The organism is Streptomyces sp. BK208 (assembly GCF_004364245.1).
Lineage (GTDB): Bacteria > Actinomycetota > Actinomycetes > Streptomycetales > Streptomycetaceae > Streptomyces.
In genome coordinates this window covers 716,041-771,146 of the sequence record NZ_SOAV01000002.1, presented here as the reverse complement: position 1 = coordinate 771,146, position 55,106 = coordinate 716,041, and the positions used below count along the sequence as shown (strand labels likewise).

Annotated in this window: 57 protein-coding genes and 1 tRNA gene (2 of these 58 only partly in view); 28 read left to right on the top strand and 30 right to left on the bottom strand. The window is 72.3% G+C overall.

Annotated features, from left to right (window positions below; all coding sequences use genetic code 11):
- Together EV562_RS08030 and EV562_RS08025 are read right to left on the bottom strand one after the other, a co-directional pair.
- Window position 1, bottom strand: partial view of a hypothetical protein gene (locus EV562_RS08030; RefSeq protein ID WP_243859986.1) — a 1-nt sliver only. The gene continues 740 nt to the left of window position 1, outside the view; a 1-nt sliver of its 741-nt coding sequence is all that appears in the window; its start codon straddles the left edge of the window (only 1 of its three bases is visible, at window position 1); its stop codon lies off the left edge, out of view.
- 4 nt (window positions 2-5) lie between these two features.
- Entirely contained in the window at window positions 6-677 is a 672-nt protein-coding gene (locus EV562_RS08025; protein ID WP_133885947.1) for a hypothetical protein, read from the bottom strand.
- Between the two features lie 165 nt (window positions 678-842).
- Between EV562_RS08025 and EV562_RS08020 the strand changes: the two genes are divergently transcribed.
- Entirely contained in the window at window positions 843-1,343 is a 501-nt protein-coding gene (locus tag EV562_RS08020) for a GNAT family N-acetyltransferase (protein WP_133885946.1), read from the top strand.
- 28 nt (window positions 1,344-1,371) lie between these two features.
- On the opposite strand, the gene EV562_RS08015 is transcribed toward EV562_RS08020, so the two are convergent.
- Window positions 1,372-3,441 (bottom strand): MFS transporter, encoded by a 2,070-nt coding sequence (locus tag EV562_RS08015; protein WP_133885945.1) that lies wholly within the window; start codon window positions 3,439-3,441, stop codon window positions 1,372-1,374.
- A 191-nt stretch (window positions 3,442-3,632) separates the two neighbouring features.
- Between EV562_RS08015 and EV562_RS08010 the strand changes: the two genes are divergently transcribed.
- Complete coding sequence (locus EV562_RS08010; protein ID WP_166661643.1) at window positions 3,633-4,907, top strand: peptidoglycan-binding domain-containing protein; 1,275 nt, start codon at window positions 3,633-3,635, stop codon at window positions 4,905-4,907.
- A gap of 333 nt (window positions 4,908-5,240) precedes the next feature.
- Here the strand turns inward: EV562_RS08010 and EV562_RS08000 are convergent, their stop codons facing one another.
- Both EV562_RS08000 and EV562_RS07995 read right to left on the bottom strand, forming a co-directional pair.
- A complete protein-coding gene (locus tag EV562_RS08000; protein WP_133885944.1) occupies window positions 5,241-5,906 on the bottom strand; it encodes an HAD family hydrolase in 666 nt (221 codons plus the stop codon).
- Window positions 5,907-6,097: 191 nt separating this feature from the next.
- Window positions 6,098-6,679 carry a TMEM165/GDT1 family protein gene (locus EV562_RS07995; protein WP_133885943.1) on the bottom strand — a complete coding sequence of 194 codons (582 nt, stop codon included), beginning with the start codon at window positions 6,677-6,679 and terminating at the stop codon, window positions 6,098-6,100.
- Window positions 6,680-7,256: 577 nt separating this feature from the next.
- Between EV562_RS07995 and EV562_RS07990 the strand changes: the two genes are divergently transcribed.
- From EV562_RS07990 to EV562_RS07975, 4 genes are all read left to right on the top strand, one after another.
- The gene (locus EV562_RS07990; protein WP_133885942.1) at window positions 7,257-7,901 is read left to right on the top strand and encodes an HNH endonuclease family protein; all 645 of its coding nucleotides are present in this window, start codon (window positions 7,257-7,259) and stop codon (window positions 7,899-7,901) included.
- An 89-nt stretch (window positions 7,902-7,990) separates the two neighbouring features.
- On the top strand, window positions 7,991-9,625 hold the full coding sequence (locus EV562_RS07985; protein ID WP_133885941.1) for an alkaline phosphatase D family protein: 1,635 nt from the start codon (window positions 7,991-7,993) through the stop codon (window positions 9,623-9,625).
- 263 nt (window positions 9,626-9,888) lie between these two features.
- Window positions 9,889-10,350, top strand: coding sequence for a DoxX family protein (locus EV562_RS07980; protein WP_133885940.1), 462 nt, complete (start codon window positions 9,889-9,891; stop codon window positions 10,348-10,350).
- Between the two features lie 230 nt (window positions 10,351-10,580).
- Window positions 10,581-11,216: a VTT domain-containing protein gene (locus tag EV562_RS07975; RefSeq protein ID WP_133885939.1), complete on the top strand. Its 636-nt coding sequence runs from the start codon at window positions 10,581-10,583 to the stop codon at window positions 11,214-11,216.
- 241 nt (window positions 11,217-11,457) lie between these two features.
- Here the strand turns inward: EV562_RS07975 and EV562_RS07970 are convergent, their stop codons facing one another.
- A complete protein-coding gene (locus tag EV562_RS07970) occupies window positions 11,458-11,691 on the bottom strand; it encodes a DUF2277 domain-containing protein (RefSeq protein WP_133885938.1) in 234 nt (77 codons plus the stop codon).
- A gap of 4 nt (window positions 11,692-11,695) precedes the next feature.
- The gene (locus EV562_RS07965) at window positions 11,696-12,238 is read right to left on the bottom strand and encodes a GNAT family N-acetyltransferase (RefSeq protein WP_133885937.1); all 543 of its coding nucleotides are present in this window, start codon (window positions 12,236-12,238) and stop codon (window positions 11,696-11,698) included.
- Between the two features lie 115 nt (window positions 12,239-12,353).
- Here EV562_RS07965 and EV562_RS07960 point away from each other — a divergent pair, with 115 nt between their 5' ends.
- Window positions 12,354-12,710, top strand: a complete 357-nt coding sequence (locus EV562_RS07960) for a hypothetical protein (protein WP_133885936.1) — start codon at window positions 12,354-12,356, stop codon at window positions 12,708-12,710.
- Between the two features lie 75 nt (window positions 12,711-12,785).
- Here EV562_RS07960 and EV562_RS07955 read toward each other — a convergent pair.
- A tRNA-Val gene (locus EV562_RS07955) sits at window positions 12,786-12,860 on the bottom strand.
- Window positions 12,861-13,081: 221 nt separating this feature from the next.
- Between EV562_RS07955 and EV562_RS07950 the strand changes: the two genes are divergently transcribed.
- The 3 genes from EV562_RS07950 (at window position 13,082) to EV562_RS07940 (ending at window position 15,629) form a co-directional block, all read left to right on the top strand.
- Window positions 13,082-13,852 (top strand): DUF4097 family beta strand repeat-containing protein, encoded by a 771-nt coding sequence (locus EV562_RS07950; RefSeq protein ID WP_133885935.1) that lies wholly within the window; start codon window positions 13,082-13,084, stop codon window positions 13,850-13,852.
- Between the two features lie 71 nt (window positions 13,853-13,923).
- Entirely contained in the window at window positions 13,924-15,327 is a 1,404-nt protein-coding gene (locus EV562_RS07945; RefSeq protein ID WP_133885934.1) for a hypothetical protein, read from the top strand.
- 77 nt (window positions 15,328-15,404) lie between these two features.
- On the top strand, window positions 15,405-15,629 hold the full coding sequence (locus tag EV562_RS07940; RefSeq protein ID WP_133885933.1) for a zinc ribbon domain-containing protein: 225 nt from the start codon (window positions 15,405-15,407) through the stop codon (window positions 15,627-15,629).
- Between the two features lie 90 nt (window positions 15,630-15,719).
- Here EV562_RS07940 and EV562_RS07935 read toward each other — a convergent pair whose 3' ends face one another.
- A complete protein-coding gene (locus tag EV562_RS07935) occupies window positions 15,720-16,364 on the bottom strand; it encodes a response regulator transcription factor (protein WP_166661642.1) in 645 nt (214 codons plus the stop codon).
- The gene (locus EV562_RS07930) at window positions 16,355-17,497 is read right to left on the bottom strand and encodes a histidine kinase (RefSeq protein WP_208298310.1); all 1,143 of its coding nucleotides are present in this window, start codon (window positions 17,495-17,497) and stop codon (window positions 16,355-16,357) included. The genes EV562_RS07935 and EV562_RS07930 overlap by 10 nt, the downstream gene beginning before the upstream one ends.
- A 132-nt stretch (window positions 17,498-17,629) precedes the next feature.
- On the opposite strand from EV562_RS07930, the gene EV562_RS07925 reads away from it, so the two are divergent.
- On the top strand, window positions 17,630-18,457 hold the full coding sequence (locus EV562_RS07925; protein ID WP_166661641.1) for a DedA family protein: 828 nt from the start codon (window positions 17,630-17,632) through the stop codon (window positions 18,455-18,457).
- Here the strand turns inward: EV562_RS07925 and EV562_RS07920 are convergent.
- From EV562_RS07920 to EV562_RS07910, 3 genes are all read right to left on the bottom strand, one after another.
- The gene (locus EV562_RS07920) at window positions 18,399-19,211 is read right to left on the bottom strand and encodes an HAD family hydrolase (protein WP_133885931.1); all 813 of its coding nucleotides are present in this window, start codon (window positions 19,209-19,211) and stop codon (window positions 18,399-18,401) included. The two genes, EV562_RS07925 and EV562_RS07920, sit on opposite strands and share 59 nt — an antisense overlap.
- Entirely contained in the window at window positions 19,211-21,739 is a 2,529-nt protein-coding gene (locus tag EV562_RS07915; protein ID WP_133885930.1) for a phosphoribosyltransferase, read from the bottom strand. The genes EV562_RS07920 and EV562_RS07915 overlap by 1 nt, the downstream gene beginning before the upstream one ends.
- 79 nt (window positions 21,740-21,818) lie before the next feature.
- On the bottom strand, window positions 21,819-22,985 hold the full coding sequence (locus EV562_RS07910; RefSeq protein WP_133885929.1) for an HpcH/HpaI aldolase/citrate lyase family protein: 1,167 nt from the start codon (window positions 22,983-22,985) through the stop codon (window positions 21,819-21,821).
- Window positions 22,986-23,192: 207 nt separating this feature from the next.
- Between EV562_RS07910 and EV562_RS07905 the strand changes: the two genes are divergently transcribed.
- Window positions 23,193-24,173, top strand: coding sequence for a TerD family protein (locus tag EV562_RS07905; RefSeq protein ID WP_133885928.1), 981 nt, complete (start codon window positions 23,193-23,195; stop codon window positions 24,171-24,173).
- A 67-nt stretch (window positions 24,174-24,240) separates the two neighbouring features.
- Here EV562_RS07905 and EV562_RS07900 read toward each other — a convergent pair whose 3' ends face one another.
- The 6 genes from EV562_RS07900 to EV562_RS07875 all read right to left on the bottom strand — a co-directional run bounded on the left by EV562_RS07900 (window position 24,241) and on the right by EV562_RS07875 (window position 28,808).
- Window positions 24,241-24,978, bottom strand: coding sequence for a Tellurium resistance (locus tag EV562_RS07900; RefSeq protein ID WP_133885927.1), 738 nt, complete (start codon window positions 24,976-24,978; stop codon window positions 24,241-24,243).
- A 151-nt stretch (window positions 24,979-25,129) separates the two neighbouring features.
- Window positions 25,130-26,272, bottom strand: a complete 1,143-nt coding sequence (locus tag EV562_RS07895; RefSeq protein WP_133885926.1) for a DUF475 domain-containing protein — start codon at window positions 26,270-26,272, stop codon at window positions 25,130-25,132.
- A gap of 49 nt (window positions 26,273-26,321) precedes the next feature.
- Window positions 26,322-26,897, bottom strand: a complete 576-nt coding sequence (locus tag EV562_RS07890) for a TerD family protein (protein ID WP_133885925.1) — start codon at window positions 26,895-26,897, stop codon at window positions 26,322-26,324.
- 145 nt (window positions 26,898-27,042) lie between these two features.
- Window positions 27,043-27,618 (bottom strand): calcium homeostasis/redox stress adaptation protein, encoded by a 576-nt coding sequence (locus tag EV562_RS07885; RefSeq protein ID WP_133885924.1) that lies wholly within the window; start codon window positions 27,616-27,618, stop codon window positions 27,043-27,045.
- Window positions 27,619-27,769: 151 nt separating this feature from the next.
- Window positions 27,770-28,228, bottom strand: coding sequence for a peroxiredoxin (locus EV562_RS07880; RefSeq protein WP_133885923.1), 459 nt, complete (start codon window positions 28,226-28,228; stop codon window positions 27,770-27,772).
- Window positions 28,229-28,370: 142 nt separating this feature from the next.
- The gene (locus tag EV562_RS07875) at window positions 28,371-28,808 is read right to left on the bottom strand and encodes a DUF3052 domain-containing protein (protein WP_166661640.1); all 438 of its coding nucleotides are present in this window, start codon (window positions 28,806-28,808) and stop codon (window positions 28,371-28,373) included.
- Window positions 28,809-29,237: 429 nt separating this feature from the next.
- On the opposite strand from EV562_RS07875, the gene aceE reads away from it, so the two are divergent.
- Window positions 29,238-31,994: a pyruvate dehydrogenase (acetyl-transferring), homodimeric type gene (gene aceE, locus EV562_RS07865; RefSeq protein ID WP_133885921.1), complete on the top strand. Its 2,757-nt coding sequence runs from the start codon at window positions 29,238-29,240 to the stop codon at window positions 31,992-31,994.
- Between the two features lie 338 nt (window positions 31,995-32,332).
- Here aceE and EV562_RS07860 read toward each other — a convergent pair whose 3' ends face one another.
- Both EV562_RS07860 and EV562_RS07855 read right to left on the bottom strand, forming a co-directional pair.
- Window positions 32,333-32,641, bottom strand: coding sequence for a small hydrophobic protein (locus EV562_RS07860; RefSeq protein WP_133886069.1), 309 nt, complete (start codon window positions 32,639-32,641; stop codon window positions 32,333-32,335).
- A gap of 307 nt (window positions 32,642-32,948) precedes the next feature.
- On the bottom strand, window positions 32,949-34,559 hold the full coding sequence (locus tag EV562_RS07855; RefSeq protein ID WP_133885920.1) for an MFS transporter: 1,611 nt from the start codon (window positions 34,557-34,559) through the stop codon (window positions 32,949-32,951).
- Between the two features lie 114 nt (window positions 34,560-34,673).
- Between EV562_RS07855 and EV562_RS07850 the strand changes: the two genes are divergently transcribed.
- From EV562_RS07850 to EV562_RS07840, 3 genes are all read left to right on the top strand, one after another.
- On the top strand, window positions 34,674-35,357 hold the full coding sequence (locus tag EV562_RS07850; protein ID WP_133885919.1) for a TetR family transcriptional regulator: 684 nt from the start codon (window positions 34,674-34,676) through the stop codon (window positions 35,355-35,357).
- A gap of 54 nt (window positions 35,358-35,411) precedes the next feature.
- Window positions 35,412-36,632 carry an alpha/beta hydrolase family protein gene (locus EV562_RS07845; protein ID WP_133885918.1) on the top strand — a complete coding sequence of 407 codons (1,221 nt, stop codon included), beginning with the start codon at window positions 35,412-35,414 and terminating at the stop codon, window positions 36,630-36,632.
- Window positions 36,633-36,698: 66 nt separating this feature from the next.
- The gene (locus EV562_RS07840) at window positions 36,699-37,565 is read left to right on the top strand and encodes a DUF4429 domain-containing protein (RefSeq protein WP_133885917.1); all 867 of its coding nucleotides are present in this window, start codon (window positions 36,699-36,701) and stop codon (window positions 37,563-37,565) included.
- A 34-nt stretch (window positions 37,566-37,599) separates the two neighbouring features.
- Here EV562_RS07840 and EV562_RS07835 read toward each other — a convergent pair whose 3' ends face one another.
- Both EV562_RS07835 and EV562_RS07830 read right to left on the bottom strand, forming a co-directional pair.
- On the bottom strand, window positions 37,600-38,613 hold the full coding sequence (locus EV562_RS07835) for an aldo/keto reductase (RefSeq protein WP_133885916.1): 1,014 nt from the start codon (window positions 38,611-38,613) through the stop codon (window positions 37,600-37,602).
- Window positions 38,610-39,095 carry a MerR family transcriptional regulator gene (locus EV562_RS07830; protein WP_208298309.1) on the bottom strand — a complete coding sequence of 162 codons (486 nt, stop codon included), beginning with the start codon at window positions 39,093-39,095 and terminating at the stop codon, window positions 38,610-38,612. Before EV562_RS07830 ends, EV562_RS07835 begins: the two co-directional genes overlap by 4 nt.
- 96 nt (window positions 39,096-39,191) lie before the next feature.
- On the opposite strand from EV562_RS07830, the gene EV562_RS07825 reads away from it, so the two are divergent.
- Together EV562_RS07825 and EV562_RS07820 are read left to right on the top strand one after the other, a co-directional pair.
- Window positions 39,192-39,659, top strand: a complete 468-nt coding sequence (locus EV562_RS07825) for a GNAT family N-acetyltransferase (RefSeq protein WP_133885914.1) — start codon at window positions 39,192-39,194, stop codon at window positions 39,657-39,659.
- 19 nt (window positions 39,660-39,678) lie between these two features.
- Entirely contained in the window at window positions 39,679-40,497 is an 819-nt protein-coding gene (locus EV562_RS07820; protein ID WP_133885913.1) for a serine hydrolase domain-containing protein, read from the top strand.
- Between the two features lie 10 nt (window positions 40,498-40,507).
- Here the strand turns inward: EV562_RS07820 and EV562_RS07815 are convergent, their stop codons facing one another.
- Entirely contained in the window at window positions 40,508-41,164 is a 657-nt protein-coding gene (locus EV562_RS07815; protein ID WP_133886068.1) for a pirin family protein, read from the bottom strand.
- Window positions 41,165-41,225: 61 nt separating this feature from the next.
- Here EV562_RS07815 and fasR point away from each other — a divergent pair, with 61 nt between their 5' ends.
- The 5 genes from fasR (at window position 41,226) to EV562_RS07790 (ending at window position 46,256) form a co-directional block, all read left to right on the top strand.
- Window positions 41,226-42,431: a fatty acid biosynthesis transcriptional regulator FasR gene (gene fasR, locus EV562_RS07810; RefSeq protein WP_133885912.1), complete on the top strand. Its 1,206-nt coding sequence runs from the start codon at window positions 41,226-41,228 to the stop codon at window positions 42,429-42,431.
- 89 nt (window positions 42,432-42,520) lie between these two features.
- Window positions 42,521-43,447, top strand: a complete 927-nt coding sequence (locus EV562_RS07805) for an ACP S-malonyltransferase (RefSeq protein ID WP_133885911.1) — start codon at window positions 42,521-42,523, stop codon at window positions 43,445-43,447.
- 16 nt (window positions 43,448-43,463) lie between these two features.
- Entirely contained in the window at window positions 43,464-44,495 is a 1,032-nt protein-coding gene (locus tag EV562_RS07800; RefSeq protein WP_133885910.1) for a ketoacyl-ACP synthase III, read from the top strand.
- 112 nt (window positions 44,496-44,607) lie between these two features.
- Window positions 44,608-44,856: an acyl carrier protein gene (locus EV562_RS07795; protein ID WP_133885909.1), complete on the top strand. Its 249-nt coding sequence runs from the start codon at window positions 44,608-44,610 to the stop codon at window positions 44,854-44,856.
- A 110-nt stretch (window positions 44,857-44,966) separates the two neighbouring features.
- The gene (locus EV562_RS07790; RefSeq protein ID WP_133885908.1) at window positions 44,967-46,256 is read left to right on the top strand and encodes a beta-ketoacyl-[acyl-carrier-protein] synthase family protein; all 1,290 of its coding nucleotides are present in this window, start codon (window positions 44,967-44,969) and stop codon (window positions 46,254-46,256) included.
- A gap of 94 nt (window positions 46,257-46,350) precedes the next feature.
- Here the strand turns inward: EV562_RS07790 and EV562_RS07785 are convergent, their stop codons facing one another.
- A complete protein-coding gene (locus EV562_RS07785; RefSeq protein ID WP_133885907.1) occupies window positions 46,351-46,845 on the bottom strand; it encodes a DUF3145 domain-containing protein in 495 nt (164 codons plus the stop codon).
- 257 nt (window positions 46,846-47,102) lie between these two features.
- Here EV562_RS07785 and EV562_RS07780 point away from each other — a divergent pair, with 257 nt between their 5' ends.
- From EV562_RS07780 to EV562_RS07770, 3 genes are all read left to right on the top strand, one after another.
- Window positions 47,103-48,014 (top strand): SGNH/GDSL hydrolase family protein, encoded by a 912-nt coding sequence (locus EV562_RS07780; protein ID WP_133885906.1) that lies wholly within the window; start codon window positions 47,103-47,105, stop codon window positions 48,012-48,014.
- 37 nt (window positions 48,015-48,051) lie between these two features.
- Window positions 48,052-49,041, top strand: a complete 990-nt coding sequence (locus EV562_RS07775; RefSeq protein ID WP_133885905.1) for an aldose epimerase family protein — start codon at window positions 48,052-48,054, stop codon at window positions 49,039-49,041.
- A gap of 273 nt (window positions 49,042-49,314) precedes the next feature.
- Window positions 49,315-50,613: a pyroglutamyl peptidase gene (locus EV562_RS07770; protein WP_208298308.1), complete on the top strand. Its 1,299-nt coding sequence runs from the start codon at window positions 49,315-49,317 to the stop codon at window positions 50,611-50,613.
- Here the strand turns inward: EV562_RS07770 and EV562_RS07765 are convergent.
- From EV562_RS07765 to EV562_RS07755, 3 genes are all read right to left on the bottom strand, one after another.
- Window positions 50,585-51,409: an EI24 domain-containing protein gene (locus EV562_RS07765; RefSeq protein WP_133885904.1), complete on the bottom strand. Its 825-nt coding sequence runs from the start codon at window positions 51,407-51,409 to the stop codon at window positions 50,585-50,587. The two genes, EV562_RS07770 and EV562_RS07765, sit on opposite strands and share 29 nt — an antisense overlap.
- A gap of 64 nt (window positions 51,410-51,473) precedes the next feature.
- The gene (locus EV562_RS07760; RefSeq protein ID WP_133885903.1) at window positions 51,474-51,893 is read right to left on the bottom strand and encodes an organic hydroperoxide resistance protein; all 420 of its coding nucleotides are present in this window, start codon (window positions 51,891-51,893) and stop codon (window positions 51,474-51,476) included.
- A 161-nt stretch (window positions 51,894-52,054) separates the two neighbouring features.
- Window positions 52,055-53,077: an NADP-dependent oxidoreductase gene (locus EV562_RS07755; protein WP_133885902.1), complete on the bottom strand. Its 1,023-nt coding sequence runs from the start codon at window positions 53,075-53,077 to the stop codon at window positions 52,055-52,057.
- 107 nt (window positions 53,078-53,184) lie between these two features.
- Between EV562_RS07755 and EV562_RS07750 the strand changes: the two genes are divergently transcribed.
- Window positions 53,185-53,640, top strand: a complete 456-nt coding sequence (locus tag EV562_RS07750) for a MarR family transcriptional regulator (RefSeq protein WP_133885901.1) — start codon at window positions 53,185-53,187, stop codon at window positions 53,638-53,640.
- Window positions 53,641-53,643: 3 nt separating this feature from the next.
- Here EV562_RS07750 and EV562_RS07745 read toward each other — a convergent pair whose 3' ends face one another.
- A complete protein-coding gene (locus EV562_RS07745; RefSeq protein ID WP_133885900.1) occupies window positions 53,644-54,405 on the bottom strand; it encodes a GntR family transcriptional regulator in 762 nt (253 codons plus the stop codon).
- The gene (locus EV562_RS07740) at window positions 54,402-54,944 is read right to left on the bottom strand and encodes a UTRA domain-containing protein (protein ID WP_133885899.1); all 543 of its coding nucleotides are present in this window, start codon (window positions 54,942-54,944) and stop codon (window positions 54,402-54,404) included. The genes EV562_RS07745 and EV562_RS07740 overlap by 4 nt, the downstream gene beginning before the upstream one ends.
- Before the next feature lie 156 nt (window positions 54,945-55,100).
- Between EV562_RS07740 and EV562_RS07735 the strand changes: the two genes are divergently transcribed.
- On the top strand, window positions 55,101-55,106 hold the 5' portion of the coding sequence (locus EV562_RS07735; protein WP_133885898.1) for an ATP-binding protein. Its footprint extends 417 nt past the window's final position; the window shows 6 of its 423 coding nt (coding positions 1-6); its start codon is at window positions 55,101-55,103; its stop codon lies beyond the right edge, outside the window.

Sequence of the window (55,106 nt, the reverse complement as noted above, 5' to 3'; positions counted from 1 at the left end):
TTGTCTCAGCTCTCCTTCGGCCGGCGCTTGCCGAACGACAACGTGTGGGACGCGCGGGCCGCGGGTGCCGACCGTTCGGCCTCCGTGCCGGTCCGCTGCCGGTCGCCGCCTTCGTGGCGGGACGGACGCATCAGGGCCTCGAACAGCGCGCGGGCCTCGACCATGGACTCACGCATCTCCTCCGTGTCCGCGCCGCCGTCACGGGCGACGTCCACGCGCGTGTGCGTCACGCGGTGCACACGGCGGTAACCCTCGACGTGGTGGGCGTGGTGCACGGACAGCGCCGTGAGCTGTTCCTCGTACTGCCCGCCGTCCGGGAAGCCCCGGGCGCCGGCGAGTTCCGCGATCAGCCGGTCCGCCTCGCCGACCGCCTCGCGCGGGGAGTCGACGAAACGCTCCTGGGCCGCGGTCCAGCGCGCCTCGAAGCGCTCGCGCTCGGCGGGCTCCAGCGGCCGGACGTGCAGCGACCCGTGCCGCCGCACCCGTTCGGTCAGTTCGCGTTCGGCGGCCTTGGTGTCGCCGTCGTGCCGCGCCACGGCCAGGTCGTACTCGGGCCCGAAGCGCCGCTTCAGGCTCCCGCCGTGCTGGGGGCCCCGTGCGCGCAGGGCAAGGACGGCCGCGACGACGAGCACGACCGCCACGATCACGATCAAAGCGATGATCACGCCTGTGGACATGAGTGCCTTCCGGGTTTTTCAGCCTGCCGGCTCTCCGAGCGGGCCGGTTCGCGGTTCGTGTTGCCGCCGAAGCCGCGCTCAAACGGCGCACGGCGTGCGCCGACGGCCCACCGGTGGGAAAATCCGCTTGCACGGTGTCCGGGTCGCCCGCCGACAATGCGGGTCATGACCTGGACCGTCGACCCGGAACCGCACGACTCCCCCGTGGCAGCCGCCCTGTGGCGCGCGTACTACACGGAGGTGAGCGACCGCTGGTACCAGCTGCACGAGGGGCACACCACGGACCCCGACGAGCTGGAACGGGAGATCGCCGCGCAGTCCGGCGCCGACCTCGCCCCACCCCGGGGAGCACTGCTGGTCGCGCGCTGCGACGGTGCCCCGGCCGGCACGTCGGGTGTGCGGCTGCTGGACGGCACCACCGCCGAGCTGACCCGGGTGTTCCTGTACGGCGGGATGCGCGGCCGGGGCGGCGCCGCGCTGCTCGTGCGGGCGGCCGAGGACGCGGCCCGCACACTCGGGGCAGAGCGCATGGTCCTCGACACGCGCGGCGACCTCGTCGAGGCCCGTCGCCTGTACGCGCGCCTCGGCTACACCGAGACCGAGGCGCACAACGACAGTCCGTACGCCGAGCACTGGTTCGTCAAGCAGCTGCACCCGGCGGCCTGAGCCGATCGGCGAGGGTCCGGGGGGAGGGTCAGGAGGGTGAGCCCGCCCGCGCGGGCGTACGCCCCTCGTGCGGGCGCTCCCGCTCCGAGCCGCACAGTTCGCCGGTCAGCTCCCGTACGAGCTGCACCAGGTCGGTCGGGCGGTCCGGGCCCCACCAGTCGCCGAGCAGTTCGGCGAGCGAGTCCTCACGGGCCCGCGCCAGCCGTTCGGCGACCTCGCGGCCCCGCCCGGTGAGCACCAGGTCGGGCCCCTCGCGCACGGCAAGGTGACGCTCCTCGACCTGCCGGGCCGCCGCCATCACGGTGGCCAGCGGGACGGGGCTGCGCTCCGCGAGCTGGGCCGGCTCGACCCGGCCGTACTTCCTGACCCGCAGCAGCATCCAGCTCGACGCCGGCAGCAGGTCGTAGCCGGCCCGCGCGGTGATCCGGCGGTAGATCTCCCGGCGGCCCTCGCGAGTGCCGAGGACCGACAGGGCGCGGCACACCTCGTCGTGCGAGGACCGTTCCACCGGGTTGCTGGCGAGGGTCTGGGTGGCGTCCGGTGCCGTGACCGAGCCGCGCAGCCGGTCCTCCTTGAGGAACCAGGCCAGGAGGAAGGTGATCAGGGCGACGGGGGCGGCGTACAGGAAGACGTCGGTGATGGAGGAGGCGTAGGCGTGGATCGCCTCGGGGCGCAGCGCGGGCGGCAGGGCGCCGATGCCGCGCGGGTCGGCCTTGAGCGTGTCCACGGAGACGCCCGGCGGCAGGGCGGCGCCCTCGAAGGCGTCGCTGAGCTGGTCGCCGAGGCGGCTCGCGAAGATCGCGCCGAAGATGGCCACGCCGAACGACGCGCCGATGGACCGGAAGAAGGTGGCGCCGGAGGTGGCGACGCCCAGGTCCTCGTAGGGGACGGCGTTCTGCACGATGAGGACGAGCACCTGCATCACCAGGCCGAGACCCAGGCCGAAGACGAAGAAGCAGGCGCTCACCCCGGCGGTGGCGCTGTTCTCGTCGAGCTGGTGCAGCAGGAGCAGCCCGAGGGTGGTGACGGCGGTGCCCGCGACGGGGAACACCTTCCAGCGGCCGGTACGGCTGACGATCTGCCCGGAGACGGTCGACGACAGCAGCAGCCCGAACACCATCGGCAGCATGTACACACCGGACACGGTGGGCGAGACACCTCGCACGACCTGCAAGAACGTCGGGAGGTAGGTCATCGCGCCGAACATCGCGAAGCCGATGACGAAGCTGATGACCGCGGAGAGCGTGAAGGTGCGCACGCGGAAGAGCTTGAGGGGCAGGACGGGCTCGGCCGCCCGGCGTTCCACGGCCACGAAGAGGACCGCCAGGACGACCGCGACCACCGCGAGGCCGATGATCTGCGGGGAGCCCCAGGCCCAGGTCGTGCCGCCGAGCGAGGCCACCAGGACCAGGCAGGTGGCGACGGAGGCGATGAGGAGGGTGCCGAGGTAGTCGATGACGTGCCGGGTGGTGCGGCGCGGGATGTGCAGCACCGCCGCGATCACGGCGAGTGCGACGACACCGACGGGCAGGTTGATGTAGAAGACCCAGCGCCAGCTGAGGTGCTCGGTGAAGACCCCGCCGAGCAGCGGCCCGAGCACGCTGGTCGCGCCGAAGACGGCACCGAACAGCCCCTGGTAGCGGCCGCGTTCCCGAGGCGGGACCAGGTCGCCGACGATCGCCATCGACAGCACCATCAGTCCGCCGCCGCCCAGGCCCTGCAGGGCGCGGAAGGCGATCAGCTGGGACATGCCCTGCGCGATGCCGCACAGGGCGGAACCGACCAGGAAGATGCCGATCGCCAGCTGGAACAGCCTCTTGCGCCCGTACTGGTCGCCGAGCTTGCCCCACAGCGGCGTCGCGGCGGTGGCCGCCAGCAGATAGGCGGTGACCACCCAGGACAGGTGTTCGAGACCGCCCAGGTCGCTGACGATGGTCGGCAGGGCCGTGGAGACGATGGTCTGGTCGAGCGCGGCGAGCAGCATGCCGAGGAGCAGGGCCCCGATGGAGACGAGCACGCCGCCGGCGACCTGCTCCTGCTGCCCCGGTGCCGCGGGCCCCGGGTCCGCCTCCGCCGCCTCGCGCACATCTCCGGCCATGTGGACCTCCACGGGTGTCATGACGCTCACGGGTGTCGACGCGTACCGCCCATCCCGGTCGGTGTGACCCGATTCGACCGTTTCAGTCCTGCAGGAGGCCGGTATTCCGGGGGCGTGTGCGCGGAAGTGTGGAGAAGATCTGCATAATCTCTGGAGTTCGCGAGGGGAGTCGCGAGGGGAGGGACGCACGCGTGGAGCAGCAGAAGGAGCCGTCTCAGGAGCCGCCCGCGAGGGCCTCGTGCCCGGAGTGCGGCACGCCCAGGGAGGCGGACAACACTCCGTCCTGCGCCTGCGGGGCGAGGGCGTCCGACGCCCTGCGCGACGCCCGCACGGCCCAGGCGGCAGCGGCGGAGGACTTCGACCCGCTGCGCATACGGCCGTACGTGGAGCTGGACGGGGCCGGGGAGCCCGTGGGGCCGGGCCCCGCCGGGCACGCGGAGTCCGGCCCGCCCGGCGAGCACCCTGCCGCACCCCCGGCCGACGGACCGCCCCCGGCTGCCGCGGCGGAGACCGGGAGGGCCGCGGCGGACGACGGGAGCGGATCGGGGACCGGGGCGCCCGCGTCCGACCGGGACGCCACCGTGACCCTGCGGGCCGTCGACGCGGGCGCGGACGGCGCCCGTACCGCCACAGGCCCCGCGGACGGGGACGCGAAGACGAAAGCGGTACTGCCGACGCCCCTCGCCCCCTCGGCCGGCTCCCCCAGCGCCCACGACCTGCGCTTGTTCGAGACGTCCACCACGGCATCCCTGCCGCCGACCCTTGCGGACGGGAGCGGCACCCCCGGCACACCGGGGGCGGACGGCACACCGGGGGCGGACGGCGGCGGTCGGCCGCCACGGAGGCGTCGCACGGGCCTGCTGCTGAGTGCCGCCGGAGCGGTCGTGGTCGTGGTGGGCGCGGCGGGATTCTCGAGCGGGCTGTTCTCCTACGACACACCGTCGCGGGACGGGGCTCTGCCGGCCGACGTCCGGGCCGGCGTACCCGACCCGTCGACCGGCGAGCCATCTTCCGGCACCGCCGCATCGAGCACGACCTCGTCCCCCTCGACCCGCTCCGTGCCGCCCTCCCCCTCCGCGTCCGCCTCCCCGTCGCAGAGCACGAGCGCGTCGGCCGCACCGTCGCCGTCGGCGTCGAGCGCCTCGACCGCACCGTCCCGGCCGGCCGAGCCGACGGGGGCCACGACCGCGCCGGCCGACGACGCCCCGCAGGAGCCCGAGGACGACGACCCCGACCTGGCCGCCGGTCCGACCCTGCGGCGCGGCGACCAGGGCCCGGAGGTGGTGGAACTCCAGCAGCGGCTGGCCGGGATGAAGATGTACTGGGGCGAAGCCAACGGCGACTTCGACCGCCAGGTCGAGGACGCCGTCCGTCAGTACCAGTGGTTCCGCGGCATATACACCGACGGTGTCGGCGTCTACGGCCCGGACACCCGCCGCAGGCTGGAGTCCGAGCCGCAGGAGTAGCGAACCGGGAACCGCGGCGGCAGCCGGGGAAGCCTCGGCCTCTTCGACAGAGAAGCCGCGGCCACATATGCAGCAGGAGAAGCCGCGGCCGGCGCAGCGGCAGCCGGGAGAGCGGCAGCCGGAGCAACCGGAGCCGCAGCAGCGGGGGCCACGGAAGCCGCAACCGGCGCAGCGGCAGCCGGGAGAGCGGCAGCCGGAGCAACCGGAGCCGCAGCAGCGGCGGCCACGGAAGCCGCAACCGGCGCAGCGGCGGCCGCGGGAACCGCACCGGAGCAGCCGCAGCCCCCCAAGCGGCGAGGACGCACGCGGCACCCCCGCACGCGGCGGCGACCGTCAGCCGATGTGCAGGCGCAGCGTGCCGTCCGCGTCGGTCTCGACGCGCACTCGTGTCAGGTCCTGTACGACCACGTCCGGCCCGTGGATCCCGGCGCGCGACCCGACCCCGACGACCCGCATCCCGGCGGCGCGCGCGGCCGTGATGCCGGCGCCGGAGTCCTCGAACGCGATGCAGTCGGCCGGGGCGACGCCCAGCTCGGCGGCGCCCTTGAGGAAGCCCTCCGGGTCGGGCTTGCTCGCCCCGACCGACTCGGCGGTGATCCGGACGTCGGGCTGAGCGAGCCCGGCGGCGGCCATCCGCGCGGTGGACAGGGCCACGTCGGCCGAGGTCACCAGGGCGTGCGGCAGGCCGCGCAGCGAGGCGAGGAAGTCCGCGGCGCCCGGTATCGCGACGACGCCCTCGGTGTCTGCGGTCTCCTCGGCGAGCAGGCGCGCGTTGTCGGCGTAGTTCTGCTCCATGGGCCGGTCCGGCAGCAGCAGCGCCATCGAGGCGTATCCCTGCCGCCCGTGGACGACCTTCATGACCTCGTCGCCGTCCAGGCCGTGCCGGCCGGCCCACCGCCGCCAGACGCGCTCGACGGCGGCGTCCGAGTTGACGAGGGTGCCGTCCATGTCGAGCAGCAGGGCACGGGCGGGCAGAACGGTGGTGGCGGTGGCCGTCATCGGCGGGCTCCAAGGCGCGGGGAGGGGACAAGGCGGCCCCGCCCGCCGGTCAGGGAGAGCGGGCGGGAGCCACTTTGTTCATCCACGGTACAAAAAAGACCGGGGATCGCGCCACCGGACCCCGCCGGACCCCGGCCGGCCGGACCCCGCCGGACCCCGCCGGACCCCGCCGGACCCCGGCCTGCCGCCGCTCAGCCGGCGATCGCCTCCCACAGGCTCCACACGCCGAGGCCCAGCATGAGCACCGCGGCGATCTTCGTGATCAGCCCCAGCGGCACCCGCTTCATCAGCGCCTTTCCGCCGACGATGCCGAGCCCGGCCACCGCCCACAGCGCGAGCACCGCACCGAGGCCGACGGAGAGCGGATCGTCGTAGCGGGCGGCGAGGTTGGCCGTCATGATCTGCGTCAGGTCACCGAACTCGGCGACCAGGATGAGCATGAACCCGGCCCCGGCGACCTTCCAGAAGGACTGGTCCTCCGGCTTGCGGATCTCCTCGTCGTCGTCGTCCTTCTTCATCAGCAGCACGGCGGCGCCGCCCAGGAACAGCACCCCGGTCACCGCGTGGACGATCTGCTGGGGCAGCAGGGTCAGCACGCTGCCGGCCGCGACGGCGAGCACTACGTGCAGCAGGAAGGCGGCGGCCACGCCCGCGAAGACGTACGAGGCGCGATAGCGGGTGCCGAGGACGAGGCCGGCGAGGGCGGTCTTGTCCGGCAGTTCGGCGAGGAAGACGACACCGAAGACGAGCGCCGTCACGGTCAGGCTGATCAAGGTTCCTCAATCGGTCGGGGCCACCCCACCGAGAGTGCTGGTTCGCGGGACTTCACGACGTCCGCGACGCGAGACACCTCGGCACGGCAGCACACGGATCCACCCCTGCCGTACGGCACGGGCGTGCACTGCTTGCCGAAGGTCTCGCTGGCCGGCCTCGCGGTGCGAGACCTGCCTCCGGGCGCCGGCTCAGCGGGCTGAGCAGTATGTCGACGGTCCGGCGAAGAGCTACTCCCCTTCTGCGCCGTCCATAGTACGCGAGCCCGCGGACGGGACCGAGGGCCGAAAGTCCCACGGGCCCCCGCCGGCCCCCGAGGACGACCGGCCGGGCCCCGGCCGACCCCCAATGCCCCCGGGCCGGGCCCCCGCCGGCCCCGAGGACCCCGGGCGGGCTCCCGCCGGGCCTCGCCCGCCCAGGCCGGACCCGTCACACCCCCTGTCACGAGTCTCGTCGCACTCCTAGACGGGCCATGCACATGTCACTAGCTTCTTACCGACCGCACACCTGTGCGCCATGCGGCGTCGCGAGCATTCCCCTGCCCGCGTCCCAACACCCCCACACTCCAAGGGAGTTCGCATGCCGAAGTTCTACGCGCGTCGACGGCTCGGTTTCCTCGCCGCGTTCACCGGGCTCATAGCCTCCGCCGGGCTCCTCAACGGCCCGGCCGCCTCCGCCGCCCTCCCCACCCCGGTCAGCGCCGCCACCGCCCGCACCTACCTCGCCTCCCTCACCGTGGCCACCGAGGACCGCACCGGTTACGACCGCGACCTCTTCCCGCACTGGATCACCCAGTCCGGCACCTGCAACACCCGCGAGACGATCCTCAAGCGCGACGGCACCGGCGTCGTCACCGACTCCTCCTGCGCCGCCACCAGCGGCAGCTGGTACTCCCCCTACGACGGCGCCACCTGGTCCGCCTCCGGCGACGTCGACATCGACCACGTCGTGCCGCTCGCCGAGGCGTGGGACTCCGGCGCCGACGCCTGGACCACCTCGCGCCGGCAGTCCTTCGCCAACGACCTGACCCGGCCCCAGCTCATCGCGGTCACCGACAACGTCAACCAGGCCAAGGGCGACCAGGACCCGGCCACCTGGATGCCCTCGCGCAGCGCCTACCGCTGCACCTACGTGCGGGCCTGGGTGCAGGTGAAGTACTACTACGACCTCTCGGTCGACTCGGCGGAGAAGTCCGCCCTGCAGGGCTACCTCGCGAACTGCTGACGCCCCCCGTCCGCCGTCCGTTCGGCGCGGACCCTCCCACCGGCCTTCGTCGCCCCGTACCGTACGGGGCGACGAAGGAGAGGATCATCATGGCGGGACTGCGCCTGGGCCCACTGCTGAGGTACACCGACGGTTCGTGCGCGACGGTCTGGGTCGAGACGAGCGGCCCCTGCACCGCCGAGGTGCGCTGCGCCGACGGGGCGCGGGGCACGGCCGGCACCTTCCTCGTGGCCGGTCACCACTACGCCCTGGTCCCGGTCGAGGGCCTGACCCCCGGCACGTCGACGCCGTACGAGGTGCTCCTCGACGGTGCGGGCGTGTGGCCGCCCCCCGACTCGCCCTTCCCGCCCTCGGTGATCTCCACGCCCACCGACGACGACGGCCTGCACGTCGCCTTCGGCTCCTGCCGCTGGGCCGCGCCGCCGGCCGGCGGCAAGGACCCGGTGGGCCCGGACGCCCTGGACACCCTGGCCGCCCGGATGGCGGCCGACCCCGGGGGCGCCCGCCCCGACGTCCTGCTGCTGCTCGGCGACCAGGTGTACGCCGACGAGGTGTCCGACGCCACCCGCCGCTGGATCGGCGACCGCCGCGACCTGGACCGGCCGCCCGGCGACCAGGTCGCCGACTACGAGGAGTACACCCGCCTCTACTTCGAGTCCTGGCTCGACCCGGAGGTGCGCTGGCTGCTGTCCACCGTGCCCAGTTGCATGATCTTCGACGACCACGACGTCATCGACGACTGGAACACCTCCGCCGCCTGGCTCACCGACATGCGGGCCACCGACTGGTGGCAGGAGCGGCTGCTGAGCGGGCTCATGTCGTACTGGGTGTACCAGCAGCTGGGCAACCTCTCCCCGGCCGAACTGGCCGCCGACCCGCTGTACGCGGCCGTCCGCGAGGCCCCCGACGGCACCGCCGCCCTGCGCGCGTTCGCCGCCCGGGCCGACGCCGACGCGGCCTCCGTCCGCTGGAGCTACCGGCGCGACTTCGGCCGCACCCGGCTGCTGATGGTGGACTCCCGCGCGGCCCGCGTCCTGGCGGAGGACCGCCGCTCGATGCTCGACCCCGAGGAAGCCGCCTGGGTGCGCGAGCAGATCCTGGACGGGCGGGGCTCGTACGACCACCTGCTGATCGGCACCTCCCTGCCCTGGCTGCTGCCCCACCTGGTGCACGACGTGGAGGCGTGGAACGCCGCGATGTGCGGCGGCGAGCGCGGCGAGCGCTGGGCCGAGCGCGGGGAACGGATCCGGCGCGGGGCCGACCTGGAGCACTGGGCCGCCTTCCCGTCGTCCTTCGACGCGCTCGGCGACCTGATCGCCGAGGCCGGTACGGGACCGGAGGCGCCCGCGACGGTGAGCGTGCTGTCCGGCGACGTGCACCACGCCTACATCGCCGAGCCGTCCTGGCCCGGGCGTGCGCCCGACGCGCGGGTGGCCCAGCTGACCTGCTCACCCGTCCACAACTCCGTGCCGCTCTCGATGCGCATCGGATTCCGCTTCGGCTGGAGCGCCTTGGCACGGGCCCTCGGCCGGCGCATCGCCCGGCACGGACGCTGCGCGCCGCCGTCGGTGAGCTGGCGCAGGACCGGCGGCCCCTGGTTCGGCAACCAGATCATGACGCTGACCTTCCGGGGCCGGTCGGCGCGGCTGCGCCTGGAACAGGCCCGGGCGGACCGCGCCGGGGCGACCGCACTGCGGACGATCACGGACCGGGAGCTCGCGTAGCGCGGGCTCCCGCCCGTGCGGGCGGCACGGGCTTGGGGCGCAAGGGGCGAGGGTAGGAAACGAGACACGTCCGAAGACCGCTCTGCGGGTGTGGGAGCGCTCCCACCTGGCTCGGTGGCGGAGAGACGCCGGTGACTGCACGTCACGCTATGGCGAAATGTTGAACTTGCAAGCACTGATTAGGTGCACCTAACGTGGGCAGCCCACTCGGTTCCGTCCCCCCACCGGCCCCTTCGCGGCCGGCCGACCGAAGGAGCACCCGCATGCCCATACGCCCCAACGGCACCGACGCACAGCCGTACGTACTCGGCCTGTTCCGCATCGTCTTCAGCCTGCTTTTCGTCTGCCACGGCGCCGCATCCCTGTTCGGCGTCCTCGGCGGCGCCGCGGGAACGGGCGGCACGATCGACGCGGGCACCTGGCCGGGCTGGTACGCGGCTGTGATCCAGCTGGTCGGCGGCGGCCTCGTCCTGCTGGGCCTCGGCACCCGCCCGGCCGCGCTGATCTGCTCCGGCTCCATGGCCTACGCGTACTTCAAGGTCCACCAGCCGAACGCCCTGTGGCCGATGGAGAACGGCGGCGAGACCCCCGTCATGTTCTGCTGGGCCTTCCTGCTGCTCGCCGTCACCGGTTCCGGCGCCTTCGGCGCGGACCGCCTGCTCGCCCGGCGCACCTCGCAGCGGGGGCAGTCCGCCCCGGAGCCGCAGACACCGGTCGCGGCCTGACCCGCCTCCTCCCGCCCGCAGCGGTGCCCTCCCGGACGCGGGGGCGCCGCTGTCGCGTGTCGGAGGCCGGGCGGGCACCTCCGTGTGAACGTCCCGCGTCGATCCGACAAGCCCCCTGTGAACCCTCTGTCACACCCCCGGCGTACGCTGTATGGCTGTCATCGGCCGCTCCTGCCGTCCCCGCGTCTCGCGGCAAGGCCCGGCCCACGGGGGCGTATCGGGGAGTTGTGGTGGTCGAGAGTCTAGGAAGTATCGGTTCGCTGGTCAGCAGCCCGTGGATCTACGCGTTGGTGGCCGTCTCGGTGCTCCTCGACATCTTCCTGCCGGTGCTGCCGAGCGGTGTCCTGGTGATCGCGGCGGCGACGGCGGCCGCGGGGTCGGGAGCGGCGGCGGCCGGGCGGGTTCCGCAGGACGTCCCCGACATCCTCGTCCTGACGCTCTGCGCGGCGACCGCCTCGGTCATGGGCGACCTGGCCGTGTACCGCCTCGCCTGGCGCGGCGGGGAGCGCCTCGACCGCGCGATCGCCCGTTCCCGACGGCTGACCACCGCGCAGGAACGTCTCGGCGGCGCCCTGGCCCGCGGCGGCGGCGCCCTCGTCGTGCTGGCCCGCTTCGCCCCGGCCGGCCGCTCGGTCGTCTCGCTGGTCGCGGGCGCGGCGCACCGCCGGGTCCGGGAGTTCCTCCCGTGGTCGGCGCTCGCCGGGCTCGCCTGGGCCGTCTACAGCGTGGCCCTCGGCTACTTCGGCGGCCAGTGGCTGGGCGCGACCTGGCTGGCGACGGGCGTGTCGCTGGTGGCGCTGTTCGGGGCGGGGGCGGGGGCGGCGTTCCTGATGCGCCGCCAGCCCCGTACCACCGAGGCATCCTGACGACCCGCCCCGACCCGGGGCGTCCTGACGCCTGCCCCGTCCTGCGCCGCGGCCGCCGGGCTGTGGGCCGGACGGCACGCACGCTCCGGGGCGGCGGACGGCACGGGCGTTCCTCGAACTCGGACGGCACGGCCGCTCGTCCGACGGCGGGGTCGCACCGCCCGACGGCGGCGTCGCACCGCCCGTCCGGCGGCGTCGCACCGCCGGACGGCACGGCCGCCGGCCGCATCGCCGGACGGCGTCAGGAGGCTCGCCGGGCGCCGGCGCCGCCCCGCACCTCCAGGCCGGCCAGCAACTCGGCCGTGGCCTCGGTGACGGCCTCGACGGCGCGGTCGAAGACCTCCTGGTTGTGCGCGGCGGGCGCGCGGAAACCGGAGACCTTGCGGACGTACTGAAGGGCGGCGGCCCTGATCTCGTCCTCGGTGGCCTCCTCCGCCAGCACGGGCGGACGCAGGGTCTTGATGCTGCGGCACATGACGTCAGTCTCCCCTCTCCAGGTCCACGTACCAGTCGTTCGACGTGATCCGGTGACCCTTCGGATACTCGAAGCCGACCTGCCCGAGGAGCACGAAACCGGCCCCCCGGCAGACCGCGTTGGACGCGATGTGGCCAACCTCGGGGAACGCGTGCAGATACCGGTGGGATCCGGCCGAACGGGCCGCCTCCCGGACGGCACGGGCCGCCCGCACGGCGAGGCCCCGCCCCTGGAACTCCGGCAGCACGCTCCATCCGGTCTCCCAGACCTCGGAGTCCCGCCAGGTCCGCTGCCAGTACCCCACGGAGCCGACGGTCTCGCCGCCGTCCGCCAGGACCACCCGGAACATCCGGCCCGGCGTCAACTCCACGTACCGCCGGTGCCGGGCCAGGAGCCCCTCCTCGGTCTCCGGTCCGCCCAGGTGCGCGGTCATCTCCGGGCTGTTGATCCTGCGCAGCAGCCACAGGTCCCCCTCCGCCCAGGGGACCAGGCTGACCCGCTCCCCACCCGCTCCGGTCCGCTCCGCCACGCCAGCCGTATCCGCCATGTCTTTCACGGTAGGCCAGGGGTCTGACAGTCGGCCCCGGCCCGCGGACCACACTTTCGCGTGAACCCCCGAAGGGAACGCGCGCCTCAAAATCGAACAGGCGTATCATTGGATCGTGGCTACGACCTATGATTTCCCCAGTGACCTCCTCGCCGGCCAGGAGGAACTGCATCAGGTCCGGGCCGAGCTGTCGGCCCTGCTGAAGAGACTCCCCTGGTCCGTCGAGCCCCTCGACGGCTTCAGCGACGACAACGGCTGGCGCAGGATCGAGCGCCCGGCCTCCCCCGGCTGGTCCGCGGACGAGCAGGCCGAGGTCGAGAAGCTGCGGCAGCGCGAGCGCGAGCTGGCCGTGTTCGTCAGCACCCATAGGTACTGGTCGGAGGTGACCGGCTCGGACCGGGTGAGCGCACGGTCGGAGCTGAAGCACGCCCACGAGGCCCCGCTCCCCCGGACCCCGCCCGAGGACGACTGAGACCGGGCGGCCGCACGCGAAAGGCCCCCGGAGGAGATCTCCGGGGGCCTTTCGCACCGACGACGGCGCCGGTCCTGGTGGGCGCGGACGGTTTCGAACCGCCGACATCCTGCTTGTAAGGCAGGCGCTCTACCCCTGAGCTACGCACCCAGGACGAGTCGACAGCCTACATGGCCCGCGGCGCGGCACGGCACCCGAGTTCGCGCCGTGCCGGGGTGGTGGGCGGGGGTTAACCCCACCCTCGATCCGGTAGCCGTCCGGATCCCGCGCCGCTCCCGTGCTCCGTACGGTCGTAGAGCCTCGCCGACCCGGGTCCGCGCCACCGCGCCGGCCCCGGGGGCACCTCGTCGTCGTTCCAGGGGGAGACCGCCATGCCCGCCCGTACCGTTCCCGTCCGCGCGCTGGCCGCCGCCGGCGCCGCCGCCGTTCTCGTCGCGGGCCTGAGCGCCTGCGCCTCCGCCTCGGACGACAAGGAGCCCGAGCACCGGTCCTTCGCCCTCCAGGGCCGTACGCTCACCGTCGACTCCGACGACTCCGCCCTGGAGATCGTCGCCTCGGACGCGCACGCGTCCGGAAAGATCGAGGTCACCCGGTGGTTCTCCGGGTCGGTCGCCGTCGGCTCGGAACCCGAGGTGACCTGGCGGATGAACGATGACCGGCTGGTGCTGCGCATGCACTGCTCCGGAGTGGTCGCCGACTGCGCGGCCAAGCACCGCATCGAGGTGCCGCGGGGCGTCGCCGTCGAGGTGAAGGACGGCGACGGCAGCGTGCGGGCGAGCGGGTTCGAGGACGCGCTGCACATCCGTACCGGTGACGGCTCCGTGCACGTCACCGACTCCTCCGGTCCGCTGGAGCTGCGCACCGAAGACGGTTCCGTCCGCGCCGCGGTCTCCTCCCGGCGGGTGACGGCGCGCACCGGCGACGGTTCGGTGCGGCTGGACCTCGGTACCGTCCCGGACCGGGTGGAGTCCCGCACCGGCGACGGCTCCGTGACGATTTCGCTGCCCCGGGCCACGTACAAGGTGACGACGGACACCGGGGACGGCGCGGTCGACGTGTCCGTGCCCACGGACGGCGCCAGCGCGCACCTGGTCGACGCCCGGTCCGGTGACGGCAGAATCACGGTCCGAACCGCGAACTGACCGGCCCGTGTGTTCGTCCCTAACGGGTGGGAGAATGAACCCGGGCAGGACGGACGACACGGGAGAGTGATGTGACGGCGACGCCATCGCAGCCGTACTCGCCGATGGTGGTGCGCGCCCGGCGCCCGCCCTGCCGCTCCCGCCGCCCGTCCGGCGCGGCGCTCCGGGACACGCTCACCCTCGTGGGTCTGCCGCTGCTCGCCGTGCTCGCCCTGCCCGCCGCGTTCGCCGGCGGCGGTACCCGGCGCTGGTTCGGCGGGCGGGCCGAGAGCCAGCGGGCCGAGGCGCAGGCCGCGAAGGACGACGCTGCCGCCGCCTTCTACGAGCTGGACACCGCGCAGCGGGATCTGCGGATCTCGATAGAGACGATCGCGGCCGTCGACTCCTCCCCCGCCGCCCGGCGCGCGGTCACCGACTTCGAGGCCCTCGGCCGGCGCATCGACGAGGTCAGCCGGCAGTACATCGGCGCCGTCGACGCCCACGACCTGGACCGGGACGACCTGGAGGCCTCGGCCGCCTCCCGTGCCCGCACCGAACTGACCGCGGCCAGAACCGAGCTGGGCCGGGTCAAGCAGGAGCTGGACCGCTTCGCCGAGGGCCTCGGCCCCCTGCTCGGCAAGGCCGAGACCCAGCTCGCCCGGCTGGCCCCCGCCGTCGAGCGGGCCCGGCAGGCCCTGCTCGCCGCCTCCAACGCCCTGGACGCCGCGCGCGGCTCCGGTCTCGAGGCGAACGACCTCGCCACCCGGCTCGCGGCCCTCGGCCCGGAGCTGACCCGGCTGAACCAGGGCGCGGGGCAGCACGGCGTGCCCCAGACCCTGGAGCGCGCCGAACGGGTCACCCGGGAGGCCGAAGCGGTCCGCGCCGAGGCGGAGCGCCTGCCCGAGCGTGCCGCGGAGATCGCCCACCGCCTGGTCTCCCTGCGCACCCGCGCCCAGGCCCTGACCACCCGCACGGAGCAGGTCGAGCCGGTGCTGAGCGAGTTGCGGCGCCGGTTCACCGCCGCCTGCTGGCAGGACCTCCAGCACGTGCCGGACCAGGCGGCCGAATCGGTCCGGCAGGCCGAGCGGAAACTGGCCGAGGCGCAGACCGCCCGCGACGAGCAGCGCTGGCCCGACGCCACCTCCCTGCTGTCGACGGTGCGCGCGCTGCTGAACGCGACCGACGAGGCCGTCTCGGCGGCCGGCGACCGGCTGCACCGGCTCAACGCCGTACAGAAGGACCCGCAGCAGGAGATCGAACGCACCCGCTTCGCGATCCGCGACGCCCAGCGCCTGGCCATGGCCGGCCGCAACACCCCCGACTCCCGTCACGCGCGCCCCCTGGACGAGGCCGTGGCCCGGCTGGAACGGGCGATCACCACGCTGGAGGGCCGGCACCCCGACTACTGGCACTTCCTGACGGAGACGGAGGCGGTCCGGCAGACCGTGGCCGGCGTGGTCACCCGCATACGGGAGGAACGCGGGTCCGGTCACTGATCACCGGGTCCGGTCACGGGTCACCGAGGCCGGGCCGACCGGGGTCACCGGCAGGCCGGGCCCGTTAACCTGTGCGCATGCCTCGCTACGAGTACCGCTGCCGCAGTTGCGGCGACACCTTCGAACTGAGCCGTCCCATGGCCGAGTCCTCCGCTCCGGCCGCCTGCCCCGCGGGTCACGAGGACACGGTGAAGCTGCTGTCGACGGTCGCGGTCGGCGGCTCGGCCTCCGCACCGGCTCCCTCGCCGGGCGCCGGCGGGGGCGGTGGCGGTGGCTGCTGCGGAGGAGGCTGCTGCGGCTGAGTCCGGCTCCGGTTCTCCCCCGCGCTCCCGTCGGGGCTTCTCCGGCTCCCGTCGGGACTTCTCCAACTCCCGGCAGGTCCTCCCGCCCCGTCAGCTGCCCAGGTAGCGCAGCACCGCCAGCACCCTGCGTGAATACCCCTCGCCTCCTGTCAGCTCCAGCTTGTCGAAGATCGCGTTGGTGTGCTTCTCCACCGCGCTCTGCGAGATGTGCAGCCGCCGTGCGATCGCCGCGTTGGTGTGGCCCTGGGCCATCTCGGCCAGCACGTCCCGCTCCCGCACGGTGAGCCGGGCGAGCAGGTCGGTGTGGGTCGTGCGGCCGAGCAGCTGGCGGACCACTTCGGGGTCGAACGCCGCGCGTCCGGCGGCGACCCGCTCCAGCGCGTCCAGGAACTCGTCGATCTGGACCACCCGGTCCTTGAGCAGATATCCGACCCCTTCCGTGTCTCCGGTGAGCAGCTCGGTCGCGTACCGCTTCTCCACGTACTGCGAGAGGACCAGCACTCCGACCTCCGGCCACCGCGCGCGTATCTCCAGGGCCGCGCGCAGGCCCTCGTCCGTGTGCGTGGGCGGCATCCGGACGTCCGCGACGACCACGTCCGGCGGGTCTTCGGCGACCGCCTTCAGCAGCAGCTCGGCGTTGCCGACGGCCGCGAGGACCTCGTGGCCCTCCTCCGCCAGCAGCCGCACCAGCCCCTCCCGCAGCAGGGTGGAGTCCTCGGCGAGGATCAGGCGCATGGCAGCTCCGCGGCCACGAGGGTCGGTCCGCCCTGCGGGCTGACCACGCTGAGACTGCCGTCGAGGGCGGCGACGCGCCGGGCGAGCCCGAACAGTCCGCTGCCTGCGGCGTTCGCCCCGCCGCAGCCGTCGTCCCGCACGCTCACGTACATCCGTTCCCCCTCCGCTCTGACCGCGACGCTTATGCGTGTCGGCGCCGCGTGTTTGACCGCGTTCGTGACCGCCTCGCAGACCACGAAGTACGCGACGGTCGCGACGGCCCGCTCGGGTTCCTCGGCAAGGTCGTACTCCACTCCCACCGGTACGGACGCCCGCTCGGCCACCGTCTCCAGGGCCGCGCGCAGCCCCGCCTCGTCCAATGTGGTCGGGTAGATCCGCCAGGCCACCTCGCGCAGCTCGTCCAGGGCACGGCGGCTCTCGTCGTGGGCCTGGCCAAGCAGCCGGTCCCGGCGGTCCGCGTCCTGACTGCGGCGGGCCCGGCCGAGCAGCATGCCGAGGGCGACGAGGCGCTGCTGCACGCCGTCGTGCAGGTCCCGCTCGATGCGGCGCCGCTCGTCGTTGACGGCGTCGACGACCGCGGCTCGGCTGGCGGACAGCTCCGCGATCCGCCGCTCCAGCTCCTCCTGGTGGCGAGGGCCGAGGAAGTGCCGCGCCAGCTGCCCCTCCAGCCCGGCCACACCGAATATTCCCTGCACGGCGAGGAACACGAGGAACAAACCGCCCAGACTGCCCAGCACCAGCGAACCGGGGTTGCGTATGCCGTCCAGCAGCAGCCAGCCGTACAGCACGAACGTGCCGTACGCCAGGCCGACGGCGGCCGTCAGCATCACGACGCCGCCCAGGATCCCCAGGGTCCAGCGGCAGGCGATGTACCGCAGCGCCCGCACGCCCTCGTACGCGGGTGTGACGCGCAGGTCGAGCCACATCCGCAGCCGGGCCCGCTCCAGCTCCGCCAGGAACCGCGCGCACGCGAGAACCGGGCGCAGTACGGCACGGCGCCCGTCCGGCCAGGCCGCCACCGGGGCCAGCGCGACGCCGGCCAGCAGGGCGAAGGGCAGCTCGACGGCGGCCGAGGCGGTCCCCATGATGAGGCCCACCCCGCACCGCACTCCACGTCGCGCCGTATTTCGCATGATCGCGAGGCTAGCCGGGCGTGCTGGCCGGGCACACTGCGGAAAACCGCAATTCCCGCCTCCGGTGTACCGCAGGCGATCATGCGGTCTTCCTCAGGGTCCCTTCAGCCGCGATTTTCTAGCGTGGTCGTCATGACAGCCATCGCAGCGCAGCCGGCCGCGGACAGCGGTGCGGCACCGCAGTGGATCAACGACCTCATGGACGCCCTCGGTGCCCCCGGTGCCGGTCTCGCCATCGCTCTGGAGAATCTCTTCCCTCCCCTGCCGAGCGAGGTGATCCTGCCGCTCGCCGGGTTCGCGGCCAGCTCCGGCCGGATGAGCCTGATCGCCGTCCTGCTGTGGACGACGGCGGGTTCGGTGATCGGGGCGCTCGCCCTGTACGGGATCGGTGCCCTGCTCGGCCGGGACCGCACGGTGGCGATAGCGGGGAAGCTGCCGCTGGTGAAGGTGTCCGACATAGAGAAGACGGAGGCCTGGTTCCTCCGCCACGGGACCAAAGCGGTGTTCTTCGGCCGGATGATCCCCATCTTCCGCAGCCTGATCTCCGTGCCGGCGGGCGTGGAGCGGATGCGGCTGCCCGTCTTCCTCGCTCTGACGACGCTCGGCAGCGCGATCTGGAACACCGTGTTCGTACTCGCGGGCTACGCGCTGGGGGACAACTGGTCGAAGGTCTCGGGCATCGCCTCCACCTACTCGAAGGTGATCCTCGCCGCGGCCGCCCTGGCGCTGGTGGTCTTCGTCGGCATGCGTCTGCTGCGTCCGGGCGCCGGTCACCGGCGGCGGGGCCGCGGGCACGAGGGGAGGCAGGGCATACGGACGCAGGCGGACGACGACGGCCACCCCGGCACCGGCGGCGGCCACCCCGGCACCGGTGGCGGTGCCGGGGACCCGGACGGCGATCTCAGCGAGCAGGGCTCGCCGCGCCGAGGAACTCGCGGAGGATCCGCTCCCCGGCCATGACTCCGCGCTCGGGCAGGGCGCTGATCGTCGGGGCCGACCATCCGGAGTCGGCCAGTTCGCCGTGGCCCGGGCGCCAGCCCCGGTCGGCGGCGAGCAGCAGGTCGGCGTCGAGGAGCGAGTCGCCGGCGGCGAGGGTGAGTTCGGCACCGGTGCGGCGGGCGACCTCGTGGACGGCGGCGCTCTTGGTGAGCGGCTTGGGGACGGCGTAGATCTTGCGGCCCTGGAGGGACACGGTCCAGCCGCGGTTCTCGGCCCACACGGCGAGTTCCTTCACCCAGTCCTGGGGCAGCAGGTCGCGTTCGACGACCAGGTAGGCGAAGAGGTCCTCGGCGACGCGGTGCTTGCGCACCCACAGCGGGTCGGCGGTGCTCGTCAGGTGGTCCCGGACCTCGGCCAGGGAGGCGCATTCGTCGGCCAGCCGTGCGGTCACCCGTGCGTGCCAGTCGGGGTCGGAGACGCCGTCCACCAGCAGGTGGCCGCCGTTGGCGCAGATTGCGTACTCGGGCGCTGGGCCGGGGAGGTTGATCCGCTGGTACTGCTTGCGGGTGCGGGTGGTGGCCGGCACGAAGACCGCAGTGTCGCCGAGGTCGGTCAGCAGCTTCGCGGCCGTCTCGGTCATGTAGGACAGGGGTCTGCTCTCGTAGACCTCCACGCACAGCAGGCGGGGCGCCCTCAGGTCGGGCATGGTCAGCCCGAGCGCGGCCGCCGAGTAGATGAGGGTGCGGTCGAGGTCGCTGGCGACGAGTACCGGCATCAGAGGGTCACCGCCTTGCCGTCGGCGCCGGTGGCGCCCCGCGTGTACTGGGGGTGGATCAGCCCGACGCAGGTGTACGGCAGCTCGGCGACCTCCTCCACGGGCACGCCCCGCTGCTCGGCCAGCAGGCGGACGTGGTCCAGGTCGGCGCCGGCGCCGGCGCGGGCCAGCACCTTCCACGGGACGCGGCGCAGCATCACCCGGGTGGTCTCGCCGACGCCGGGCTTGACCAGGTTCACGTCGTGGATGCCGTACTCCTCGCTGATGCGCTCGACGGCGGCCCATCCTTCCCAGGTGGGGGTGCGGTCGGCGGAGAGGAGTTCCTTGGCCTGGGCGTCGACCGTCTCCGTGACGTCCGGGAAGCGGGCGGCCACGGCGTCGAGGAAGACCGGTGACAGGTCGGCGCCGGCGAGTTCGCGGTAGAACTTCGCGCCGTGGAAGTCGTGCGGGCCGACCAGGTCGGCGCGGAGCACGGTGCGGGAGATCAGGCCGGAGACGGTGGAGTTGAGGCAGGCGGAGGGGATGAGGAAGTCATCACGGGTGCCGTAGGTGCGGACGCAGGAGCCGGGGTCGGCCAGTACGGCGATCTCGGGGTCGAAGCCGGTGACGCCGTCGGAGACCTCGAAGTCACGCAGGGCGGCGGCGAGTTCGCGGGTGATGGCGCCCTTGCCGGTCCAGCCGTCGACGAAGACCACGTCGGCGGGGTCGTGGTGGGCGGCCAGCCAGCGCAGGGCGTTGGCGTCGATGCCGCGGCCCCGGACGATCGACACGGCGTAGTGCGGGAGGTCGAGCCCGTGACGGAACTGCGCCCAGCGGCGCATCAGTACGCCGACGGGGGTGCCCGCGCGGGCGAGGGAGACCAGGACCGGGCGGGGCGAGCGCTCCGCGAGGACGATCTCGGTGACGGCGCCGACGGCACGCGCCAGCCGGTCGGCGGACGCCTCCAGCGCCGCGTGGAACAGCTCCTGGTACTGCTCGCTGGGCTGGTACTCGACGGGCAGCGACTCGGCGTAGTGCGCGCCGCCGCTCTGGATCGCCTCCTCGCGCTCCTCGGTCGGCGCTTCCAGGGTCACGTCCGAGAGGTCCTGGAGCAGCCAGCCGACCTCGTCGGGCGCGTACGAGGAGAAGGCGGGGCCGCGCAGCGGCTCGGGCAGCATGGAGGGCCTTTCGGAGGCGTGCGGGGGGCGCGGGACGTACGAGGGGACGACCGCGAGCAGGACGTGCGGGACGTGGGCGGCCAGGCGGGCCACCAGTCCGTCGGGGGCGTGCAGCGCGGGGGTGTCGGCGGCCGAGTCGACGACGGCGAGGACGGCGTCGAAGCCGGCGCCCGCGACGTTGTAGGCGTAACGCTCGCCGGGGCCGTCGGCCGGGTCGTCGTGCGCGGGGAAGACCAGGCGGGTGCGTATGGCGTAGCCGGGGTCGTCGACCGCGAGGACGGGAGAGCGGGTGGTGGTGGAGTAGCGCACGTCGATGCCGCCGCCGTCGGTCTGCTCCAGCGCGTGGGCCAGGCGGAGCGGGGCGTACATGAGTTCCTCGGAGCCGAGGACGAGCACGCGCCGTGCGTCGGCGGGCAGCGCCTCGGCGATCCGGGCCGCCATGCCGGGCAGCGCCTCCTCCAGCCGCTCCCGGTGCACGGCGGCGAAGCCGTGCCGTCCGCCGTCGGGGACGTCCTGGGGCCAGCGCAGGTCGACGCGGGCGACTGAGCCGGCCGGGCCGGACGCCACCGCGCCCCGGCCGGACGCCTCCGTGACGGGTGCGGTCGCCTCCGTGACGGGTGCGGTCGGCGTCTCGTGCCGGGCGACGAGTTCCTGGCCCTTCTCCAGCACGCCCGTCGGCAGGCGGACCGTGCCGGAGGCGGTGGTCACCAGGTCGACGCGGGCGCCGATCTCCCGGGCGAGGTCGTCCAGCCGGCCGGCGTCGGCGGGCGAGCGCATGTCGACCAGGGCCACCACGACGTACCGCGTACGGGGGTAGCGCTCGTGCAGGGCCCGGATGGTGTTGAGCACCGTGTTGCCGGTGGAGAATTCGTCGTCGACGAGGACCAGCGGCCCGTCGCCGGCCAGCAGCGCCGGGTCCTCGGGCAGCAGGAGGTGGGAGGTCGCGTGCGAGTGGGCTTCCTCGAAGCCGCCCGCCCGGGCCACCGAGCCGACCGGACGGCGGGTGGAGTGCAGGTACGGGGCGGGTCCCAGGCCGTCGGCGACGCAGTGGCCCAGTCCGGTGGCGGTCTCCGCGTAGCCGAGGACGACCGCGCGTCCGGCGTCCTCGGTGCCGAGCAGGTCGCGGACGCGGCGGCCCAGGGCGACGCCGTGGCCGTAGACGACGGAGGGCGACTGCGGGACGTGCTTGCCGAGCACGTTGGAGACGAGCAGGTGCGCCCGCTTGGGGTTGCGGCGCAGGGCGAGGCCCAGCAGGCCGGGGAGCGTCTCGTCGCCGGCGAGTTCGACGCCGAGCCGCTCGGCGACCCAGCTGCCGGACCATGTTCCGGCGCGCTCTTCGGCGGGCTCCTCGGCGTGCGCCCTGTCGGTCATGTGGTCGTGCCTCCCGTTGTCCGCCGCGGCTCGGGGCCCCGGCGTGGTCATGGATCGCGTGCGTCCGGTCGCCCGGCGGTCAGTCGGCCAGGCCGGCGGCGAGCAGTTCCACGAAGCCGATGTCCTCGTTGGCCACCCCGAAGACCTCGGCGCGCAGCAGGGTCCGTTCGGCCCAGGCGCGGTGGGGCTTCACCTCGTTCATCTTGTTCGTGTAGGCCGACCTCATCACGCCTCCGCCGCCCCGCTCGGGCCGCAGGATGTCCTGGGCGTCGCTGAACTCCTCGTGGCTGACCACGGACAGCGCGTGCACGGGGAGCACGTGCGAGGGGTGGATGCAGGTCTTGCCCAGCAGTCCGTTGGCCCGGTCCAGGGAGATCTCGCGCAGCAGGCCGTCCATCGAGTGCTCGATGAGCTTCTGGCGCAGTCCGACGGCCTGGCCCTCCAGGAAGGGGCTCTGCCGCAGCTGCGGTTTGAACATGCGTTCCTGGACCCGGAAGTACTCCCACACGGGTCCGGTCACGGTGAATCCGGTGCCGTCGGCGCGGGCCAGCATGTTCACCACGTCGGCGATGACGGAGGCGACGATCTGGACGTCGTAGGCCGTCATGTCGGGGCCCCTGCGCAGCCCGTAGGAGGAGCAGAAGTCGGTCACGCCGAGCCGCAGGGCGAGCACGCGGTCCCGGAACTTGTCGACCGCGCGGAAGATCCCCTCCAGTGTCTGCACCCGGGACTCCCGGTACAGCAGGTCCGGGGATTCGAGCACGGGCATGGCGAAGAGCCTGCGCCCGCTGGCGGCCTCGGCGGCGGAGAGCGCCTCCAGGAAGGGCATGCCGCGATCCCCGGTGAACTTCGGCAGCACGAATCCGGACAGCAGCCGCACGGCGAGGCCGAGGCGCCGCACGAGGTCGGGTATCTGCTCGGGGGTGCGGACCCGGACGAAGAGCAGGGGGACGTCGGCGTCGGGACGTTCCGCCAGGTCCGTGAGTTGGCGGACGAGGTTGGCCTCACCCTCGGGTACGTCGGCGTCGCCGATCGAGTCCTCCAGGCACAGCACCATCGACACCAGGCCGCGCGCCCCCTGCTTCAGGATGTCGTCGGCGAGGCTCGGACGGGTCGCCGGGCTGTAGAGCGTGGCACCCAGGGCCGCGGACAGCAGTCTGGCCGGGGAGTCCGCCGTGAAGGAGCAGGGCTCCTGGTGAAAGAGACGCTTCCGCACATCAGGGGCTATCTGTCCGAAATGACGCATCTAAACTCCCCCGTGGTGTCTGGGCAACCTGTGAATCGCCGAAGGTGGCCGGTAATAGTACGTACGCATCCATGTCGGAGGTTCCCACCGGGCATGAATTCCAGGTAACCCGGCCGTGTCGGCGATGGCGACCCGAGCCGGCCGCAGACCCGACGAGTACCCGCCCCCGCGTTGTCGTGACCAGGACCGAGAAGGCAGGATGACGGCATGACGCACGCGATGCTGAAAGGGTCGAACGTCCCGCTGCAAGCCACCACGGTACGCGCCGTGCTGCGCTGGGCCCCGGGGCAGGGGGTCCCCGACGTCGACGCCTCCGCGCTGCTGCTGGGCCCGGACGGCCGTGTGCGTTCCGACGAGGACTTCGTCTTCTACAACCAGCCCCGGCACCCCTCCGGCCAGGTCTGGCGGCTCGGCAAGAAGCGGGTCGCCGAGGGCCTGACCGACACGATCCAGACGGACCTCTCGCGCGTCGAGCCCTCCGTGGGCCGGATCCTGCTGGTCGCCTCGGCGGACGGCGTCGCCTTCGACCGGGTCGCCTCGCTGCGCATCCTGCTGTACGACGCCACGGCCGCCGACCCGGAGCCGTTGGCGTACTTCGACGTCAAGCCGGAGACGGGCGAGGAGACCGCGCTGATCTGCGGCGAGCTGTACCGGCGCGGGGAGGGCTGGAAGTTCCGGGCGCTGGGCGAGGGCTACTCCAACGGCCTCAAGGGTCTGGCGACCGACTTCGGCATCTCGGTGGACGAGTCGGAGGGGGCGGACGACCCCATGTCGGCCCCCCGGCCCCGACCGGCCCCGTCGGCCCCCGCCCCCTCGGCTCCGTCCCGGTCCACGCCCGACCAGCCCACGACCGCCCGGTCCGTCTCCGCGCCCTCGGTGGTCGGGCCCGAGCACCCGACGGCCGTGCAGCCCCTGCCGGGGGCCTCGCGGCCGCTGCCGCCTGAGCAGCCCGTCGGCGTGCCGTCCCAGCCCGCGTACGGCTATCCGCAGCATCCTCCGGCGGCCCAGTCCGCCTACGGCTATCCCCAGACGGGTGCGGACCGGTCCGGCTACGGGTATCCGCAGGCACCCGCGGCGGCCGGGGCCACCGGTGCGCCGTCCGGCTACGGCTACCCGCAGCCGGTCACCGGGGCGCCCGATCCGGACTTCCGGCTGCCCCCGCAGGGGCCGCAGTTCATAGGCCGATAGCCGCCCCGCGGGTCCCGGGCGGCCTCCGCGGGCGTCGGCCGGCGTCCGCGGTCCGGGCGCGGGGCCGTCAGCGCTCGGCCTTGCTCTTGTGCCCCCGGCCCCATTGCAGGCCCCAGCCGTACAGCCGGTCCAGCTCGCCCTGGAAGCCGTACACGAACTTCACCTCGCGGCGGACGATGATCTCGTCCTTGACGTTCTCGATCATCACCACGGCGCAGGACCTGGCCTGCGGGTGGCGCTCGTCCAGGCCGATCTCGATGCGGGGGCCGTTGCTCGGGTAGAGCGTGACGACGGCGTGCGTCCGGTCGAAGGCGGGGGTCTGGTCGTAGATGTAGGCGAAGAGCAGCAGGCGCTTGATGGCGTCCCGGTGGTCGAGGTTGATGTAGATCGTCTCGCCGGAGGCCGAGCCGAAGCGGTCGTCGCCGCTGAGTTTGACATAGGGCGGGGCGTTGACGTCGCCCAGGAAGCCGCCGAGCGGCTGGACCACCCCGCGGGTGCCGTCCTGGAGTTCGTAGAGGCAGCCGAGGTCGAGGTCGACGTTGACCATGCTCTGGCTGTGGCCGACGACCTCCGGGGGCTTGAGCGCCTTGAAGGGATGCCGCAGCAGGCTCTCCCGCTGGACGCCGGAGATGTCGGAGGTCCGCATCCGCCAGGACAGGTTGACGCGCAGGTTGCCGGTCGCCGCGCCCTGCCGGGTCAGGGAGACCTGGCTGTGCCGTTTGGTCAGCTGGATGGAGTTGGTCGCCGCGCTGCCCGAGTCGAACTCGGACTCGCGGCCACGCCACAGCCCGCTCAAGAAGCCCATTCCCGCCCCACCTTCACCTCACCGCCGACGGGGCGGCCCCGAGGAATCGTCCTCGACGGCCGCCCCGCTCAGAGCGTTCCTCGTCCGGGCCGGGTTCACACCAGGGGCGTGGGCGCACCGGGGGCGCGCCCCGGCCCGGGAATCAAGGGGCTCACACCCCGGAGGAGACCTCCGCCTTCTTCTGGTCGCCGTCTCCGCCGGCCGCCGCCAGGGCGCGGTTGCGGCGCACCGAGGACCAGAAGGACCAGCCGATCAGCACGACGCCGACGAGACCGGTGATGATCTCGTTGATCTCGTACTGGATGGTGACCAGCAGGATCACCGACAGGGCGCCGATCGCGTAGTGGGCGCCGTGCTCCAGGTAGACGTAGTCGTCGAGGGTGCCCTGGCGGACCAGGTAGACCGTGAGCGACCGGACGTACATGGCGCCGATGCCGAGGCCGAGGGCCATCAGGACGATGTCGTTGGTGATGGCGAAGGCGCCGATGACACCGTCGAAGGAGAACGACGCGTCCAGGACCTCCAGGTAGAGGAACATGAAGAACGCGGCCTTGCCCGCCAGCTTGACGGCCGACTTGGGCTTCCCGGCCCGTTCGGCCGCCTCTTCCTCCTCGTGCTCGCGTTCCTCCTCCTCTTCGAGTTTGTCCTCGAAGTAGCCGGAGAGCCCGCCGACGATCATGTAGGTGATCAGACCGGCGATGCCCGCCAGCAGGACCGTCTCCGCCTTGTCGGCATGGGCGCCGCCGTGCTGGTGGGCGTGGGCGCCGAAGGTGATCGCGGAGACCAGCAGCACGATCAGGGCGATGCAGACCGACAGCATGTCGACCTTGCCGAGCTTGGCCAGCGGGCGCTCCAGCCACTGGAGCCACTTGATGTCACGGTCCTCGAAGATGAAGTCGAGGAAGATCATCAGCAGGAACATGCCACCGAAGGCGGCGATCGACGGATGGGCGTCCGTCACCAGCTCCTGATAGCGGTCCTTGTCCGTCAGGGCGAGGTCGACGGCCTCGATCGGTCCGAGCTGGGCGCTGATCGCGACGATCACGACCGGGAAGACCAGACGCATGCCGAACACGGCGATGAGGATGCCGACGGTGAGGAAGATCTTCTGCCAGAAGGCATTCATCTTCTTCAGGATCCCGGCGTTGACCACCGCGTTGTCGAAGGACAGCGAGATCTCCAGGACGGAGAGGATCGCCACGATGCCGAAGGCGGTCCACCCCCCGTAGAAGACCGCCGCGACCAGGCCGAGCGCGGTGACCGCGAACGACCAGCCGAAGGTTTTCAGAAGCACTGGCTACCCAATCCTGTGTGTACGGGGCTCCCCCGCGCCGTACTCGGCTTTACGAAACGTTGACTCCGAAGTCTAGAGCGATGCCGCGCAGCCCCGACGCGTACCCCTGACCCACTGCACGGAACTTCCACTCCCCCTGGTAGCGGTAGAGCTCGCCGAAGATCATCGCGGTCTCCGTGGAGGCGTCCTCACTGAGGTCGTAGCGTGCCAGCTCCTGGCCGTCGGCCTGGTTGACGACCCGGATGAAGGCGTTGCTGACCTGGCCGAAGGTCTGGCCGCGCTCGTCGGCCATGTGGATCGAGACCGGAAATACGATCTTGTCGCAGTGGGCGGGCACCTTGGAGAGGTCGATCAGCAGCGACTCGTCGTCGCCGTCACCCTCGCCGGTGAGGTTGTCGCCGGTGTGCTCGATCGAGCCGTCCGGGCTCTTGAGCTGGTTGTAGAAGACGAACCACTCGTCGCCGAGCACCCGGCCGCCGCTGCACACCAGTGCGCTCGCGTCGAGGTCGAAGGGTGCTCCGGTGGTGGAACGCGCGTCCCAGCCGAGCCCGACCAGTACCTGTGTGAGGTTCGGTGCGGCCTTGGACAGGGAGACGTTGCCGCCCTTGGCAAGCGTGACGCCCATGGTGATGGTCCCTCCCCGGGTGATGGTTCTCGGGTTTCCTGTGCGTCCGGCGCCGCACGTAAACCGTGCGGCGCCGGACGTGTCGAGACTGTGGCCTCGCCGGGGGTTCGAGTCCGTCGCCCCGGCGGTCGGGCCGTCGGGTCGCTCAGACGTTCACGCCGAAGTCCTGGGCGATGCCGCGCAGGCCGGAGGCGTAGCCCTGGCCGATGGCGCGGAACTTCCACTCCGCGCCGTGGCGGTACAGCTCGCCGAAGACCATGGCGGTCTCCGTGGAGGCGTCCTCGCTCAGGTCGTAGCGGGCGATCTCGGTCTCGCCGGCCTGGTTGACGACGCGGATGAACGCGTTGCGCACCTGGCCGAAGGACTGCTGGCGGTTCTCCGCGTCGTAGATCGATACCGGGAAGACGATCTTCTCGATGTCGGCGGGGACGCCGGCCAGGTTGATCTTGATCTGCTCGTCGTCGCCCTCGCCCTCACCGGTGAGGTTGTCGCCGGTGTGCTCGACCGAGCCGTCCGGGCTCTTCAGGTTGTTGAAGAAGATGAAGTGCGCGTCGCTGGCGACCTTGCCGCCGCTGTTCAGCAGCAGCGCGCTGGCGTCGAGGTCGAAGTCGGTGCCGGTCGTGGTGCGGATGTCCCACCCCAGACCGACGATGACCGCGGTCAGGCCGGGGGCCTCCTTGGTCAGCGATACGTTGCCGCCCTTGCTGAGGCTGACTCCCACGAGTCCTCCATTGGTGTCCAGGGGCGGGGTGCCCCGTAGTGCGTGGATAACGGATCAACGAGTCGATCCTAGTGACGGGTTCCCGCACCCCGCAGTCCCCGGAGCCCACCGAATCACGCGGTGTCGGCCAGGTGGCCCCGGCGGGCGCCGGTCACAGGGTGTCGAGAGCCTTCACGTACTCGGCCAGGTCACGGGCGTCCGGCAGACCGTTGACCACGGTCCAGCGCACGACACCCTCCTGGTCGATGATGAAGGTGCCGCGGACGGCGCAACCCTTGTCCTCGTCGAAGACGCCGTAGGCGCGCGAGACGTTGCCGTGCGGCCAGAAGTCGGACAGCAGCGGGTACTCCAGACCCTCCTGCTCCGCGAAGACGCGCAGGGTGTGGATGGAGTCGTTGGAGACGGCGAGCACCTGGGTGTCCCGGTCGGAGAACTGCGGCAGGTTGTCCCGCACCTCGCACAGCTCGCCCGTGCACACACCGGTGAAGGCGAAGGGGTAGAAGAGCAGCACGACGTTCTTGCGGCCGCGGAACTCGGACAGCCTCACGGTCGCGCCATGGTTGTCCTTGAGCTCGAAGTCGGGGGCCTTGTCGCCGACCTGGATCGTCATGTCCCGTTCGTCCCTTCCGTGGGAAGTGCTCCGTGGGCACTTCGCTGGGAACAGCCTACGCAGGGACGGTCACGGACCCGCGGGACGGGCCGACGGCGGTCGGCCCGTCCCGCGGGTCCGGAAGCTCACGGAGCCCGGCGGGCTACCGCTTGGACTTGGCGGCCTTGGGCGTCGCCAGCCGGCTGCCGCTCCAGTCCTTGCCGACGCTGACGCTCTTGGACGCCGTCAGTCCGGCGGTCGTCGCGGCTTCCGAGATGTCACTGGCCTCGACGTATCCGTCACGGCCGGTCTTCGGCGTGAGAAGGAGGATCGACCCGCCCTCTTCGATGTACGTGGTGGCATCCACCAGCGCATCCGTCAGGTCGCCGTCGTCGTCACGGAACCACAGCACGACGGCATCGGCCACGTCCTCGTAGTCCTCGTCCACCAGCTCGCCCTCGACGGCGCCCTCGATGGCCTCGCGGAGCTCCTGGTCGACGTCGTCGTCGTAGCCGATCTCCTGGACCACCTGCCCGGGCTGGAAACCCAGCCTGGCGGCAGGGTTCGTCCGCTCCTCCGCGTGGTCCGCGGTCGCGCTCACGGGTTGCCTCCTGATCAATTTTCGGATGGGGTGCCCCCGGGCCCGTCCGGGCCTGGGGGAATCTTCAGCCACGCGCGTGCGCGAAGCTTGGCCGTAGTCCACACGGGCGGGACGGATCGCGCAAGTACCCGGCGTCTGGGACCGCCGAAACGGTGACGATCCCGGCCGTGTCGCCGCAACTCCAGCCATGCCGTCCAGCCCGAAGGTGACGTACACCACACCTATCTGCCCCGTTTGCGTATTTGGGAACCACGTGTGGGTACGAGACTCGAATGAACGTGCCCCCGATTCTCATGGGAGAACCGGTTACCCCACGGTACAGATGACGATTGCCCCCGCGAGGTACACGATGGGGAACCGGCGGGGGAATCGGCGCAGACACCCGGGTAGAACCCCGGAAACACGGCCCTCTGACAGCGAAGGAACAGCGTGGCTTCCGCATCCGATCGCAGTGATCGCAGTCCGATCATCATTGGCGGCCTTCCGAGTCAGGTCCCTGACTTCGATCCCGAGGAGACCCGGGAGTGGCTCGACTCCCTGGACGCCGCCGTCGACGAGCGCGGCCGGGAGCGCGCCCGGTACCTGATGCTGCGGCTGATCGAGCGGGCCCGCGAGAAGCGCGTGGCCGTGCCCGAGATGCGCAGCACGGACTACGTCAACACCATCCCGACCAAGAGCGAGCCGTTCTTCCCCGGCAACGAGGAGATCGAGCGCAAGATCCTCAACGCCACCCGGTGGAACGCGGCGGTGATGGTCTCGCGCGCCCAGCGGCCCGGCATCGGCGTCGGCGGCCACATCGCGACCTTCGCCTCCTCCGCCTCCCTGTACGACGTGGGCTTCAACCACTTCTTCCGGGGCAAGGACGAGGGCGACGGCGGCGACCAGGTCTTCTTCCAGGGGCACGCCTCCCCCGGCATCTACGCGCGCGCCTACCTGCTGGACCGGCTGAGCGAGCAGCACCTGGACGGCTTCCGTCAGGAGAAGTCCAAGGCGCCGCACATGCTGTCGTCGTACCCGCACCCGCGGTCGATGCCGGACTTCTGGGAGTTCCCGACGGTCTCCATGGGCCTCGGCCCGATCGGCGCGATCTTCCAGGCCCGGATGAACCGCTACATGCACGCGCGCGGCATCGCGGACACCTCGAAGTCGCACGTGTGGGCCTTCCTCGGCGACGGCGAGATGGACGAGCCGGAGTCGCTGGGCCAGCTGTCCATCGCCGCCCGCGAGGGCCTGGACAACCTGACCTTCGTGGTCAACTGCAACCTCCAGCGCCTGGACGGCCCGGTGCGCGGCAACGGGAAGATCATCCAGGAGCTGGAGTCGGTCTTCCGCGGCGCCGGCTGGAACGTGATCAAGCTGGTCTGGGACCGCACCTGGGACCCGCTGCTCGCCCAGGACCGCGACGGCGTGCTGGTCAACCGCATGAACACGACCCCGGACGGCCAGTTCCAGACGTACGCGACCGAGTCAGGCGCCTACATCCGCGACCACTTCTTCGGCGACGACCACCGGCTGCGCGCGATGGTCGAGAACATGACCGACGACCAGATCCTGCACCTGGGGCGCGGCGGTCACGACCACCGGAAGATCTACGCGGCCTACAAGGCGGCGCTGGAGCACAAGGGCCAGCCGACGGTGATCCTGGCCAAGACGATCAAGGGCTGGACGCTGGGTCCGAACTTCGAGGGCCGCAACGCCACGCACCAGATGAAGAAGCTGACGGTCGACGACCTCAAGCGCTTCCGCGACCGGCTGCACCTGCCGATCTCCGACAAGGAGCTGGAGTCCGGCCCGCCGCCGTACTACCACCCGGGCCGGGACACGGAGGAGATCCAGTACATGCACGACCGCCGGCAGGGCTGCGGCGGCTACGTGCCGACGCGGGTGGTGCGCTCGAAACCGCTGGCGCTTCCGGACGACAAGACGTACGCGACCGTGAAGAAGGGTTCGGGTCAACAGTCCATCGCGACGACGATGGCCTTTGTGCGCCTGCTCAAGGACCTCATGCGGGACAAGGAGATCGGCAAGCGCTTCGTGCTGATCGCCCCGGACGAGTACCGCACGTTCGGCATGGACTCCTTCTTCCCGAGTGCGAAGATCTACAACCCGCTCGGGCAGCAGTACGAATCCGTGGACCGTGACCTGCTGCTCGCCTACAAGGAGGCGCCGAACGGGCAGATGCTGCACGACGGCATCTCCGAGGCCGGCTGCACGGCCTCGCTGATCGCGGCCGGCTCGGCCTACGCCACGCACGGCGAGCCGCTCATCCCGGTCTACGTCTTCTACTCGATGTTCGGTTTCCAGCGCACCGGTGACCAGTTCTGGCAGATGGGTGACCAGCTGGCGCGCGGTTTCGTCCTGGGCGCGACCGCCGGCCGTACGACACTGACCGGCGAGGGCCTTCAGCACGCGGACGGCCATTCGCAGCTGCTGGCCTCCACCAACCCGGCGTGCGTGGCGTACGACCCCGCCTTCGGGTTCGAGATCGCGCACATCGTCAAGGACGGGCTGCGCCGCATGTACGGCGGGGACGAGCAGCACCCGCACGGCGAGGACGTCTTCTACTACCTCACCGTCTACAACGAGCCCATCCGGCACCCGGCCGAGCCGGAGAACGTGGACGTCGAGGGCATCCTCAAGGGCGTCTACCGCTTCAGCGAGGGTACGGGCGGCTCGATCCCGGCGCAGATCATGGCCTCGGGCGTCGCGGTGCCGTGGGCGGTGGACGCGCAGCGGATCCTCGCCGAGGAGTGGAACGTGCGGGCCGACGTCTGGTCGGCGACCTCCTGGAACGAGCTGCGTCGCGAGGCCGTGGCCTGCGAGGAGCACAACCTGCTGCACCCCGAGGAGGAGCAGCGGGTGCCGTACGTGACGCGGAAGCTGGCGGGCGCGCAGGGGCCGTTCGTGGCGGTGTCCGACTGGATGCGGTCGGTGCCGGACCAGATCGCGCGGTGGGTTCCGGGGACGTACCAGTCACTGGGCGCGGACGGCTGGGGCTTCGCGGACACCCGCGGCGCGGCGCGGCGCTTCTTCCACATCGACGCGGAGTCGATCGTGGTGGGGGTGCTCAGCGAGCTGGCGCGGGAGGGCAAGGTCGACCGGTCGGTACTGAAGCAGGCGATCGACCGGTACCGCCTGCTCGACGTGACCGCGGCGGACCCGGGGGTGGCCGGCGGGGACGCGTAGGACGGACGGGACGCCGGCCGCCGCGACGACGCGGCGGCCGGCGTGTGCGTGCGTGGAGCCGGCGTGCACGTGGGGACCGGCTGTGGACGGACGGGGGCCGGTGTCGGCGTACGGCGGACGGCACGGCGTGGACGGGCCGGAGACGGCGTCGGCGGACGGGGGACGGTACGGGGGACGGCACAGACGTACGCGACGGTGTGGACCTACGGCGACGGCGACGGCGACGGCGCCGACGTACGGCGTCCGACGGACGGAGTCCGTGGCGCACATGGCTCACCCCCGCCCGTGACGGGCGGGGGTGGGAACACCCGGGCGACGGGTGATACCGCGATGTACGGCTAGAACATGCCGTAGCCCGGACTCGCCGCTCCGACGAGCCAGATGAGTGCCAGGAGCGTGTCGATGGCACCCAGGACCAGGGCGACGACGGCCGGCACCGAGCGGGAGCCCGCCCAGCTGCGGCCCATCGCGAGCCAGCCGCAGACCATCGCCGCAGGCCCGAGAACGATGCCCAGCGCGAAGAGACCGACGATCGCGCAGACGATTCCGATGATCCCGAGTGTCGCGCGGTCCGGCCCGCTCCGTGACCCCGTCCGGCCACGTGAGCGGGGGTGCCTGCGCGATTCCTGTCCGAAGCTCGCCATCATCAACTCCCTCGACTCCTTGTGGACTTCGGGTACCCGCGTGTGACGTGTCATGCCTCTTTCAGGCTGTTTCCGCGCCCGCCTCGGGTGCGCCGCCCGCGCGCCGCCCCCCTCCGGCGGCGCGCCGCGGCCTCTCACCCTCCGTGCCCTGCGGAGGACTTGACCCACTGTGACCTGCGGACCCCGGCGGCGGGGAGCGTTCGTCCGCCCCGTCACCCTGATGGAGGAACCGGGTGACGGGGCGGGCCGAAAAAATCACGGGCCCGTGAGGCCTCGTGGCCTCACGGGCCCGGAGATTCCGGGGCGCGGGTCAGATGTGGCCCACGCCCGCGCCCGCCTCCGCGTTCTCACCGCGCTTGGTGAGGAAGGCGACGAACACCGCCACGACCGCGACCCCGGCCGCGACCAGCGAGGCCAGGCTCATGCCGGAGATGAAGGTGTCGTGGGCGACGTCCGCGATCTTCGCGGCGACCGCGGCCGGGGTGCCCTCGGGCACCGGTGCGATGCCCTGCTGCACGGCCTGGCCGGTCAGCTCCTGCTGGGCCGGGGTGAGTTCGGGCAGTCCGGCGTCGGCCCAGTTGCCCGCCAGGTCGTTGTCCACCTTGGAGGCCATCACGGCTCCCAGCACCGCCGTACCCAGGCTGCCGCCGATCTGCATCGCCGCCTGCTGGAGGCCTCCCGCGACGCCCGACAGCTCCATGGGGGCGTTGCCCACGATGACCTCCGTGGCGCCCACCATGACCGGGGCGAGGCCGAGACCGAGCAGCGCGAACCACACGGACATCGCCAGGCTGCCGGTGTCCGTCTCCAGGGTGGACATGCCGTACATGGCGATCGCGGTGCACACCATGCCTCCCGCGAGCGGGACGCGCGGGCCGACCTTGGTGATCATCGCGCCGGCCAGCGGCGAGGCGACGATCATCATGGCGGTGAGCGGCAGCAGGTGCAGGCCGGCGTCGATCGGGCTCATGCCGTGCACGTTCTGCAGGTAGAAGGTGACGAAGAACAGGCCGCCCATGAAGGCGATGGCCATCAGGACCATCAGGACCACACCGGCCGACAGCGGCACCGAGCGGAACATGCCCAGCGGGATCAGCGGCTCCTTGACCCTGGTCTCCCAGACCGAGAACAGGGCGAAGCCCACCACCGACCCGCCTATGTACAGCCAGGTCTGGCCGGAACCCCAGCCCCACTCGGGGGCCTTGATGAGCGCCCAGACGAGAGCGAACATCGACGCGGACAGCAGCACGATGCCGACGACGTCGAAGGAGCGCGGGGCGTTCTCGGCCCGGTGGTCCAGCAGGATCAGCACGCCGAGGACCACGGCGACGACGCCGACCGGCACGTTGATGAAGAACACCGACTGCCAGCTGACGTGCTCGACCAGCACTCCGCCCAGGATCGGGCCGCCCGCGGTGGAGGCGCCGATGACCATGCCCCAGATGCCGATGGCCATGTTGAGCTTCTCGGCCGGGAAGGTGGCCCGCAGCAGGCCGAGCGCGGCCGGCATCAGCAGCGCGCCGAACAGTCCCTGGAAGACGCGGAAGACGATGACCATCGCGATGCTGTCGGACAGCCCGATAGCGCCGGAGGACGCGGCGAAGCCCGCCACACCGATGAGGAAGGTCTGCCGGTGACCGAAGCGGTCGCCGAGCTTGCCCGCGGTGATCAGGGAGACCGCGAGCGCGAGGAAGTAGGCGTTGGTGATCCACTGCAGTTCGGACCAGCTGGCGCCCAGGTCCTTGCCGATGGCCGGGTTGGCGATCGCCACGATGGTGCCGTCCAGGGCCACCATCATGACCCCGACCGCGACCGTGACGAGGGTGACCCACGGATGGCCGCGCCATCCCTTGGCGGGCGACGAACCCGCCGGAGTGCCTTCACCCGGTCCCAGCTTGTCGATGGTGGTCTGACTAGTCATACCGCTGAGGCTAGTGACAGCCGCTGACAGTTGACAAACGGATTCACGAGTCAGTAACTGACAGGACATCCCCCGATAGCCTGAACTGCGGAAACCGCACGAAGGAGACGACTTTTGAAGGTGGCCGGCACGTCGGCGCCGCCGGGGACCGCTGCCGCGGCCTCCCGTCCCGGCCTGCGCGAACTCAAGAAGCAGCGCACCCGGGACCTGCTGCTGCGCTCCGCCCTCGAACTGTTCACGCAGCGCGGTTACGAGGAGACGACCGTCGACGACATCGCCGAGGCGGCGGAGGTCTCGCAGCGCACCTTCTTCCGCTACTTCGCCTCCAAGGAGGACGCCGCGTTCTTCGTGTCGCGGCTCGCGGAGTCGCGCTTCGTCGAGGCCGTGCACGCGCGCCCGCCGGAGGAGGCGCCCCTGGACGCACTGCGGAGGGCTCTCGGGGAGAGCTGGAGCACCATCGGCGAGGCGGTCGAGCAACTGATCCCGCTCGAACTGCACATGCGCTTCTACCGGGTCATCGAGTCGACGCCCGCCCTCCTCGCCGCCCACCTGCGGCGGGCGACGGAACTGGAGGAGGAGATCGCCCGCGTCGTCGCCGCGCGCGAGGGCCTCGACCTGGACGCGGACCCGCGGCCCCGCGTGGTCGTGGCCGTGTTCGGAGCGGTGATGCGGGTCACCGAACGGATCTGGTCGGCGCGCGACGACGCCGGCCTGGCCGCCCTGCGGGACCTGACGGCCGCTTACCTCGACCAGGTGACGCCCGCGCTCGCCGGGAGCTGGCGTCGCACCGAAACGTGATCCGTGTCACTGGATTCACGCGAGACCGGTCCGTTCTCCTAGTGTGTCCTCCCAGTGACTTCCTTCGACACCTCCCCGCAACTGAACGTCTGGCGCGCCCTGCTCGCTCTGGCCGTGGTGTTCGTGATGCTGGCGACCACCGGCTGGACCGCCCTGCGCAACCAGCGGGGCCCCACCGCCCTCGAAGCGTCGGTCTCGGCCTGGGAGCACGGCCGGATCGACGGACGGCCGCTGCCCGACGCGCAGGCGGCTCCCGCCCGCCTCGCCCGCTTCTTCTCCTCGCTCACCGCGTGGCAGCGCACGAGCCTGGCCCACCGCTATCCGCTGGCCGTCGGCAACATGAACGGCGCCCCCGTCGAGCTGCGCTACCTCGCCAACCGTTCCGCACTGCGGAAGGCGCGGTCGGTGGAGCTCGGCCGGGTGCACGACAAGCGCCTGTCCCTCGCCGGGCAGCGCGAGGCCGGGCGGCGGATGCGCAGCTACGAGTCGCTGCTCGAACCCGGCCGGCACATCCTCGCCTTCGACCCGGCGGGGTCGGGCCGGGTCGCCGAGGTGTTCGGGAACCTGAACCGCGCCGACCGGGTATCCGTCGTCGTGCCCGGCGTCGACACGGAGCTGCTCACCTTCCAGCGCACCGACCACAAGAAGTACGCGGCGCCCGTCGGCATGGCCGAGTCGCTGTACGCGGCCGAGCGCGCGGCGAGCCCCGCCACCGGCACGGCCGTGATCGCCTGGGCCGACTACACCGCCCCCAGCGGCCTCGGCATGGAGGCGGCCACCGCGAACCGGGCCGAGCACGGGGCCGGGCGGCTGAACGCCCTGCTGCGGGCGCTGCCCGGCCGGTCCCCGGTCTCCCTCTTCTGCCACAGCTACGGATCGGTGGTGTGCGGTCTCGCCGCCGACACACTGCCCCGCCGGGTGACCGACATAGCGGTGGCAGGCAGTCCCGGCATGCGCGCCGCGACCGCCTCCCGCCTGGACACCGCCGCCCGGGTGTGGGCGATGCGGGACGCCGACGACTGGATCCAGGACGTGCCGTACCTGGAGGTCGGCGGCCTCGGACATGGTGCCGATCCGGTGTCCGCCGGCTTCGGGGCGCGGTTGCTGTCGGCGCGGAGTGCCCGGGGGCACAGCGGCTACTTCGTCCCCGGGACGGACAGCCTGCGCAACTTCGCGGGGATCGGGGTTGGCGCGTACCGCACCGTCGCCTGCGCCGGTGATTCCGACACATGCCGGGCGGATTTGTCCGGGGCGACGGCGGCCGGACGCGCGTAGAGGCGCAGAAACTCCGGTTTGCACGGAGAGGGGACGGAGAGGCTCGTGCCGCATACGATGAGCCGCATGGGTGACGTACTGGCCGGATTTCATGCCACCTGGGAGTTCGAGTCCGACTCCGTGCTCATCCGCCACGAACGGGGGATTCGAACACCCAAGCTGTTCCAGGCCCTGGGGGAGCGCCGTGTGCCCCTCGCGGCGGTCGAGGGCGTCACGCTGACGCCCGGCAGGCGCGGCAGCGTCGTGCTGCGCCTCGAACCGCGCGCGGGCGCCGATCCGCTGATGGAGGCGGCGGCCGGACAGCTGAAGGAGGGCTGCGACCCCTACCGGCTGGTGCTGCCGGCCGAGCGGGAGACGCTGGCGGAGTACTACGCCGACGAGCTGCGGGCGCTGCTGACCGAGTCCGGCAGGACCGAGCGCTTCCTGGTGGCCCCGCCCGAGGCGCCGCTGCACTTCAAGGCGTACGACGGCAAGGCGTCCTTCGACGGGGAGGCGGTGTCCTTCCGGTGGTTCTGGACGGGCGCGTCCTCGGCGAAGTGGAAGGCCGGCGACCAGCGCTTCCCGGTCGCCGGCCTGGGCGGGGTGGAGTGGCGCTCCCCGGAGGTGTTCGACGGCTACCTGCGGCTGCTGCCGCGCGACGCCGACGCCTCGGCCGCCCCGGCCGCGCCCCAGGCCGACCAGGATCCGGCGGCGGTCGTCTTCGGGCTGGGGTACGGGCCGGTGCACGAGTCGCTGCCGTTCGCGGCGGCGGTGGCGGCGGCGGTGCGGGAGCGGAGCGCCGTGGCGCCCGTGCCGGTTCCGGTGCCGGCACCCCGGCGGGACCCCGCGGACATCGCCGAGCGGATACGGCACCTCGGAGAGCTGCACCAGCAGGGGCTGGTGACGGACGAGGAGTTCTCCTCGAAGAAGGCGGAGCTGCTCGCCGAGCTCTAGCGTCCGCCGGGTGCGGTCCCGTTCCGGGTGCGGCTCACTCCCGGCCGGCGGAGCTGAACGTCATGTCCGCGTAGCGGTCGCCCGCGACCTTCTCCGCGATCGGCTCCAGCAGGGACAGCTCGTCCTCCGTCAGGACGATTCCGGTCGCCGCGGTGTTCTCCTCCACCCGCGCCGGCTTCCGGGTCCCCGGGATCGGGATCACCGGCAGGCCGTGGACCTCGGCGCGCTGCTGGACCCAGGCCAGCGCGATCTGGCCGAGGGTGGCGCCGTGGGCCTCGGCGACGGTGCGGACCGGGTCGAGGAGGGCCGCGTTGGCCCGCGCGTTGTCGCCGGTGAACCGGGGCTGCTGGCGGCGGAAGTCGTCGGCGGCGAGACCGTCGGTACCGGTGACGGAACCGGTGAGGAAGCCCCGGCCCAGCGGCGAGTACGGCACCAGGGCGACGCCCAGCCCGGCCGCGGCCGGCACCACGCCCGCCTCGATGTCCCGGCTGAACAGCGACCACTCCGACTGGACGGCCGCGATCGGGTGGACGGCGTGGGCGGCCCGCAGTTCCCCGGCGGTGACCTCGCTCAGGCCCAGGTGCTTGACCTTGCCCTCGCGCACCAGGTCGGCCATGGCGCCGACGGTCTCCTCGATCGGCACGTTCACGTCGCGGCGGTGCATGTAGTAGAGGTCGATCACGTCGACGCCGAGGCGTTCGAGGCTCGCCTCGACGCACTGGCGGACGTACGCCGCGTCGCCCCGGATCGTCCGCTTCGTCGGGTCGACGTGGTCCAGGGAGAGGGCGAACTTGGTCGCGAGGACGACCTCGTCGCGGTGCGCGTGGAGGAAGGGCGCCAGGAACTTCTCGTTCTCGCCGAGCCCGTAGACGTCCGCCGTGTCGTAGAGCGTGACGCCCAGCTCCAGCGCCCGCTCCAGGGTCGCCCGCGACGCGTCGGCGTCCACCGGTCCGTAGGCGAAGCTCATCCCCATGCAGCCCAGGCCCTGGACACCCACCTCCGGGCCGCCGTCGCCGAGCCGGGCGGTGGGCATGCTGCTGTCGGTCATCGGGTCCCCTCCGTGTCACGGGCACGTCCAGCGTCCCCGTAGAAACTGATCTTGCGGTCGAGCACGGCGACGGTGTCCTGGAGTTCGGCGATCCTCGTCAGCACGTCGCGCCGGGTGGACTCCAGCAGCTCCCGCCGGTCGAGGTAGGTGCTCTCGCCCGCCCGCACCATCTCGGCGTACCGCACCATGTCGGCGACCGGCATGCCGGTCATCCGCAGCTTGCCGACGAAGTCGAGCCAGTCCAGGTCGCGGTTGCTGTAGCGGCGCTGTCCGGTGTGCGAGCGGTCGATGTGGGACATCAGGCCGATCCGCTCGTACCAGCGCAGCGTGTGGGCCGTCAGGCCGGTGAAGGCGACGACCTCGCTGATCGTGTACTGGTCCTGTCCGTCGGGGCGCGGGTGGCGCCGGGGCGGGGCGGAGCAGATGTCCGTTCTGGTGGCGTTCGGTGCGAGGGTCCCGGCCGTGGTCTGCATCACCGTCATGGCCTCCACGCTATGACCTTGGAGTGCACTCCAGGCAAGCTTCCCCGGTGAGAAATGCGCGGGACACCCGGCCCCGCAGGTCACTACCGTGCCGGCATGAGTCTTGTACGCCGTGCCACGGCCGAGGACGCGGAGGAAGTCCTCCGGCTGCGCCAGGTGATGATCGCCTCCATGAACCCCGACGCTTCCACCGACTGGCAGGCGGCGTCCCTGCCGGCCCTGCGGGCGAGGCTGGCCGATCCGGACGGGGGCTTCGCGGCCTTCGTGGTCGACCACCCCGGGCGGCCGGACGCGCTGGCGGCGCTGGTGGTGGGGACGTTGGAGTACCGGATCGGCGGGCCGGGCCGGCCGGGGGGTCTGCTCGGGTACGTCTTCAGCGTCGCCACCGACCCGGACGCCCGGCGCCGCGGGTACGCGCGGGCGTGCATGGACGAGCTGCTGGAGTGGTTCCGCGAGCAGGGCGCCGGGCACGTCATGCTCACGGCCTCCCCCGACGCCGAGCCCCTGTACGCGTCGATGGGCTTCACCCGCGACACGACCCCCTCGATGAGGCTGTACCTCTGAGCCGCTTAGGCTCGGTGGCATGTCCTTGAAGAGCTTGGCGTCGATCGAGAACTGGCCGGTCCCCACCGCCGCCGCGGGCGTCGTGCGGGCCGACGGCACCACCCTCGGCACTCACGGCCCGGCCGCGCACCGCTTCCCGCTCGCGTCGGTCACCAAGCCGCTCGCGGCGTACGCGGCGCTGGTGGCGTACGAGGAGGGCGCGATCGAGCTGGACGAACCGGCAGGTCCGCCCGGGGCGACCGTCCGTCACCTGCTCGCGCACACCTCGGGGCTGGCCTTCGACGAGCACCGCGCGACCTCCGCGCCCGGGGAGCGCCGGCTGTACTCGAACGCCGGTTTCGAGCAGCTCGGCGAGCACATCGCGAAGGCGGCGGACATGCCGTTCGCCGAGTACGCGCGGCAGGCGGTGCTGGAGCCGCTGGGCATGACGGCGACCTCGCTGGAGGGCTCCCCGGCGAAGGACGGCGTGTCGACGGTCGGGGACCTGCTCCGGTTCGCCGCCGAGGTGCAGGCGCCGCGCCTGCTGGACCCGCGGACGGTCGCCGAGGCGATGACCGTCCAGTACCCGGGCACGAAGGGCGTCCTGCCCGGCTACGGCCACCAGAACCCCAACGACTGGGGACTCGGCTTCGAGATCCGCGACGGCAAGTCACCGCACTGGACGGGCGCCTCGTCCTCGCCGCGCACCTTCGGGCACTTCGGCCAGTCGGGCACGTTCCTGTGGATCGACCCGGACGCGGGCGTGGCCTGCGTGGCCCTCACCGACCGCGCCTTCGGCCCCTGGGCGGTCGAGGCGTGGCCGCCCTTCACGGACGGGGTGCTCGCCGAAGCCCGGTAGCCCGGCCCCGTCAGGTCCGGCCCATCTCCCACATCAGTGCCTCGGCCCCCGTCACCGCCACCGCCTCCACCCCGTCGGCGTCCGTGACGCGGGCCGCGTCGCCCGGGCCGAGTTCCTGGTCGCCGAGGCGGACCCGGCCGCGCACGACGTGGACGTAGACGTACGCCCCGTCCGGCACCGCGGTCCGCTCCCCCGGCGACAGGCGGCGCACGTGCAGCATGGCGCCGGCCTCGGGGACGGCGTACGGGGTGGAGTCGGCGATGCCGCGGACGATCTCGTAGGCGGGGTCGCCGCCGGGCTCGCGCGGGGCCAGCCACATCTGGACGAAGGCGAGGGGGGCCGACGCGTCGTTGCGCTCGACGTGCCGTACGCCGGCCGCCGAGCTGAGGCGCTGCACGTCCCCGGCGCGGACCACCGTCTCGTGGCCGGTGCTGTCGCGGTGGGTCAGCTCGCCCTCCACCACCCAGGTGACGATCTCGGTGTGGCTGTGCGGGTGCTCGTCGAAGCCCGCGCCGGGAGCGAGGCGCTCCTCGTTGCAGGCGAGCAGGGCGCCGAAGCGGAGGTTGTCGGGGTCGTAGTGCGGGCCGAAGGAGAAGGCGTGGCGCGACTCGATGCCCGCCTCCGGGTCGCCTCCGGGATAGCGCTCGTCGGCGCGGCGTACGTCCATCACATCGTTCACCGTAGCCCCGGGGGCACAGCCGCCCGTCCCGATAAGGCAGTCTTGTCCCGTGCCCGAACCCGAAACCGGCAAGCCCGACGCCCCCGCCCAGCCCGCCCACCCGCACACCGCGACGCTGAAACGGCTGGAGCAGTCCTCCGGTTCGCTCGCCGCGCAGGCCATCGCGCGCATGGACGAGACGCTGCCGTGGTACCGGGCCATGCCACCGGAGAACCGTTCCTGGATCGGGCTGGTCGCCCAGGCAGGCATCGCCGCCTTCACCGAGTGGTTCCGGCGGCCGGAGGCGCCGCAGGCCATCTCCACCGACGTCTTCGGCACCGCGCCGCGCGAGCTGACCCGGGCGATCACGCTGCGGCAGACCGTGGAGATGGTGCGCACCACCATCGAGGTGATGGAGTCCGCCATCGACGAGGTGGCGGCCCCCGGCGACGAGTCGGTGCTGCGCGAGGCGCTGCTCGTGTACGCCCGGGAGATCGCCTTCGCGACCGCCCAGGTGTACGCCCAGGCCGCCGAGGCACGCGGTGCCTGGGACGCGCGGCTCGAGTCGCTGGTGGTGAACGCCGTGCTCAGCGGCGAGGCCGACGAGGGCGCCGTGTCCCGGGCCGCCGCCCTCGGCTGGAACTCGCCGGAGCACGTGTGCGTCGTGCTGGGCACCGCTCCCGACGGGGACTCCGAGCTGACCGTGGAGGCCATCCGGCGCGCGGCCCGGCACGCCAAGCTCCAGGTGCTGACCGGGGTGCTCGGGGACCGTCTGGTGGTCATCGCCGGCGGCCGCAACGATCCGCTGGCGGTGGCGAAGTCGCTGATCGGACCGTTCGCGCAGGGTGCGGTCGTCGCCGGGCCCGTGGTGCCCGACCTGCTGGCCGCGACCCGGTCCGCGCAGGCCGCCGCCGCCGGCCTGAAGGCGTGCACCGCCTGGCCGGACGCTCCGCGCCCGGTGCTCGCCGACGACCTGCTGCCGGAGCGCGCGATCGCCTCCGACCCCTCTGCCCGCGAGCAGTTGGTGGAGGAGATCTACAGACCGTTGGAGGAGGCCGGGGCGGCGCTGCTGGAGACACTCAGCGTCTATCTCGAACAGGCGAGCAGTCTGGAGGGCGCCGCCCGGATGCTCTTCGTTCACCCGAACACCGTGCGCTACCGGCTCCGACGTGTGACTGACGTCACCGGATGGTCGCCCTCTGATGTACGGTCTGCGTTCACACTGCGGATCGCGCTCATCCTGGGGCGTCTGGCCGATGGAGATCCACAGCTCTAAGATTTTGTGCGGGTTCCACAAATCCCGCTCCTGTTCTTCGTCCCTGTCCCCACGGGCGGCCGTGGCCGTCCTCAAGAGAGAGTGTGAGAGTGCTCGTACTCGTCGCTCCCGGCCAGGGCGCCCAGACGCCCGGCTTCCTGACTGACTGGCTCGCCCTCCCCGGCGCCGCGGACCGCGTCGCCGCGTGGTCCGACGCCATCGGACTCGATCTCGTCCACTTCGGCACCAAGGCCGACGCGGACGAGATCCGTGACACGGCCGTGGCCCAGCCGCTGCTCGTCGCCGCCGGACTCCTCTCCGCCGCGGCACTCGGTGACATGTCCGAGATCGCTCCGGGCGTGGTCGCGGGCCACAGCGTCGGCGAGATCACCGCCGCCGCCTTCGCGGGCGTCCTGGACGACACCGCCGCGCTGACCCTCGTACGCCGTCGCGGCCTGGCCATGGCCGAGGCCGCCGCGGTCACCGGGACCGGCATGTCGGCGCTGCTCGGCGGCGACCCCGAGGTGAGCGTCGCGCACCTGGAGAAGCTCGGCCTGACCCCGGCGAACATGAACGGCGCCGGTCAGATCGTGGCCGCCGGCACGCTGGAGCAGCTGGCCGCGCTGAACGAGGACAAGCCCGAGGGCGTCCGCAAGGTCGTCCCGCTGAAGGTGGCCGGCGCCTTCCACACCCGCCACATGGCGCCCGCCGTGGACAAGCTCGCCGAGGCCGCGAAGGCGCTGACGCCGGCCGACCCGAAGGTGGCGTACGTCTCCAACAAGGACGGGCAGGTCGTCGCCTCCGGTGCCGAGCTCCTCGACCGGCTGGTCGGCCAGGTCGCGAACCCGGTGCGCTGGGACCTGTGCATGGAGACGTTCAAGGAGCTGGGCGTCACCGCGCTCATCGAGGTGTGCCCGGGCGGCACGCTGACCGGGCTGGCCAAGCGGGCACTGCCCGGGGTGAAGACGCTGGCCCTGAAGACCCCCGCCGACCTCGACGCGGCTCGCGAGCTCGTCGCCGAGCACACCCAGGCCTGACAAGGAGCGCGAGAGCATGTCGAAGATCAAGCCCAGCAAGGGCGCCCCGTACGCGCGCATCCTCGGCGTCGGCGGTTACCGTCCGACGCGGGTGGTGCCGAACGAGGTGATCCTCGAGAAGATCGACTCGTCCGACGAGTGGATCCGCTCGCGCTCCGGCATCGAGACCCGGCACTGGGCCGGCCCGGAGGAGACGGTCGCCGCGATGTCGGTGGAGGCCTCCGGCAAGGCACTGGCCGACGCCGGGATCGACGCCTCGCGGATCGGTGCCGTGGTCGTCTCGACCGTGTCGCACTTCAGCCAGACCCCGGCCATCGCCACCGAGATCGCGGACCGGCTCGGCACGGACAGGGCCGCGGCCTTCGACATCTCGGCGGGCTGCGCGGGCTTCGGCTACGGCCTGACGCTCGCCAAGGGCATGATCGTCGAAGGTTCGGCCGAGTACGTGCTGGTCATCGGCGTGGAGCGGCTGTCCGACCTGACCGACCTGGAGGACCGGGCCACGGCCTTCCTGTTCGGCGACGGCGCCGGCGCGGTGGTGGTCGGCCCGTCCCAGGAGCCGGCCATCGGCCCGACGGTGTGGGGCTCGGAGGGCGACAAGGCCGAAACGATCAAGCAGACGGTCTCCTGGGACCGTTTCCGGATCGGCGACGTCTCCGAGCTGCCCCTCGACTCCGAGGGCAACGTCAAGTTTCCTGCGATCACGCAGGAGGGCCAGGCGGTGTTCCGCTGGGCCGTGTTCGAGATGGCGAAGGTCGCGCAGCAGGCGCTGGACGCGGCCGGGATCAGCCCGGACGACCTGGACGTCTTCATCCCGCACCAGGCCAACGTGCGGATCATCGACTCGATGGTGAAGACGCTGAAGCTGCCGGAGCACGTCACGGTCGCCCGTGACATCCGCACCACCGGCAACACCTCGGCCGCCTCGATTCCGCTCGCGATGGAGCGGCTCCTGGCGACCGGCGACGCGAAGAGCGGCGACACCGCGCTCGTCATCGGCTTCGGGGCGGGTCTCGTCTACGCCGCGACGGTCGTTACCCTCCCCTAGGCACTGCGTGCCGGATCATGCGGTCCGGGACGGAGAGCAGCAACAAGCAGCAACACCCGCCGCGACGCGGCGGGCCGCCACACCCTCTGGACAACAAAGAAGGAGCGCCATCATGGCCGCCACTCAGGAAGAGATCGTCGCCGGTCTCGCGGAGATCGTGAACGAGATCGCCGGCATCCCGGTTGAGGACGTCCAGCTGGACAAGTCCTTCACCGACGACCTGGACGTCGACTCGCTGTCCATGGTCGAGGTCGTCGTCGCCGCCGAGGAGCGCTTCGACGTCAAGATCCCGGACGAGGACGTCAAGAACCTCAAGACGGTCGGCGACGCGACGAAGTACATCCTCGAGCACCAGGCCTGATCCGCCGGTACCCGGGCGCGGCCCGGGTACTCGGACAGATCCGGGCATACTGCCCCGCCACCCGGCGGTGGCGCCGTACGAATCCGTATCCCGTTGGAGAAAGAATTCCCGTGAGCTCGACCAATCGCACCGTGGTCGTCACCGGTATCGGCGCAACCACACCGCTGGGTGGCGACGCAGCCTCGACCTGGGAGGGCCTGATCGCCGGCCGGTCCGGCGTCAAGCCCCTGGAGCAGGAGTGGGCCGCCGACCAGGCGGTCCGCATCGCCGCGTCCGCCGCCGTGGACCCCTCCGAGGTCATCCCGCGGCCGCAGGCCCGCCGTCTGGACCGCTCGGCGCAGTTCGCGCTGATCGCGGCCCGGGAGGCGTGGAAGGACGCCGGGTACTCCGGCAAGGCGGGCGAGAGCCCCACCGAGGACGGGGCGGCCCACGTCGACCCCGACCGGCTCGGCGCGGTCATCGCCTCCGGCATCGGCGGCGTGACGACCCTGCTGGACCAGTACGACGTGCTGAAGGAGAAGGGCGTCCGCCGCGTCTCCCCGCACACCGTCCCCATGCTGATGCCGAACGGGCCCTCGGCCAACGTGGGCCTGGCCGTGGGCGCCCGCGCGGGCGTGCACACCCCGGTCTCCGCCTGCGCCTCGGGCGCCGAGGCCATCGGCTACGCCATCGAGATGATCCGCACCGGCCGCGCCGACGTCGTCGTCGCGGGCGGCACGGAGGCGGCGATCCACCCGCTGCCCATCGCCGCGTTCGGCAACATGATGGCGATGTCCAAGAACAACGACGACCCGCAGGGCGCCTCGCGCCCCTTCGACACGGGCCGCGACGGCTTCGTCCTCGGCGAGGGCGCCGGCGTCCTGGTCCTGGAGTCCGCCGAGCACGCCGCCGCGCGCGGTGCCCGCGTCTACGCGGAGGCGGTCGGCCAGGGCATCTCCGCCGACAGCCACGACATCGTGCAGCCGGAGCCGGAGGGCCGCGGCATCTCCGCCGCCCTGCAGAACCTGCTGGACGGCAACGACCTGGACCCGGCCGAGATCGTGCACGTCAACGCGCACGCGACCTCGACGCCGGCCGGTGACATCGCCGAGCTGAAGGCGCTGCGCAAGGTCCTCGGCGACCACGTGGACCACATGGCGGTCTCCGGCACCAAGTCGATGACCGGTCACCTCCTCGGCGGCGCGGGCGGCGTGGAGTCGGTGGCGACCGTGCTCGCCCTGTACAACAGGGTGGCGCCGCCGACCATCAACGTCGAGAACCTCGACCCGGAGGCCGAGGCCCACGCGGACATCGTCCGCGACGAGGCCCGCAAGCTCCCGGCCGAGGGCCGCATCGCCGCGCTGAACGACTCGTTCGGCTTCGGCGGGCACAACGTGGTCCTCGCCTTCCGGACGGTCTGAGCGACCGCCGTACGTACGTGAAGGGCCCCCACCGGCCGGTGGGGGCCCTTCACGTGTGCTCGCGGCGGACGGGCGGGGGTCACACCGTCTGGGGTCACACCACCTGGTGCAGCCAGCGGACCGGGGCGCCCTCGCCGGCGTGGCGGAAGGACTCCAGTTCGTCGTCCCAGGGCTTGCCGAGGAGCTTGGCGATGTCCGACTCCAGGTCGGTCTCGCCGCGCTGGGAGCGGACCAGGGCGGCGCGCAGCCGGTCCTCGGGGATCATGATGTCGCCGTGGATGCCGGTGACGGCGTGGAAGATGCCGAGGTCGGGAGTGCAGCTGTAGCGCTCGCCCTCGGCGTTCGCGGACGGTTCCGCGGTGACCTCGAAGCGCAGCAGCTGCCAGCCGCGCAGTGCGGAGGCGAGCTTGGAGGCGATGCCGGCCTGCCCCTGCCAGGAGAACTCCGAGCGCCAGGTGCCGGGCGCGGCGGGCTGCCGGGTCCAGTCCAGGCCGACGCGCGTGCCGAGCACACCGGCGATGGCCCACTCGACGTGCGGGCAGAGCGCGCGCGGCGCGGAGTGCACGTACAGGACTCCACGTGTCGTCACCGGAACCTCCGGGCTGAGCGGGACATCTCGGAACGGGTGGAACGGCCGTGACCGGGGCGGCCACGTCCATGGCGAGGCTACCGTGCGACGGGGCAAGGAGTGTGACGTACCGTCGGTCCCGCCGCCGACAAACCGCCGCCATTCACCCGGCAGGACGCTTGTACGGGTGTGAGCCGTCGCATCGCGGCCCTCGGGAACCCTCGCGCGGTGTCATGGGTTGAGCACGGTGGAGACACGAGGCGAGGGGTGGGAGCGGAATGGGACGAGGGACGGACAAGGGGACGCGGTACGGCCGTCGCCGGACGCGCGCCGCGCTCGCCGTCCTGACCGCGGCCGTCCTGGGGGTGGCGGGCTGCGACGCCGGGGGCGGTGACTCCCCCGCCCCGTCCGGCAGCGCGTCGAAGCGGCCGAAGCCGGCCCCGGCGTGGGACACGAGCCCGGAGTCGGTCGCCGCGGTGGGCGACTCCATCACGCGCGGCTTCGACGCCTGCGCGGTGCTGTCGGACTGTCCCGAGGTGTCGTGGGCGACCGGCAGCAGCGCGAAGGTCGACTCGCTCGCCGTGCGGCTGCTGGGGAAGGCGGGCGCGGCCGGGCACAGCTGGAACTACGCGGTCACCGGGGCCCGGATGTCCGATCTGACCGCCCAGGTGACGCGGGCGGCGAAGCGCGAGCCGCAGCTGGTGGCGGTGATGGCCGGGGCGAACGACGCGTGCCGGTCCACGACCTCGGCGATGACCCCGGTGGCGGACTTCCGGGCGCAGTTCGAGGAGGCGATGGCCACCCTGCGCAAGAGGCTGCCCAAGGCGCAGGTGTACGTGTCGAGCATCCCGGACCTGAAGCGGCTGTGGTCCCAGGGGCGCACCAACCCGCTGGGCAAGCAGGTGTGGAAGCTGGGCCTGTGTCCGTCCATGCTGGGCGACGCGGACTCCATGGACGCGGCGGCGACCCTGCGGCGCAACACGGTGCGGGACCGGGTGACGGACTACAACGAGGTGCTGCGGGAGGTCTGCGCGAAGGACCGGCGGTGCCGCACCGACGACGGCGCGGTGCACGCGTTCCGGTTCGGCACGGACCAGTTGAGCCACTGGGACTGGTTCCATCCGAGTGTGGACGGCCAGGCCCGGCTGGCGGAGATCGCGTACCGCACCGTCACCGCGAAGTCGCCCTGACCTGGGCATGTCCCGGCCATGTCCTAGAGTTCCGCACATGAGCGAACTCTTCGGCACACTTTCCGACGGCACCCCGGTTCACCGCTGGACCCTGGAGCGGGCCGGCGTACGGGTACGGGTCCTGTCGTACGGCGGGATCGTGCAGTCGGCCGAGGTGCCGGACCGCGACGGCAACACCGCCGACGTGGTGCTGGGGTTCGCCGGCCTCGACGGCTACCTGACGCACCCGGAGCCCTATCTCGGCGCGCTGGTGGGGCGGTACGCCAACCGGATCGCGGGCGGGCGCTTCCCGCTGGACGGGCGGACGTACGCGCTGGCGCCCAACGAAGGGGCCAACTCGCTGCACGGCGGCGAGCGGGGCTTCGACAAGCACGTGTGGGACGTGAGCCCGGTCGGGGACGGCGGCCACGGCGTCCGGCTGAGCCGCGTCTCGCCGCACGGCGAGGAGGGCTTCCCGGGGCGCCTGAAGATGTCGGCGACGTACACGCTGGAGGAGTCGGGCGCGCTGCGGATCGCGTACGAGGCGGTCACGGACGCGCCGACGGTGCTGAACCCGACGAACCACAGCTACTTCAACCTGAGCGGTTCCGGGCACGCGGGCGGGCACGAACTGCGGCTGGCCGCCTCCCGGATCACGCCGGTCGACGCCGGTCTGATTCCGTCGGGCGACCCGCAGGACGTGGCGGACACGCGCTTCGACTTCCGGCGGGCGCGCAAGGTCGGTTCGGGCTACGACCACAACTTCGTCCTGGACAAGGGCGTGACCGACGCCGCCGAGGAGGTCGCCGAGCTGTACGACCCGGCGTCGGGGCGGGTGCTCACGGTGGCGACGACCGAGCCGGGCCTCCAGCTCTACACCGCCGACCACCTGGGCGAGCCCTTCGCGCCCGGTGACGGGATCGCGCTGGAGACCCAGCACTTTCCCGACTCGCCGAACCGGCCCGACTTCCCGAGCACGGTGCTGCGGCCGGGCGAGGTGTTCCGCTCGGAGACGGTGTACGCCTTCTCGGTGCGCCGGGAGGCGTAGGAACCGACGAGGGGGACTGAGCCCCGGCCCGGCCGTCAGGTTCCGGACCGGGGCTGTTCACGGGGGCGCGCACACGGCGGCGTCCCGGCTCCGACGTTAACCGCCGCGGTGTCCCGATGGTCCGCGATCACCCGCCCGATCAGAAGTTCGTACGAACCCTTCACAAACAGCCACGAGTCGGTCGCCATGCGCCATGGCGCGCTCCCCTCCCGTCAGGCGATACTGCCGCCGTCCCACAGCGCACCCCACGGCGACGGAAGGACCTGGACTCCCTTGACAGCCATACGTGTTCGGATCGGCGTACTCGGAATGGCCCTGGTGGCGGGACTCGCGGCCCCCGCCACGGCGACGGCGGCACCCCCGGCGGGCGGCGCCGCCCCCGCACCGACCGTGGAGGAGCGGCGGCTCGACGGGGACGTGCCCCGGGAGATCCTGCGGCGCTCCGGCTTCGCGGAGGTGGCGCCGGCCTTCACCCGGGAGCTCGGACGGGCGGACTCCTACCGCGAGGCCCGGCGCGTCGTCGCGCACGAGGGCGCGGCGCTGTGGCGCAGGGCCGTGGACCGGGTGCAGGGCCGCGGGCCGGCCCGCGGCGACCTCAGCCGCGACGACGACCGGCCGCTGTACTGGGCCCGGCTCGGGATGACGCGGGAACTGCGCACGTGGGAGCCCGCGTTCGGGTTGGGCGAGCGGCAGCGGACCGCGCTGCTGACGGAGCTGGAGCGCACCTCGCGGGGTCAGAGCGACCTGCGCCTGCCGGCCGACGCGGGCGGCGGGCGTGCCGGCCTCGGCAAGGGCGTGAAGCGGGTGCTGCTCACCGGTTTCGACCCGTTCACCCTGGACCGCGACATCCGGATCTCCAATCCGTCCGGCGCCGTCGCGCTCGCCCTGGACGGCGCGGTGATCGACACCCCGGACGGCCCCGCGCGGGTGGAGACGGCCGTGTTCCCGGTGCGCTGGGCGGACTTCGCCGAGGGGGCGGTGGAGCGGGCGCTGCGGCCGTACCTGCCGCGGGTGGACCTGTTCACCACGGTGAGCCAGGGCCGGGCGGGGCGGTTCGACGTGGAGCGGACCAACGGGGCCTGGCGGGGCGGCTTCCCGGACAACGACGGCGTCTCCCGCACGGAGCCCGTCCCGGTGACCGGCCCGGCCGCGCAGCCGCAGTGGACGACGACCACGCTGCCCTACGCGGCGATCACGGCCGCGGACACGGGACGCTTCCCGGCGTACGACCACACGAGCGTGACCGAGATCCCGTCGGGGGGCACCGAGCCCGTCGTGCGTCCGGACGGGCCCACGCCCGGTTCGACGGCCCGGGAGGGCGGCGGCGGCAACTACCTCTCCAACGAGATCGCCTACCGCGCGACGCTGCTGCGGGACCGGCTCGGGCTGCACGACTCGCTGCCGGGCGGGCACGTGCACACGCCGGTGCTGGAGTTCGGCCCCGGGAACACCGATCCGGCGGCGGGGGCGGTCACCGACCCGGAGTTCGTGCGCAACCGGCTGGACATCGTGGCGCAGACGCGGGCGATCGTGGCCGTGGCGGTCAGTGCCCCGGGGCCGGACCGGGGCTGACCGCCGGGTCCGCGGCGGCGTCCCCCGAGCGGTCGTCGGCGCCGTCGCGGGTCTCCTCGCCCAGCAGTTCGCGGGCGAGGAGGGTGGCGCCCGCGACCGCGCCCGGCATCAGGAACACCGCGACGAACGGCACCAGGAAGGACACGCCGAGCGGGGTGCCGAAGCCCCAGACCAGCATGCGGCGCGAGCGCAGCAGGGCGAGGCGCTCGCGCAGTTCGACCCCGCGGCGCTGGAGGGCGACGGCGGCGAGTTCCTCGGTGAGGAAGAAGCCGGTGACGAAGAAGCCGATCACCGGGACCACCGTCTGACCGACGACCGGGACGAAGCCGAGCGCGAAGAGCAGCACGCCCCAGACGGCGGCGCGCACGAGGATCCGCAGGCTGTCGCGGCCGGAGATCCACAGCTCGCGCCAGAGCGGCAGGCCGGACTCGGGAGCGGTGCCGTCCGGGGAGACGTCGCGGTCGACCCGCTCGGAGAGGGCCTCGTAGAAGGGCTGGCCGACCAGCAGGGTGACCGCGGTGAAGGTGAGGACGGCCAGGAGCAGCGCGAGGGCGAACAGCACTGCGGTGAGGAAACCGCGGAAGAGCCCGGGCCAGGGGCTGGACCAGTCGTCGGCGAAGGGGGTGGCCCAGCCGACGAAGTCCTCGCCCCACAGCGTGAGCGCGATCAGCACGCCCACGTACAGGACCAGGGTGATCAGGCCCGGAACGAGCCCGAAGCCGTAGCTCCTGCCGTGCCGGGCCACCCAGCGCTGGCCCTTCAGAAGGTGGCCGAACCCCGCCCCGAGATCACGCATGGGCGGCACTCTACCGGGCGCCGCGCCGGACCGTTCCCGCGCCCGCGCCCGGCCCCGCTCCCGGTCAGACCAGGGTCACGGTGATGTTGCCGCGGGTCGCCTTCGAGTACGGGCAGACCTGGTGGGCCTTCTCCACCAGCGACCGCGCGGTGGCGGCGTCGACCGACGGGATCTCGGCGGAGATCTCGACGATGATGCCGAAGCCGTCGTCGTTCTTGCCGATGCCGACCTTGGCGGTGACGGTGGAGCCGGTGATGTCGGCGCCCTCCTGGCGGGCCACTACGCCGAGCGCGCCCTGAAAGCAGGCGCTGTACCCGGCGGCGAACAGCTGCTCCGGGTTGGTGCCGGCGCCGTTGCCGCCCATCTCCTTGGGCGGGTTCACGACCACGTCGAGCTTGCCGTCGTCGGTGGCCACCCGGCCGTCGCGGCCGTTCTCGGCGGTGGCGACGGCGGTGTAGAGGACTTCGGACTGCTGGATGGGCATAAGGGTGTCTTCCTCCTCGGTCCGCCGGGACTCGCGCCCACGATCACGACGGATTTCGGAAAGACGCTACCGCATGCCGGAAAAACGGGGAAGCCCGCTCCCGGTCGACCGGCCACCCCGACGGGTGCCGGTCGCTCCGCCGAGCGGGCCTCCGGTGGGCGTCAGAGCTTGACGATCATCTTGCCGGTGTTGTCGCCGCGCAGGACGCCGAGGAACGCCTCCAGGTTGTTCTCGATGCCCTCGACGACCGTCTCGCGGTACTTCAGCTCGCCGGAGCGGACCCAGGGGCCGACCTCCTCGACGAACTGCGGCTGGAGGTCGTAGTGGTCGCCGACCAGGAAGCCCTCGATGCGGCCGCGGGTCTGGATGAGCCGGGCGAGGTTCTTCGGGCCGGGCGCCGGCTCGGTGTTGTTGTAGACGGAGATCGCGCCGCAGATGGCGATGCGGCCGTTCAGGTTGAGGGAGCCCACGGCGGCCTCCAGGTGGTCGCCGCCGACGTTGTCGAAGTAGACGTCGACGCCGTCCGGGGCGGCGGCCCGCAGCTGCTCGCTCACCGGTCCGTTCTTGTAGTTGAAGGCGGCGTCGAAGCCGTACTCGTCGAGGAGCAGCTTGACCTTCTCGTCGGAGCCGGCCGAGCCGATGACCCGCGAGGCGCCCTTGAGCTTGGCGATCTGCCCCACCTGGCTGCCGACGGCGCCCGCCGCGCCCGAGACGAAGACGGAGTCGCCCTCCTTGAAGGAGGCCGTGCGCAGCAGACCGGCGTAGGCGGTGAGCCCCGTCATGCCGAGCACGCCGAGGTACGTCGACAGCGGCGCCGCGTCCGGGTCCACCTTCACGGCGTGCTTCGCGTCCAGGGCGGCGTACTCGCGCCAGCCGAAGAAGTGCAGGACGTGGTCGCCGACGGCGATCCCCTCGGCGTTGGAGGCGACGACCTCGCCGACCGCGCCGCCCTGCATGACCTTGCCCAGCTCGTAGGGGGCGGCGTAGGACTTGGCGGCGCTCATGCGCCCGCGCATGTACGGGTCGACGGAGACGTACCGGTTGCGCACCAGCACCTGACCGTCGCCCGGGGTGGGGACCTCCGCCTCGACGAGCGCGAAGTCCTCCGGCTTCGGCCAGCCGACCGGGCGGGTGACCAGGTGCCATTCGCGGTTGACGGTGGGGAGGGCGGGGGAGTCGGTCATGGGGCACCTTCCTGGATGCGCGGGTGGGACCCGCGGTGTTTCATGTCCTGAAACAACCATGCGGCTGAACATTTCATGTTGTCAAACAACTGGGTACCCTGGTTTCCATGGCCACACCACGCGACACCACGCTCCGACCCGACGCTCTCACCCACGAGGTCGTCCAGCTGATCGCCGAGGTCGTCGCCCGCTACCACGCGGACTACGAGGAGGCGGCGGCGGAGCGCGCGCTCACCGGGGCGCAGGCGAAGCTGCTGAGCCTGCTGTCGCTGGAGCCGCTGCCGATGCGGAAGCTCGCCCACAAGCTGAAGTGCGAGCCGTCGAACGTCACGGGGATCGTGGACCGGCTGGAGGCGCGGGGGCTGGTCGAGCGGCGCCCGGATCCCGGCGACCGCAGGGTGAAGGTCGCCGCGGCGACGGAGGAGGGGCGCCGGGTGGCGCGGGGACTGCGGGAGTCGCTCCGGTTCGCCCGGGAGCCGCTGGCCGGACTGTCCGAGGCGGAGCGGGTCGCGCTGCGGGACGCGCTGCGCATGATGGTCGGGGAGGGCTCGCCCGAGGGCTGACCCTCACGGCATGTCGAACGCGTACTGCAACTCGTAGAGGTGCCCCGCCTTCACCATGACCGTCACCTCGACCGGGCCGTCTCCGTCACCGTGGACGACTCGGAGGGTCCGCAGGACGGGCGTGCTGCTGGTGAGGTGCAGTGCTTGATACTGCTCCTGCGTCGGAATCCGCGCGGAGACCCGGTCCACGCTACGGCGCGCGGGATGACCCAGTTCCGCCAGCAGCGCGGGCGCGCCGCCTTTGATCCGCCGCCGCTCCATGAGCGCCGTGCCCCGGGCAATGCTCAGCGGGTAGTAGCAGTCGACAAGTTCGGCGGGTTCGTCGTCGATCAGGAGAATCTGACCGCGCAGCAGTGCCGTGCTGCCGGCGGGGAGACCGAAGGCGGAACGGACGTCGGCGGGTGGGCGGACCTCCGCGACCTCACGGAGGACGCTGCGGGCGCGGGTGCCGTGCTTGGCTGCCTCCGTGAGCCAGTGGTCCGCTGTCGTGAGTGCGGCCGGCGAGACCGTACGCTGCCGGTGCTCGCGGACGGTCACGGAGGCTCCCGCCCGGCCCACCACGAGCCTTTCCTCCTTGAGAAGCTGCAACGCCTTCTGCACCGTGGCGTTCGATGCGTCGAACCGCTCCTTGAGCCGCGCCGTGGAGGGAAGGCTGGCGCCGGGCGCCAGTTCGCCACCCATGATGTCGTCGCGCAGGTCGGCAGCGATGCGCTCATGAAGAGAGCGCCGGTCGGCGCCGTCCGTTTCCGACTGGGACACAGTCATCCGATCTCGATCTCGTAGCGCAGCCTCTGCCGCAGGGCAGGCATCACCATACGATCCACCTGGATCGGGTGGTCCTCGCGGTCCAGCGTCACTCGGGTGAGCCGCAGGACCGGCTCATCTGGCGCGGTCTCCAGGGTCCGGCGCTCTTCCTCGTCCGGCATCGCGGCCGTCACGTCCTCGCGCACCAGGGCGCCGACGTGACCGAGTTCGGCGAGCAAGGTGACGGCACCACCGCGGATCTTGGCGGTGCGCGCCAGGGCGGTGCCTCGGGCGATGGCCAGTGGGTAGTACGTGTCGGTCAGCTCGTTCGGCAGCCCGTCGAGGAGGATCAGGCGCCGACGCACGACGACCGGTTCACCCTCGGCGATGCCGAACGGTTTCGCCACCTCGGCGGGCGCGGGCACCTCACCGGCATGGAGGATGCGCTGGGTCCCCCGGCGGCCCTGCGCTTCGGCCTCCGCGCCCCAGGCGTCGCCGTGCCCCTTCTCCTGCGGCGTCAGATACGGAAGAGACATGCTGACCCAACCGCTCGCACTCATGAGGCCCTCCTCGCGGCCGACGCTTACGCCCATCGGGGGCCAACGTTAGGCGACTTCGCCCGTGTGTTCCTCAGCATCCTGCCACCTAGCCACCTTTCACGAAAAGCGATAAGGTCGACACTTGTCGGACGGCCCAACTCTCTGAGGTGGCCCCTCGTGCCC

Coding starts and splice junctions, on each gene's coding strand:
- EV562_RS08025 (WP_133885947.1), bottom strand. CDS start 677: ATGTCCACAGGCGTGATCATCGCTTTGATCGTGATCGTGGCGGTCGTG.
- EV562_RS08020 (WP_133885946.1), top strand. CDS start 843: ATGACCTGGACCGTCGACCCGGAACCGCACGACTCCCCCGTGGCAGCC.
- EV562_RS08015 (WP_133885945.1), bottom strand. CDS start 3,441: ATGGCCGGAGATGTGCGCGAGGCGGCGGAGGCGGACCCGGGGCCCGCG.
- EV562_RS08000 (WP_133885944.1), bottom strand. CDS start 5,906: ATGACGGCCACCGCCACCACCGTTCTGCCCGCCCGTGCCCTGCTGCTC.
- EV562_RS07990 (WP_133885942.1), top strand. CDS start 7,257: ATGCCGAAGTTCTACGCGCGTCGACGGCTCGGTTTCCTCGCCGCGTTC.
- EV562_RS07985 (WP_133885941.1), top strand. CDS start 7,991: ATGGCGGGACTGCGCCTGGGCCCACTGCTGAGGTACACCGACGGTTCG.
- EV562_RS07980 (WP_133885940.1), top strand. CDS start 9,889: ATGCCCATACGCCCCAACGGCACCGACGCACAGCCGTACGTACTCGGC.
- EV562_RS07970 (WP_133885938.1), bottom strand. CDS start 11,691: ATGTGCCGCAGCATCAAGACCCTGCGTCCGCCCGTGCTGGCGGAGGAG.
- EV562_RS07965 (WP_133885937.1), bottom strand. CDS start 12,238: ATGGCGGATACGGCTGGCGTGGCGGAGCGGACCGGAGCGGGTGGGGAG.
- EV562_RS07950 (WP_133885935.1), top strand. CDS start 13,082: ATGCCCGCCCGTACCGTTCCCGTCCGCGCGCTGGCCGCCGCCGGCGCC.
- EV562_RS07940 (WP_133885933.1), top strand. CDS start 15,405: ATGCCTCGCTACGAGTACCGCTGCCGCAGTTGCGGCGACACCTTCGAA.
- EV562_RS07935 (WP_166661642.1), bottom strand. CDS start 16,364: ATGCGCCTGATCCTCGCCGAGGACTCCACCCTGCTGCGGGAGGGGCTG.
- EV562_RS07930 (WP_208298310.1), bottom strand. CDS start 17,497: ATGCGAAATACGGCGCGACGTGGAGTGCGGTGCGGGGTGGGCCTCATC.
- EV562_RS07925 (WP_166661641.1), top strand. CDS start 17,630: ATGACAGCCATCGCAGCGCAGCCGGCCGCGGACAGCGGTGCGGCACCG.
- EV562_RS07920 (WP_133885931.1), bottom strand. CDS start 19,211: ATGCCGGTACTCGTCGCCAGCGACCTCGACCGCACCCTCATCTACTCG.
- EV562_RS07915 (WP_133885930.1), bottom strand. CDS start 21,739: ATGACCGACAGGGCGCACGCCGAGGAGCCCGCCGAAGAGCGCGCCGGA.
- EV562_RS07910 (WP_133885929.1), bottom strand. CDS start 22,985: ATGCGTCATTTCGGACAGATAGCCCCTGATGTGCGGAAGCGTCTCTTT.
- EV562_RS07905 (WP_133885928.1), top strand. CDS start 23,193: ATGACGCACGCGATGCTGAAAGGGTCGAACGTCCCGCTGCAAGCCACC.
- EV562_RS07900 (WP_133885927.1), bottom strand. CDS start 24,978: ATGGGCTTCTTGAGCGGGCTGTGGCGTGGCCGCGAGTCCGAGTTCGAC.
- EV562_RS07890 (WP_133885925.1), bottom strand. CDS start 26,897: ATGGGCGTCACGCTTGCCAAGGGCGGCAACGTCTCCCTGTCCAAGGCC.
- EV562_RS07880 (WP_133885923.1), bottom strand. CDS start 28,228: ATGACGATCCAGGTCGGCGACAAGGCCCCCGACTTCGAGCTCAAGGAC.
- EV562_RS07860 (WP_133886069.1), bottom strand. CDS start 32,641: ATGATGGCGAGCTTCGGACAGGAATCGCGCAGGCACCCCCGCTCACGT.
- EV562_RS07855 (WP_133885920.1), bottom strand. CDS start 34,559: ATGACTAGTCAGACCACCATCGACAAGCTGGGACCGGGTGAAGGCACT.
- EV562_RS07840 (WP_133885917.1), top strand. CDS start 36,699: ATGGGTGACGTACTGGCCGGATTTCATGCCACCTGGGAGTTCGAGTCC.
- EV562_RS07835 (WP_133885916.1), bottom strand. CDS start 38,613: ATGACCGACAGCAGCATGCCCACCGCCCGGCTCGGCGACGGCGGCCCG.
- EV562_RS07830 (WP_208298309.1), bottom strand. CDS start 39,095: ATGACGGTGATGCAGACCACGGCCGGGACCCTCGCACCGAACGCCACC.
- EV562_RS07825 (WP_133885914.1), top strand. CDS start 39,192: ATGAGTCTTGTACGCCGTGCCACGGCCGAGGACGCGGAGGAAGTCCTC.
- EV562_RS07820 (WP_133885913.1), top strand. CDS start 39,679: ATGTCCTTGAAGAGCTTGGCGTCGATCGAGAACTGGCCGGTCCCCACC.
- EV562_RS07815 (WP_133886068.1), bottom strand. CDS start 41,164: ATGGACGTACGCCGCGCCGACGAGCGCTATCCCGGAGGCGACCCGGAG.
- EV562_RS07800 (WP_133885910.1), top strand. CDS start 43,464: ATGTCGAAGATCAAGCCCAGCAAGGGCGCCCCGTACGCGCGCATCCTC.
- EV562_RS07795 (WP_133885909.1), top strand. CDS start 44,608: ATGGCCGCCACTCAGGAAGAGATCGTCGCCGGTCTCGCGGAGATCGTG.
- EV562_RS07780 (WP_133885906.1), top strand. CDS start 47,103: ATGGGACGAGGGACGGACAAGGGGACGCGGTACGGCCGTCGCCGGACG.
- EV562_RS07775 (WP_133885905.1), top strand. CDS start 48,052: ATGAGCGAACTCTTCGGCACACTTTCCGACGGCACCCCGGTTCACCGC.
- EV562_RS07765 (WP_133885904.1), bottom strand. CDS start 51,409: ATGCGTGATCTCGGGGCGGGGTTCGGCCACCTTCTGAAGGGCCAGCGC.
- EV562_RS07760 (WP_133885903.1), bottom strand. CDS start 51,893: ATGCCCATCCAGCAGTCCGAAGTCCTCTACACCGCCGTCGCCACCGCC.
- EV562_RS07755 (WP_133885902.1), bottom strand. CDS start 53,077: ATGACCGACTCCCCCGCCCTCCCCACCGTCAACCGCGAATGGCACCTG.
- EV562_RS07750 (WP_133885901.1), top strand. CDS start 53,185: ATGGCCACACCACGCGACACCACGCTCCGACCCGACGCTCTCACCCAC.
- EV562_RS07745 (WP_133885900.1), bottom strand. CDS start 54,405: ATGACTGTGTCCCAGTCGGAAACGGACGGCGCCGACCGGCGCTCTCTT.
- EV562_RS07740 (WP_133885899.1), bottom strand. CDS start 54,944: ATGAGTGCGAGCGGTTGGGTCAGCATGTCTCTTCCGTATCTGACGCCG.